Consider the following 53,394-nt stretch of genomic DNA (forward strand, 5'->3'; position numbering starts at 1 on the left):
GCGCAGGACTCTTAGCATAGACGAGCTTAAGATTGCCTATGCGATGTTCCTGACTCTTCCCGGTGTTCCGTTTATCTACTACGGCGATGAAATTGGTATGAGATATTTTGAGCTTCCAACCAAGGAGGGCGGCTATACCAGGACCGGTACCAGAACTCCCATGCAGTGGAGCGAAGGCAAGAACAAGGGCTTCTCTACTGCCCCTTCCGACAAGCTCTATCTCCCGGTTGACCCATCAGATGATGCTCCGACAGTAGAGTCTCAGGAAAAAGACCCTTCATCGCTCTTAAACACAGTAAAGGCTCTTACAAAGCTCCGCCACGAGTATAAAGACCTTCAGGCGGATTCAGAGTTTGAGATCATTTATGCGGAAGCGGATGAGTTCCCGTTCGTGTATAAGAGAGGTGATCTGATAGTTGCTATAAATCCTTCAGATAAAAAGACCTCAGCCACTCTTCCCAAGAATACAACAAAGGTATTCGAGATCGGAGAAACTGAGATTAAGGATGCTTCGCTGCATATGCAGCCACAGAGTTTTGTTGTGCTGAAGTAGAAAATAAAGCCAAGTGAGTCAGTGGGGACGTTTCAGTTTGACTCATTTTGTCGTGACAAAATGAGTCAAACTGAAACGTCCCCACTGACTCACTTGGCTTATTTTTATTCTACAGTTACACTCTTTGCCAGATTCCTTGGCTTATCAACATCAAGTCCCTTAGCAACGCTGGTGTAGTAACCAAGCAGCTGCAAAGGAATGATTGCCAAACTTCCCACAAAGTGTTCATCAACCTTAGGAATATAAACAGTAAAGTCTACCTGATCCTCAATATTGTATCTTCCGTAGGTTGTAAGTCCCATAAGGTATGCGCCACGGCTCTTGCACTCAGCCATGTTGGAGATTGTCTTCTCAAGAAGTGATGGCTGTGTGAGAACACCGATAACAAGAGTTCCGTCCTCGATAAGAGAGATGGTTCCGTGTTTAAGCTCTCCTGCTGCATATGCCTCTGAATGGATATAGCTGATCTCTTTCATCTTAAGGCTTCCCTCAAGTGATATAGCATAGTCTATACCTCTTCCGATAAAGAAGATATCATGAGCATTTGCGTACTTAGCAGAGAACCACTGGATACGCTCTTTCTCGTCAAGGATCTTCTCGATCTTGGCAGGGATGCTCTGGATCTCTTTTATGTAATATGCAAGCTTATCATCGCCATCCAAAGTCTCTCTTACTTCAGCGAGCTTTAATGTAAGGAGATATCCGCAGATAAGCTGACAGCTGTATGCCTTGGTTGTAGCAACTGAGATCTCAGGGCCTGCAAGGGTGTACATAACATGATCTGCTTCTCTTGCGATGGATGATCCGACTACGTTTACAATTGCAAGAGTCTTAATTCCGCTCTCCTTGGCAAGACGAAGGGCTGCCAGTGAATCAGCTGTCTCTCCTGACTGTGAGATAACAACTGCCAGAGCGTTCTTATCAAGAGGCATCTTACGATATCTGAACTCTGATGCAAGCTCAACTCTTACAGGAATTCCTGCAAGCTCCTCGATGATATACTGCATCTCCATTCCAACATGCCATGCGGATCCGCAGGCAATGACATAGATCTGAGAAATCTCTTTTGCCTCTTCATCGGTAATTCCAACCTCGGAGAGATCGATCTTGCCGTCTGTTACGTACTTACCGATGGTATCAGCAACTGCCTTGGGCTGCTCGTGGATCTCCTTCATCATGAAGTGCTCAAATCCACCTTTTTCAGCAGCTTCTGCAGAGAAGGTTACTGTTGTAACGTCCTTCTCAACCTCATCACCGTCAAGGTTAAAGAATGTAACCTCACCGGCTCTGATACGTGCCATCTCCATGTTGTCGATGTAATAAACATCTCTTGTATACTTAAGGATGGCCGGTACGTCGGAAGCGATAAAGGACTCATCGTCCTTAACACCGATGATCATAGGTGACTGCTGTCTTGCGACATAGATCTCACCCGGATAATCCTTGAACATAACTTCAAGGGCGTAGGAACCACGTACTCTTACCAAAGTCTTAGCGATAGCATCGATGGGGCCTACCTTGTATTTCTTGTAGTAGTAATCCACAAGCTTGATCAGAACCTCTGTGTCAGTATCTGAATAGAACTTGTAATTATGTCTGATGAGCTTTTCCTTGAGTTCCTGGAAATTCTCGATAATACCGTTGTGAACACCTACAACCTCAGATTCTACTTCTCCGGAACCTGAACCTGTGCAGTTTCCGCTCACATGGGGATGTGCATTGATAAGGCTTGGTGCACCGTGGGTAGCCCATCTGGTATGACCGATACCACACTCACCTGAAAGTGCATATCCTCCGTTAGTTTTATTGGAGAGATTCTCCAGTTTACCTACAGCCTTTACGACTACTGCCTGATCTGCACCGTTTCTTACTGCGATACCGGCAGAATCATATCCTCTGTACTCAAGTTTTGAAAGTCCATCAAGCAGAATTGGTCCTGCCTGCTTATGGCCTATATATCCTACTATTCCACACATATAAATTTACTCCAAATGACCTTTCTTCTGGATCACATCAATTACCTGATCCACATATTTTTCGCAGATTTCATCGCTCTCTGCCTCAACCATTACACGAATAACAGGCTCTGTACCTGACTCTCTTACAAGGATACGTCCTGTATCGCCGAGGGCCTTAGCAACTTCATCAACTGCATTCTGTACATCAGGGTCGTTCTGTGCATCAGGCTTACTCTTTACTCTTACATTCTTAAGAACCTGAGGATAGAAAACAACAGGAGCTGCAAGAGCGCTAAGAGGCTTCTCTTTTGCAAGCATAACCTCCATGAGCTTAAGAGATGTTAAAATTCCGTCTCCGGTGGTTGCATACTTGGTGAAGATGATGTGTCCTGACTGCTCTCCACCTACGCGGTGACCATATGTAACCATGTTCTCGTAAACATACTTGTCACCAACCTTGGTCTTCTCGTACTCGATACCAACCTTATCAAGAGCCTTGTAAAGGCCAAAGTTACTCATTACTGTTGTAACAACCTTGTTGTTTGCAAGAGCGCCTCTCTCCTTGAGGTAAAGGCCGTAGATGTAGATGATGTGATCACCTGTGATAACATTACCCTTCTCATCTACTGCAAGGCATCTGTCAGCATCGCCGTCAAAAGCAAATCCGACATCAAGGCCCTTCTCAACAACAAACTTCTGCAGATGCTCGATATGAGTTGATCCGCAATCTGTATTGATATTAAGACCGTCAGGCTCATTGTTTATAACAAAAGTCTTAGCTCCGAGTGCATCAAATACAGCCTTAGCAACCTGCCATGAAGCACCGTTAGCACAGTCAAGTCCGACCTTCTTATCCTTGAAGCTGAACTTGGAATTGGAAATAAGGTATCCTACATAGCGGTTTCTACCTGCAACGTAGTCAACTGTTCTTCCGATATCTGCTCTTTCTGCAACAGGAATCTCAATCTTGCCGTCGATATAATCCTCAACGCGAAGGATTGTCTCCTCGTCCATCTTCTCACCATTGCCGTTAAAGAGCTTGATACCATTGTCATAGAATGGATTGTGAGAAGCACTGATCATGATACCACAGTCAAAATCATCAACTCTTGTGATGTAAGCAACTGAAGGTGTTGTGGTAACGTGCATGATATAAGCATCTGCTCCGCTGGCCATAAGACCTGTACAAAGAGCGTACTCAAACATGTAGCTGCTTCTTCTTGTGTCTTTTCCGATAACAACCTTAGCCTTCTTGCCATGGTTAGCACCATAGTACCAGCCAAGATATCTACCGATCTGTACTGCATGCTCAAAGGTCAGGTTCTTGTTAGCCTCTCCCCTGAAGCCGTCTGTTCCGAAATATTTACCCATTATCTGTCCTCCTTGTGGATGATCTCTCCACTGTTCTTATAAATAGAATTCTCAGGAACAACTCCCCTTACGCAGGAAGTCGGATAAACGTTGGAATTACGGCCGATCACGGTACCGGGGTTGCAGACTGAATTGCAGCCGACCTCAACGTGGTCACCCAGCATAGCACCGAATTTCTTCATGCCTGTCTCGATATTCTCAGTTCCGTTGTGAACTACAACGAGCTTCTTGTCACTCTTTACATTGGAAGTGATGGAGCCTGCGCCCATGTGTGAATAGTATCCGAGGATACTGTCACCTACATAGTTGTAGTGAGGAGTCTGAACGTGATCAAAGAGGATAACGTTCTTTAGCTCAACGCTGTTTCCTACTACGCAGTCAGCACCTACAAGGGCTGATCCTCTGATAAATGCACCGTGTCTGACCTCGGTGTTAGGTCCGATAATACATGGACTTCCAAGGTATGCGCTCTCAAATACTGTAGCGCTCTTGTGCACCCAGACATTCTCCTTAACCTCTGTATACTCATCTCCGAGCTTTGGTCCAAGTTCAAGGATGAAATCCTTGATGCCCTTCAAAGCCTCCCAAGGATAAGTGAACTGACGCAGATAGTCTGCGGCAAGTGTATGATCGAGATCATACAGATCTGTAATAGTGTACATAATTACAGCCTCTCTTTCTTCTCTATATCGAGGAAATACTTGTAAGTATCTACAGTAAGTTCCCCACAAGCCGGCTCATCGCAGGCTATGATAGCACCGTTATGCATCTGAAGTGCACTGCAGGTCCACTTTGAGCTGACAGCACCCTCTACGGTTGCTGCAAGTGCTCTTGCTTTGTTATGACCGTTTATAAGAATAAGAACTTCCTTGGAATCTGTTACTGTTCCAACACCAACAGAGAGAGCCTGTGCAGGTACTGCCTCAGGGTTGTTTCCAAAGAATCTTGAGTTAACAATTCTTGTATCAGATGTAAGATCTCTTACTCCTGTACGTGATGCAAGACTTGTATATGGCTCGTTAAAAGCAATATGACCATCTACACCGATACCACCCATGAACAGATCGATACCGCCGTAGGATGCGATCTTCTTCTCGTACTCTTCACACTCTTTTACCGGATCATCAGTCATGCCGTTAAGAATGTTGATATTCTCAGGCTTCATGTCCACGAGATGATTGAAGAGATTGTCATGCATGAAATACCAGTAGGACTGGTCGTGCTCACGAGGAAGCCCTAAGTACTCATCCATATTAAATGTAACTACGTTGGCAAAAGAGATCTCTCCTGCCTTATTCATTCTTACCAGTTCCTTGTAAACCCCGATTGGGCTGGATCCTGTAGGAAGTCCAAGTACAAACGGACGATCCTTCTCCGGTCCATTGTTGTGTTCCCCCACACGCATCTTGATATAATTTGCTGCCCAAACGCACATCTTTTCGTAATTATCCTGAATTACTACTCTCATAAGTTTCGTTCCTTTCTTAGGTTTTATGTGCATATAGAGTAATTATATGTTTTCGCATTCTGTTAGTCAAATTACAGAAATTTGACATATTTTTAAGGCAGATGTAAAATTTCTACCGATGAAGAACAAACGTATTAATATAAAGAACTTAATATTGCTTTCTGCATTTGCAGCATCTTTTTCAGTACTTGGATGTCTTGCTGCTTTTTCCGACAGAGCACAGATAGACGCAGTTCCTGCTGATATATCAAGCAGTGAACTTACCGCTGCTGTTGCAAGCTCAATCGACGACGCAGCAGAGCAGGTGATCGCATCCGGTACAGATTTATCTACCGAGACTTTTAATGTTACTACTGAAGAGACAAGTGCTACTCTTGAGAGAACAGTTTTTACCGTAACCGAGTATGAAGCTCCGGTCACAATGTACACCAGTGACACTGTTAACGTGCGCAGCGGTGCAGGAACCGACTACGACAAGGTTGGCAAGCTCAGATGGGGTTCTGAGACCCAGGTAACTGGAGAAACCGACAACGGCTGGTACGAAGTTGCCTTTGGCGACACCACCGCATTTATTATTGGCGATTACATGGTCACAGAGCTTCCGAGCACACCACTGGTATTCGTCGGTGATTCAAGAACCGTTCAGATGCAGAAAGCCGTTGGCTCCACAGACAAGGCTTTCATCGCCAAGATCGGTGAAGGTTACAGCTGGTTCAAGAACACAGCACTCTCAGAGATTCCTAGTTATGCAGGAACAGGCACCACAATGATCATTAACTTCGGTGTCAACGACCTGGCAAATGCAAGCAAGTATATACAGCTCGTCAACAGCAACATCGACGCCTGGACAGAAGCAGGTATCACAGTCTACTACGCAGCCGTAACTCCGGTTGGTAACTGCAGCAGCGTTTCAAATGCTCAGATAGAGAACTTCAACGCAAGACTTCAGTCAGAGCTTGACCCTAGAGTTCAGTGGCTTGACGGCTACACATACCTCACCCAGACAGGTTTCTCAACCGCTGATGGCCTGCATTACAACAATGATACATACAGAAGTTTGTACTCCTACTACATGTCAGTAATAACTCAGGCTTAATTTTATTTTGCAATTGACATCGACTTCACATCCCGTTATAATAGTCTTTGCGATTGCCGAAAAGGCAAGCAAGCTGTTGTAGCACAGTCGGTAGTGCGTCGCATTGGTAGTGCGGAGGTCACGAGTTCGATTCTCGTCAGCAGCTTTTTTAAATTAAAAGCTCTCAGTTCCATTCGGAACCGAGAGCTTTTCTTTTTGCCTTCATGAGTCATTGGGGACGTTTCAGTTTGTCTCATTTTGAGTCAAACTGAAACGTCCCCGGTGACTCATGACATAAGCTGTGAAAAGAGATATTGATAGATCTCTGTGTTCTTCTCCTGCCAGTTATCGATCATATGCTGGGCAATTTCTTCCGTGGGAACCGGAACTCTTATATCAATAAGATTCTGTCCGTTTTCCTTGGCAAGGAGCTGCACTGTGTATTCATTCTCCCCTACTTTCCTGTAATCGCCAAGGATTGAGGAATCGTTTCTGAGCTTCATGCTGTTTTCCTTAAGGTAATCATCAATCTGCTCTTTGATGGCAGGATTTATCCTGTTTCCAAAAAACTCCAGGGTCTGGGACCCTTCATCTGTTATCTCGAGATAGGTCCTGTTGGCCATGGTCTTTTCAGTTATGAGGTTTGAAGAAGCCAGTTCACTGAATACTTCCTGCAAAGTAAGGAAGGTCGTATACTCTTTTTCCAGAATAAAATCGTAAATCTGGGACTTGCTAAGGGTGACATCGCACCTCTTTAGCATGTACAGAACTATCATCTTGTATAACGTCAAATACTGCGAACTCAATTTAAAACTCCAATCAATCTACTACATGTGCCTTTACTGCTGCGCTGACAACATCAGCTACTCTTGGATCAAAAGCTGCAGGAAGGATGTTCTCATCGCTAAGTTCATCATCAGGAACAAGTCCTGCGATGGCTGTTGCTGCTGCAAGCTTCATCTCCTCTGTGATCTGCCTAGCTCTTGCTTCCAGCGCTCCCTTAAAGATTCCCGGGAATACAAGAACGTTATTTACCTGGTTAGGGAAGTCGCTTCGTCCTGTACCGATTACGCGAACTCCTGCCTCTTTTGCAAGGTCAGGCATGATCTCGGGAACAGGGTTTGCCATAGCGAACATGATGGCATCCTTGTTCATCTGCTGAGCCATCTCTTTGGTTACAATGCCCGGTGCTGAAACGCCAACAAAGATGTCAGCTCCTACAAGAGCATCAGACAGAGATCCCTTGATCTGATCCGGATTTGTCACATCCATCATCTTCTTCTGCATCCAGTTGAGGTCCTCTGACCCCTTGTGAAGGATTCCGGACTTATCACACATGGTTACATTCTTAAAGCCATATCTGAGAAGGAGCTTAGTTATAGCAATACCTGCGCTTCCTGCGCCGTTTACGATAACCTTGCAGTCTTCCTTTTTCTTGCCGACAACCTTAAGGCCGTTTATGATTCCTGCAAGCACAATGATGGCTGTACCGTGCTGGTCATCGTGAAATACAGGGATATCCAGCATCTCTTTTAACCTCTCCTCGATTTCAAAGCATCTGGGAGCTGAAATATCCTCCAGATTGATTCCACCAAAGCCGGGAGCAAGGTATTTAACTGCCTTTATGATCTCCTCTGTATCCTGAGTGTCCAGGCAGATGGGAACAGCATTAACGCCGCCAAACTCCTTAAAAAGAACCGCTTTGCCTTCCATAACGGGCATTGCAGCGTATGGTCCAATATTACCAAGGCCAAGGACAGCGCTTCCGTCGGAAACAACAGCGATAGTGTTGGCCTTGATCGTATATTTGTAAGCCAGCTCTTTATCCTCAGCAATCAGCTTACATGGCTCAGCAACTCCCGGAGTATAGGCCAGGGCCAGATCCTCCTTGGAATTAACCTTGGACTTGGAGGTTGTCTCCAGTTTTCCCTGCCACTCTTCGTGGAGTTTAAGTGCTTTTTCTGCGTTTGTCATAATAATGCTCCCCTTTCAAAATCATAACTAGAAGGTCGTGCCTACTATATCATAGGCAAAAGAGACGACCTCGTTTCGTTTATCTGTATCAATATATTTAAAGACATTCCAAATCTGCTTCTTGCCTCCGCCTGTAGTCTGAAGACCAAGGGCAAGGCCAAGGGCCGCGATCTCATCGCCGGCATCGGTCTGTCTTGAGAGCATAAGTGCGTCGATGTAACCGTTCTTTTCCATCTTGGTGTAGGCGTAAGCAAAGGCTGCTGCCTGAAGTGCCTGTCCTGAAGTAGATGAATAGCCGATCTCGCTCAGGATGATGCTCCTTACATTGCCTGATGAATCAAGCATCTCCGGCCTCTTCATATAATTGGTAAGAACTTCTATGTTGTCCATGGTTATACATGGTGTGGTGTCTGAATGGTTAACATACTTGGATGAGTTCCAGAAAGCCGTGTTTCCGTTGGGGAAAGAGTACGGATGGGCAGCAAGGCCCCAGTCAATGTTTCCGTAATCAGACAATGACGCAGCGAATATATCAAGAACGTCTTTTGCATCGTAGTCTCCGGTCTTCTCGGTATTGTAGGTCCAACGCTGGTCGATGGGGATGTAGACCTTAGCAGCGCTGTTCTGACTCTTGATGGCGTTGTAGAACACCCTGAAAGCTCTGGTAAAAGCAGCTGTGTAGGTGCCAACGTCAGTATAACTCATGTAATTGTACTCTTTTCTGGCATTGACCTCATTGGCAATGATCCACATGCTGACATTGCCGTGACCTGAGCCTGAGTACCTGTTAGCAAGGAAGCTTCCGATGGCAGCCAGAGCCTTAACTCCACTCTCATTGGTTGCATTGAACATGTAGTAAGGCGCTGAGGATCCGCTCCTCGCGCTGGGATGAGTGATCTCAGGAAACGCTGAAGTGCTGGCATTATTGAGGATAATGGCTGCAACATCAATACCCATGCCATTGAGTCGCTTAAAGAGATTGTCGTAGTCGTTAATGATCTGTGCATTGAAGTGATAAGTCACTCCGCCATATGAATAAGGAATTCCACCCGAAGTAACCAGGATATTCCTAAGCGGAATATTGTAGGCTGCATATTCGCATCCAAGGTCCGCCAGCTCTCCGATCCTCAGAGGGTCGGGAAGAAGTCCCTTGATGGACTTGTGCTGCATTCCGCCGTAGCTGTAGCCTGCACAGGCACCGGGATTGGTGATGTACTTGGCGTGGCTGATGGAGACGAAGCTGTCGTTCATCTTGACCGCAACCTGGAATTTGGAAAAGAGCCTTGAATTAGCCGCACCCTTGTTGAGGTCCACACTAAAGGAAGTGTCATCGCTCTTGTAAACCTTGGCAATAGGCTCACTTCCCTCTACAATTCCGTCTTCATAAGTTGCTTCTTCAAACAAGTAGTAATACTTATCGTCACTCTTAGGGATTCCCTCAGAAGTTACTGATATCTCAACTTTTCCGGAGCTTACAATGTTGCAGCTCTCAATCTTGGCAAACTCCGCAGTGTTTTCCGCAGTCATCTCAACTGTGGCAGGTCTTTGCAAAAGAGCTTCCGACACCGTATGTCCGCCTCTGACAATGGCATCGATTGTTGACTCATTAATAAACTCGTCGTTCTTCTCTTCCTCCATTACCAGGGAAGCCTCGAAAATCTCTTCCTGCTCAGCCTGCTCCTGTTCCGGGGTCTTGCTATCACCGATAAAGAGCCATCCCATCATGGCTCCAACCAGTACAACAGCAAATACTGCAAGCACCCCTGAGAGGATAACGATTATTCTATTTCTTCGGGCCTTCTTGCCCGTTCTTCTTTTGCGCTTCTTGTTTTCCATTAATGCAAAAAATTCCTTGAGTTTTTTGTATTATTTGTTGCTATCTTCGCCTTTATCCCTGTTCTTAAGTCTCTTCATGTGGTCTCTGATCTTCAGCTCATACCCGTTACCTGTAGGGCTATAGAACTCTTTTCCATTAAGCTCATAGGGCTTGTACTGCTGCTCCACATAGTGGTCGGGATAGTCGTGGGCATACTTATATCCGATGCCGTGGCCGAGCTTACCAGCAGACTTATAATGAGCATCCTGAAGATGCGGAGGAATAGGAAGGTTTCCTGTTTCCCTGACGGTCTGCATAGCTTCATCTATCGAAAGATATGCTGCATTGCTCTTGGGAGCAGTAGCAACATAAGTAACTGCCTGTGCAAGAGGGATCCGGCCTTCCGGCATTCCTACTCTCTCAACTGCAAGAGAAGCAGCAACTGCCACCTGAAGTGCCTGTGGGTCTGCATTTCCCACATCCTCTGAGGCGCATATCATAATACGCCTTGCTATAAACTTGGGGTCCTCGCCGGCATTGAGCATACGTGCAAGATAATACACCGCTGCATCCGGGTCCGATCCTCTCATACTCTTTATGAATGCGGAGATGGTGTCATAGTGGTTATCTCCGTCCTTGTCATATCTGGCAACCTTTTTCTGGATGCACTCTGAAGCCACTTCCCTGGTGATATGGATAAGACCGTCCTCACTTCTCTGAGTTGTGAGGATGCCCAGTTCTATGGCATTTAAGGCATGCCTTGCATCGCCGTCAGCTATATCTGCAAGAAACTCTGCAGCATCGGGCTCAAGCACAGCCTTATAAGAGCCCATTCCACGCTCTGTATCTGTGACTGCCCTGTTAAGTAGCACCTTGATATCATCGCTGGTAAGAGGCTTAAGCTCAAATATGATTGACCTTGATATAAGAGCCCCGTTGACCTCAAAGTACGGATTCTCCGTGGTTGCGCCGATGAGCACAACGGTTCCGTCCTCAACAAAAGGAAGCAGGTAATCCTGCTGAGACTTATTGAATCTATGGATCTCGTCTATGAAAAGAATCGTCTTCTTCCCATACATTCCCTGGTTATCCTTGGCTTTGTTAATGACATCTTCCATGTCCTTCTTGCCTGCAACCGTGGCGTTTATCTGAGTAAACTCCGCCTTGGTTGAGTTTGCGATAACCTTGGCCAGTGTGGTCTTGCCCGTTCCGGGAGGTCCGTAGAATATTATTGAACTGAGTTTGTCTGCTGAAATTGCACGATAAAGAAGCTTGTCCTTAGCAATGATGTGCTGCTGCCCAACCACCTCATCAAGGGTCCTTGGGCGCATCCTTGCGGCAAGCGGAGATTCTTTTTCCATATTGTTTTCGCGCATATACTGAAACAAGTCCATAACACTACAATTCTACTATTTTTGCTCCGATTTTGCCATACCCATTAAATGACTTTGGCACTATTGTGTTATGGAGATGTTGTCGGGTGACATAGTTATGGTAATATTGCCCTCGCGATTGAGATAAGTGGTTACACCTGCAACCTCAAGGATCTGCATAACTTCCGCATCCTCAGGCTCAATTGTACCGGAGGTAATGATTGCATACTCCGGGGATACCTTTTCAACAAGAGCTGCCATGTTCTTCTCGTATCTGCCGTGGTGCGGAACCTTTAAGATCTCTGCCTGAATATCTTCCATAGCAAGAAGCTCGTTTATACGGTCTTTTTCCGCATCTCCCGCAAAGAGCATGTTGTTATCGCCGCAGCTTACCATTACTACAAGAGAAGAATTGTTGCTTGGATCCTTCTCATAAGCCGTGCTCTGAGGAGGATAGATATCATAAGAGACTCCGTCCATATCAAAAGAGATCTCGTCTGTAACCAAAGTTTCGGTAAGCCCCTTAGAACTGAGGGCAGCGAGATAATTATCGATCTGATCAGAGTCTTTTGACTTATAAGTAGTGTAGATAGTGCCTATATCAAAGGCATTTATCACATGATCTGCTCCGCCTACATGATCCTTGTCGAAGTGGGTGATTATGAGATTATCAACCTTGGAGATACCTTGCTCTTTCATGAAGGAGACAAGTTCCTCTCCATTCTCATCAAGCCCGGCATCTATGACAGTTACGTGATTCTCTCCAACGATGACAAAGGCATCATAAGCTTCGTCAGTCTCTGCCGAAAAACCGGTTATGGTGACAGAAGGTCCGGTTGATATAGACGCAGTCTGATCCGTCTGAGTCTCTACGTTTTCTGTATTTCTGCCGCATCCAGCCAACAGCATAAGAGCCATAAACAGGCCTATCATCTTTCTAATCCGCATGATAATTCTCCTTTGACATCAATTGTTATGCGCATTATTATTGTATAGGCATTACCTAAAAAGAACTTTAAGCATTTATGAAAGGACAATAAATCAATGAAAGCAGCTAAGGCTTTTGGAATAACACTTTTTGTAGTTCTCCTGATCGGAGTGATCTTCCTCGTGGGCAGGAATTCAATCATGAAGGACGTAAAGGCCACTCAGGAACAGGCCACTACCACCAAGACCAGCACAGCCAATCCCATAACCAAGGCAATCGTCAGCGAGGCACTTGATACCTACGCCGAGAACGCAACGGGCAAGACAAAAGAGATCTACGAATCAATGTCAGAAGAGGACAAAGATACCGTTGCAGAGATCATCGCAAACAACGTAAGCATCGACTCCGTATCCGAGGTTCAGTCCTATGTAAACAGCGGAGATGCAAACGGGCTTATGGAATACGCCAAGGACAATCTCTCCGAAGAAGAGGTAAAAGAGCTTACGGAGATCATGTCAAAGTACGTAATGCCCTAATCTTCTTTTACAATGTTTCTCACCCAGATACCACTCTTTACAAGGCAGAATCCAATAATGCACTTAATGATCTCCAGGCTGTTTACGATGATGAATATGTAAATTGCCGGGAGATTTGTATATCTGCTGAGAATAAAGGAAGCCGGTACTGAAACAATCCATGCAAAGCAGCTGTCAAAGATAAAGGTGATCAGCGTCTTACCACCTGACCTCAGCGTGAAGTAAGAAACGTTTGCATAGGAATGTATCGGCATACAGCATGCCAAAACCAGAATAAATCTGGTTGCCAGCGCTTTTGTCTCGGGCGTGGTGTTATACACCTGAGGAATAAAAGGCGCAGCAAGCGCTAGGAGCGAACCCATAACAATAGTACTCATAAAACTAAGAGCCGCCATTCTCCAAGCACTTCTTCTGGCTGAAACCAGCCTGTCAGCACCAAGCTCCTGTCCAACTATGATTCCCGTAGAGTTTCCGATTGATAAAAAGACCTCGTTGAATATCTGAGATATTGTACTGCTGATGGTCATGGCGGATACAACCGCAAGGCCTCTTACCGAATAAGCCTGAAGGAGTCTGGCCTGAGCAAAAGACCACAAGAACTCATTCAAAAACAATGGCAAAGTCCTGGACAGGATGGGCCATATAAGACTTATCGGAATCTTAAAGCCGTTGTAGAGCCCCTTAAAGAAGGTATAAGACGTACCCCTTCTGTGGGCGCCTATCACAACAATGGCAAATTCTACAAATCTTGAAATTACTGTTGCTACAGCAGCACCTCTTACTTCCAGTCTTGGAAATCCCAGATAACCAAATATCAAAACGATATTGCACAGGAAGTTAACCACCATAGCTACCATACTGGCTACCATTGGCAGCGTTGTCTTTCCCGACTCTCTCATGGCGCTGGCATAAACCTGCGTAAGAGAAAAAGGCACAAGGCCTATCAGCATTATGTGGAGATACGAAAGTGCGTATCCAAGAGTCTCAGCTCTGGCTGCATCCGTAGTGTCTTTTGCTATATAATCAAGGATCAAAGCCGGTCCGTTAAAGTACAGGATTGCGATGGCAACGGTAAATATCGTGATGGCAGTAAGGAGCTTGAACCTGATGGCATAGCGAACGCCGTCCATATCTCCTTTGCCAAAAAACTGCGTGCTAAAGATACCTGCGCCGGCAAGCGATCCCCAGATGCACAGGTAAAAGACAAAAAGGAGCTGATTGACTACAGCTACAGACGGAATCTGCAGTGGTCCAAGGCGCCCTACCATTACGTTATCAAGTAGTCCCACGATGTTACTTAAGGTGTTCTGAACAATCATGGGAACTACGACCATTGCTACTCTTCTGTAGAATGCAGCGTCGCCAAAAAAACACTCCTTCAATGTGAATTTATATCTAATTGCTTCTTCTCTGTTTCCGGTTTCAAATGTTGTCATGATTTCTTCTCAAACTTATAGTTGACCAGGAATATTCCCAGCGATACGAGTAACAGCGAGAGTATACTTCCTGCCGAAAACGCTTCATTTCCCTCTCCCAGGAAAAGAGCTGACAGAAGAACTCCCATTATTGGATTGATAAAGCCAAGCACCGATACGCGGCTGACCGGGTTGTACTTAAGAAGTATACCCCAGAGCGTGTATGCACCGGCCGAGATAAATCCCATGTATATCAGATTAAGATAACATCCTGCGCTGTAGAACACAAGACTTCCGCCCATGATAAGTCCCACAAAGAACAGTACAAGGCCACCTATAAAGAACTGATAACCGCTGAGGATAACAGGATTTTCATGCTTGGAAAAGATCTTGATACAGCACCCGGAGATTGCATAAAACAAGGCTGCGCACAGCATAGCACCTTCTCCGGCAAAGGTTATTCCGCCCTCTGTCAGGGATGATATTCCTCCAAAGAACAGGATTATCCCTGCAAATCCCACAGCGCAGCCTATCAGTTTCTTGGCTGCAGGGGCTTCTAAGCGAAGTATGAACATGGCAATGAGAGGTGCCAGGAAATTGCCCGAGGCGTTTATGATGGATCCTCTGACTCCCGATGTGTTGGCCAGGGACATGAAGAAAAAATAGTACTGGCCGATGGTCTGGAACATGGAGAGAATTATTATATACTTCCAGGATGTCTTTTTCGGAATAAGAGCTTCCCTGCTTATGAGGGACCCGAAGATTATGACCATGACACCTGCCAGCACAAATCTTGCTCCCGAGAGCATGAGGCGCGAGGGCGTGTCAGATGCGTCTATCCTGAAGAGTTCGTATGCAATTTTAATAGCCGGTGAAGCACTTCCCCACAGAACACAGCAAAAAACTGCAGAGAGTACCACCACCGGCATATATGTCCATAAACTTGTTCTATTTGATGATTTCAACTTAAGCTCCACCTATCCTTATTTCTTACGAGTGTATAGGAGGGCTGCGATGATCGAAACGCAGGGAACAGCACAAATGATTCCCACGCTTCCGGCAATTGCTCTGATGATCTCAATTGCCACAAAATCCGTATTAAGAAGCTGCCTTAGGCCAACTCCGTAGGAATAGATAAGTACGCACATGTTCAGCGCGCTTCCCACGTATGCCAAAACCAGCGTGTTTGCCATGGTTCCCATGGCATCCCGGCCGATATTCATGCCGGATCTGAATAGCTCTTTTGCATCCCTCTCAGGATTAATATTATGAACCTCCTCGAGAGCTGACGCAATAGACATCGCGATATCCATTACTGCGCCCATGGCCGCGATCAGTATTCCACTGGTGAAAAGACCTCTAAGCTTAATGGCAGTTGTGCTCTTAAGAAGGAGCAGTGCTTCTGCCTCGTCCATCTGGAATGTAGAGATTCCGCCAATGTTTGCTGCCACCTGCGCAAGCAGTGCTGCGATAAGAACTCCCGAAAAGCACCCCAGAGCCGCTGCTATGGTCTTCCTGCTGATTCCTCCGATAAGGTAGAAACATACCACGCTGGTGAAAAAGATGATCGCACAGGTGAGCGGTATTGGTTCTACACCTTTAAGAGTAAGAGGAAGCAGAATACCAAAGATGCAAAGGACTGTGTAAACAAGACCTGCAAATGCCTTTATTCCTTGAAGTCCGCCAATTATAGCAAGGCTCAGGAAAAAGATGACTACAAGGGCAATTACCAAAGGTACCCTGTTGTAGTTATAAATGCTGCAATTGTAAATGCCTTCTCCGGTTGTGTCTATACGAACGCACACGGTATCTCCGGCCTTTACATCAACATTATAAAGAGCACTGAAATAGTTGGTAACAAAGCAGATATCGCCTTTGTACCTACCGGTGAGTATCTCTACCTTTAGCTCAGTGCTCCCTCTAAGGACATCTTCGTTGTCCCGGTCGATCACTGAGTTGTCCTCAGTAACCGCCAGGACCTTGGCATTTTCATACTCAACTCCGGTATCCCTTGTTGTGGTATATTCCGGCTTGTCCTTGTTAGCAAGGACAAGCGCGAAAATAAGTATCAATGAAAAAGCTATGATCACGAAGATATTTTTAATTGTTCTTTTTTTATCCAAATTATTTAATAACATGTAACAGTAATAACAACCTTCTGAGTCCGATTGCAGCAAGTCCAAGTCCTGAAGCAACAACTACTGTTGCTGCTGCAGCCTTGGCTGCCTTTTTAGCCTTTGATTCAGGCTTATCTGTTGTAGGTGTTGCCTCCTCAACAATTGTAGCAGTTTTGTCGTCACCTGTCTCTACTATAGCCTGCTGGCTATCAGTGCTCTGCTCAGGTGTCTCTACTGCTGCCTGCTGATCATTATCTCCGGTAACACTTCCGACTACTTCGCCTTCAGATGTGCCTGTTGTAGTCTCTGTAGTATTGTTCTTGTTACTTCTTCCGAAGATTCTGCCAACAAAGTTGTTGACTCTTTCTGCAACAGTGTTAACTACGGATTCAACAGCCTGCTTAATAGCTCCAAGAACTCTCTGAACAGGTGTCTGGTTAGATGAACCTGAGCTGCTGCCTGATCCTGATCCGCTTCCTGAACCCGACTCGCTGCCTGATCCTGACTCGCTGCCTGATCCTGACTCAGTTTCAGGAGCTGCTTTTACAAGCTCAATGTCATCGCAGTTGCGAACTCTGAATACAGGTACGGATACATCTGAGTCTCCTTCAGGATGCATGTAGAGAACACCTGCTGCTGAAACTTCAGCGCCAACCTTAACGAAGTCGTTAAGTGCTGCCTTACCCTCATCTCCTGTTGTACCTGACTTGATATAACCATCGATGAAGATTGCTGCCTCTACTCCTGTATCATCTGCAAGCCAGAACTCTTCGATGTTGCCGTCTGCTCCGACTGCTACTCTTGTAACCTTACCGGTTGTCTTAAGGAGTGATCCACCAAGAGCTGCATAATCCATAGCTGCCTTGGTATCAACTACCTTAGGCTCCCATACGTAAGGCTCGTCATCAAGGATCTTGGAAGAGATAACCTTGAGCTCCATATCTCCCTGGTATTGTGCAACAAAACCTGTGATACGTACCTTGGTACCAATCTCAAGACCTGCTGTAGCATAAGGGAAGATATCAATACCTGCTGTCTCATCCTGGATGTAGATAGTATCAAAGAAGGTAGTATCAGGATTTGATGTTCCGCTGGTTACATAACCTTCAACTGCGAATACTTCGTTCATCTGACCTGCACGAGCCTGTGCAATTGTTGATGTAGGAAGCTCTACAGTAACACCATCAAGGATGTTGTTGATGATTGTGTAGTTCGTGTAAGGAAGAGAATCTGCATTATCAATCTCTGCCTTTACTTCAAAATCAGAAACAAATACTCCACCGGCTACATAAATATCTCCGCCTGCCTTGGTGTGCTGGGTTGCGAGGAAAGTTACGTTGCCTTCGTTGTCGTTCTTGATACCCTTTACGCCGTTACCAGCATCTCCCGGATTAGAGTTACCTGAAGCATCTTTACAGTCAACGGAGAAGGTTGTATCAAATCCCTTTACAAGCCATTTAGCTGCATCAACAAAATCTGTCTCTGTAGCATTTGAAATATCTACTGAGCAGCCTGAGTACTGGCTGTACTTCTGGCCATCACGAAGACCTGCGAACAATCCTGCTGCCTCGTCTACGTTGTAAGTAGTAGGATACAATCTGTATACCTGTCCACCGTTGTTTGTATTATCACAAACCTCATCTGAGCCCATGCGGATTGTTGCTCCGATAGCTTCGAGAAGCTTGTTCTGTTCTGTAACAGTCTGGCCGTCTGTTGTGTCTGAATAATCTGCAAGACCACATACGATAACCGATCCGCCACCTGCTACGTAATCCTTGACCATTGCAAGGAAGTCATCTTCGTAATGTGAAACTGTGTAGTCTCCTGCACCGGCTGTACCTGTCTTCTTGGCAGGTGCTGCAAGAACAAGCAGTGAGCATGCTTTAAGCATCTCAGGTGTGATCTTGCTTGTTACTACCTGAGCTCTGATATTCTTCTGAGCACAGATCTTGATGAAGGATGACATGTTTCCGCCATAGTAGCCGGTCACGTAGTCATTATAATGTGTGCCGTCGATGAGAACATCTGTAACCATCTCAGGTACTACATAGCTTAAAGTAAGCTTATCTGTATATTTCTTAGGAACACCGTTAAGTGTTGCATTTACTGTAACCTCATAGGTTACCTGTCCCGGAGTATCATATACAAAATCTGTCTTGTATGTTGCTGTACCATTAGGAGCAACGGCTGTGATGCCTGCTTCCTCACCGGTAACATTTACAACGTCTGTCTTCTTAGCATCAACATCACTGAGCTGAATCTCAATGCTGTCGATCACAAGATCTTTTTCTTCGTTGTTGTAAAGCTCTACGTTAACATCAAGAGATTCTCCTGCTACTGCAAGAACCTTACTTGTGTATGTACGGTTAATACCACAAGCCTCAACATTACCAACCCATACAGGAGCTGTTACAGCGATATCACCGTCATTCTCTGTAATCTTCAGATAGTAGTATGAGTAATCAGAAGGAACATTAAATTCAACTGTTGCTTCACTTTCTGCTACTTTCTGCTGAGCGATGGACTGACCACCGTTTACGATAACTTCAACCTTACCGATAGAAGAATCTGTAGGATCAACGATATCTGCCTTAAGGTTAAGTTCATCTCCTACAGCATCCTTTTCAAGGATTGTTCCCATGATATTACCATCAAGTGTGTAATAGATGGAAAGATCGTTATCCTCTGTAGCATAGATACGATAATTTCTCATCGCATCATAGATAGCTGTCTCATCATTTGTATCAGCGAGCATTACAGTACGTGCTGTATTTGCATCTCCCCACTTACCCTTGTGGTTATCCTGGTTGTTTGTAGGAGCTACATGCCATCCCTTATCAAGAGCACGTGTGTAGTACTCGTATGATGGGAAGTACCCGGAAGATCCGATTGTTCCTTCACCGTTACCAACCTCGATCATTGTGATAAGAGCATCGTTCTCTTCTGTGTAGTAAGAGAAATCCTGGAAATCACCAAAGGTTGTTCCCGGGTGGTTGAACTGGCTGATAGAATCAGGAACAGTTCTAAGAGCTGCATAGTAATTCTCAAGTGCTGTTGAGTATGTAGAGTACGCTGTCTGTGTACGGCTCTGGAATCCGGGAGTGTTGTAGGTGTTCATATGTCCAAGACCGTTACTCCAGGTCATCTCATAACCATAAGCACATGTAAACTCATCGGTTGAGTACTGCTTAACAAGGTTGTGAGCGTATGTCCACTCATCATTTTCAGAAGTATCTACGTTCTCTGTAATCTTAGATTTATCTTCATGATCAATTGAGTTACTGTGGTCAGTGATAACAATGTAATCAAGGTTATCTACGTTTGATGCATGCTTAAGTGCATCATCAAGTGTTCCGGCACCGTCTGAAATATTGGTATGTGCATGGATCTGACCAAAGTAGATGTTGTACTTAGCATTTTGTCTCTTAGTAAACTTAAGATTTGTTACCGGGCTTTCCTTATAGCCTTCCAGTACAGCCTTTACCTGCATCTCGCAAGGAAGATTCTCAAGCTTGATGGATCCTGAGTACTCGATCCAGTCATCGTGCTGCTCTTCCTCAACTACCTCTGTAGTAGTTTCTGTTGTTGCCTCTGTTGCTCCTGTTGTAGCCTCTGTTGTTTCTGTAGTTGTCTTATCTGTTCCTGCTGCGTCATCAGTCTTATCTGATTCCTCAGCCTTTTCAGCCTCTGCAACCTCTTCAGCAGTCTTGAATCTGTAAAGAATATGCGCGCCTTCTGTTGCAGTCTTGAATGAAACGAACTGGCCTTCAATTACTGCGCCGCCGTTTGGAGAAGCCTTAACTGTTGCAACCTGTGCCTGAGTATACTGATAATTTACTGTAATACTCTTTGTTAGGCCTTCCTTTGTTGCATAAGCTCTGATTGTTGCAGGAAGCTCACTAAGTACTACCTTATTCTCGTCGTCATACTTAGCAAACTCTTCGCCGTTTACTGAGTAGTAAATCTCTGCTCCCTCAGTATCTGATGAAAGAGTAATCTCCTGTCCTACAGGAACCTCTCCTGATGCAGGATCTGCCTTAACATAAGCTGTTACGGAAGAATCCACTACAGGGTTACCTGTTACCTTAACGCTGTCAACACGGATAACGCCGCCACTTGCAGGAGCTTTGTCACCCTTGGCGCTAAGTCCGCCTGTAGGTACAAGTCTGATCTGAAGATTCTCAGCGTTTGCTGCTGCGTTAGGAATCTCAAAAGTAAATGTTACGTAGTAAGTCGGTGCAAGCGATGTCTTAGCAATTCCGTCTGTGATATCACCTGATCCGCTTACTTCGAAAGGCTCAGTAATAGTCTTTCCGTTCTCGTCCTTTTCACCGGTTGACTTATATGCTGTGTACTTATATGAGTAAGTACCCTTCTTTAAGTTACTGAAATTCTCTCCGTCAGTCGAGTACTGAAGCTGGAATGCTCCGGCTCCGGTATTGGAAGCCCTCATTCTGAACGCCATGCTCATGTTGCCGAAACCAGCTGAAGGGAATGAAAACTCCATGTAGTCAGACTCAGTTGCTACTCCGGTTGATCCCATGTAGTAGTTAGTTGAACCGGTCGTAGTACTCTTAGCTGATGTCCATGGCTTGGAAATGCTTCCGTTTACTACTGCTGTGAACTTAGCGTTAGTATCAAGCATATCGTTGGTAGCATAAAGGTCACCATTGATATACTTATCTGAATTATCAGTTTCATCATAATGAGCATTACCTGCCCACTGAGCTACTGTAAGAGATGTATCCTTGTCGTACTCAAAGCTTACGACCTTCTCGCCCTCTTTAAGAGCATAGAAGCTGAACTCAAAAGCTTTATCCTCTTTAAATCCATACAGTGAAAATCCGCTATAATACTCAAGAGCTTCAATATATGAACCACTCTTGGCAAACGCGTTCTTTAAGTAATACTTTCCGGCTTCGCTGGCAGCCTCTTCGATCCAAAGGCTGTTATCTGTCTTTTCATCTGCAAGTATAAGATTTGCATATGTCTTCTTTTTGCCGTCTACTTCCTTCTCTTCAACTGTACCTGTAAGATACTTACCATCAGCAGTTGTGAAGTAATAGTATCCGTTATCATCAAGTGCAACAGTTAAAACAGCTGCATTTAAGCCTTTTGTCTCAAGTGTTCCATCTTCTGCAGGTTCAGCTGCCACCTCTTTTAACTTGCCATTTGTGGTAGCTTCTGAAGTCATGAGTTTCTTGCCTGCAGGATAGTAAACTACTACCTGATCACCATCGTACAGTTCTCTTGTAAGAAGCTTAGCTACTGTATTTTCGGGTTCTTCTGTCTGAGCCTCTTCAAGTTCAGGATATGTATATGCTGTTAATAAGTACGCATCCTTTTTCCCACCTGCAGTATAGCCATATACTGTAAACAAGCTGTTATAGAACTCAATATACTGCGTTTTTCCGTTATAAACAGCATTTACATTCTTTATCATGAATGAACCATCATCTTCAGGCTCAAAGGTCCAAAGACTATATTCATTCTTCTCAGTCTCAAATGTAAGGCTGCTTCCTGTAGCCCCGGATGTAAGATACTTGGCAGTAACATTGTCTCCTTCTTTTGTTTCATTAACAACGTAATACTGACCTTCTTCATCACCCTTAACAAGCTTAAGTGTAGCAATTGCTGCACTCTCGTCAGTGTATGTAAGGCGTCCTTCTTCATTAAGTTTAACGTCCTCACCCTCTATTTTCTGTCCATTAGCTGTTGTTGAAAGAACTTTTTCATTATTGAAGGTAAGAACAAATTCTTCTCCGTCATAGAGCTTTGTAAGGTCAGTAAACTTTACTCCGCCCTTCTCCTCTACTACAGGCTCACCATCTGTGAATGCATAAGCTGTAAATGTGTAAATGTTCTTATTACTCTCGTTAAAGCCAAATGTTGAGAAGCCGTTATAGAATTCTACAAACTGAGCACTGTTATTATAAGCAGCCTTGACATTCTTGATATAGAGTGCTCCTTCTCCCTGATCCTCAATTGTCCAAAGGCTGTAATCATCTTTAGCATCAGCAAATGAAAGTCCTTTTCCTGTCGCCGGACATGTGAGATATTTTGCATTAGAAACAATGTAGAACTGATTCTCCACATCAGATTTCTCAAGCTTTAATGTAGCGTAATTATCTGCATAGACAAGCTTCTCTTCCGCATTAAATGTCGCATCAACGGCTGCAAGAATTTTACCTGATGCTGTGGAAGAAAGAACTTTTTCATTATTGTATACAAGAGAGAACTCTGCTCCGCCAAAAAGCTTGTTAACATCAGTAACTTTAACTCCAAGCTTCTCTTCTTCTGCAGGAACCTCAGTCTCTTCAAGTTCAGGCATAGTATATGCGCTGAATGTGTATGGAGCCTTATCAGCGCCATCCTTCAAGCTATAAACAGTGAAAAGATCTTTGTAGTACTCGACATACTCAGGAGATGTTTTTCCATCCTTAACGAATTCGCCATTTACGCTCTTTATCTGGAATGTGCCATCTTCAGATACTTCAAAGAACCAGAGACTAAAATCGTTTGGCTGGTCTTCGAATGTGAAAGAATTACCTTCCTTTAAAGTTGTGAGGTACCTGGTTTTTGTTGTATCACCATCTGCAATATCTGTTGTGATGTAGTACTGATCACCCTCATCAGCCTTAACTGCCTTGAGCGCTGCAGGAGCAGCATCTTTGTTTGTGTATACAAGCTGCCCATCATTATTAAACTTAACTTCTACTCCTTCAAGCTTGGTGTTGCCATTCTTGTCAGCAGCAGAAGCTGTTGATGAAAGCGCCTTGATGCTATCAGTTGTATCGCCAAAAACAAGAGCAAACTCTTTTTCATAATCAGTAATGTTTTCAATCTTTGTTCCGGCCTTTATTTCTTCAGAAACTGATGATCCGATAACATAAAAAACTACTGACTGTAATGCTGATCCGCTCCCCTTTGCATATGCCTTGAATACTGAGTGATCATTTTTCTTGAGTCCCAGGCAATAAGGTTTATTCGCATTGGTCTTTGATGTGCTGTTTGCGATTACATTGCCATCAAGCACCCACTTTGCAGTGTCTACGCTCTTTTCTGTCCACAAAAGATCATTAGCACCTGCTTTTGCAGCCAGATATTCACCACCGTTTTCAAACCAAATGTCACTTGTGTCTTCTGTCTTGCTAACGGTAAGTACTAAATCATTTTCACCAATGGTAACTTCATCCTTATCATTTGGTGCAATCTGGATGGCTTTGAATGATCTATCCATTGTATAGCCATCAATGGCAATGATAACCTGGTCACCATCCTTGAGCTCGGTGGAAAGAGTTGCTGTTTTACCGGTAAAAGAAGGAGCTTTCATAAGACTCACTGTAGCCTTGCTATCATCATCTGCCTGAGCAGCCTTGAACTCAAACTTAGCCTTCTCTCCATCATAGGACACTCCGTCCTCAGACTTGTAGCTTGCACGAGCAATGATCACAGTGTCCTTTGAAGTATCAAGCTTGATCTTGTCCGTGTATTCCTTAAAGCCATTAGAACCATCTTCGTTAAATGTGTAAAGGATGGTTGCCCCCTCTACACCACAAGACAAAGTTACATAGCCGTCCTCTTCAGACGCAGTAACTGTGAGGTCAACACTCTCCTGCACGGTTGTTTCCACAACAGTCTCAGTGTTTGCCTCCTCCTTAATTTCCTCTGTCTTCTCGGAAGTATTGCTCTTCTCAGTTACATCCCCGGTAACTGTCTCTTCCTTTGAAGCGCCGACTGTAGCTGCATTTGCATCGCTTATAACTTCTGCGTTGCTATCGACAACTGTCACAGTCTCTTCAATAGCTGTGGGCTCACTGGCCTCTGCAACTAAAAAAGCATTTCCGAATGTAGAGAACACAATCAGAAATGCTGTTGCAAAGGACAAGAATCCCTTGGTCGCGCGTTTCATAACATATCTCTCCCTTCAACAAAATTTCATTTTTATCTGGTCCCCACCAAATAAAGTTGCGAGTAGAGCAATCGTACCAATATAGCACGTGTTATGTCAACCAAAAACCGTTAACAAAAAACCTCTGTTAACCCCAGTGTTTATGCAGGTTTCACGAGAACTCGTTTATCAAACCCACTAACCACGCGACAAAATTTTTTTATAAATTTTTTACATTTTTTTCATAATTTACTGCAATACTTTTTCAAGAAAATTCCCTACATGCTCCCTGTAGGCATCAGGCCCTGCGATTATTGACTCCGCATGTCCTGCCCCGGGAATCATATAGATTTCTGCATATCCAGCAGTTGCCTTCTTCATGTCTTCAGAGTTCTTAGGAAGAATGAAATCATCCTCAGCACCGTGGATAAAGAGAATAGGCAATGTGTTTTCCGGAAGAGAATCGATAGGTCTCATGTCTTTTAATGACAAATGAAATCTCATTCTGGCGCCAAAATCTGCAATTTCGAAGAGCCACGCAGGCAGTTTCCTGTTTACGTACGCACCTCTGATCACATTCTCAATATCAGAGAATCCACAGTCAGCAACAACAAAATTTATTTCAGGCTTATATTTAAGCGCTGTTATGGAAGTCGCAGCTCCCAAAGACTCACCATGAATACCTAGAACAGCTATATCCGCAAAGCGCTCTCTGGTATCCTCTATCACTCTGCACAGATCTTTTGCCTCATAAATACCGTATGTAGTGCAGGTAGGAGTATTCTTCCCATGTCCGCGAAGATCGTAGAGCACGCAGTTAAAGCCATAATCCAGGTACATCTTAACGTACTTAAGATCCCCGTTCCTGTTGTCCGTATAGCCATGGGAAATGATCATGTATTTGTCAGTAGGCTCAGGATTCTTTAAGTAAAGTGCATGAAGAACGTAGCCCTCATGCCCCTCAATAGTATATTCTGTCTTCTCCAGAGGATCGTAAAATGAGGTGTCATAGTGCTCCTTCTGCCAGTCAAAAGCTTCCTCAAGGGTCTGCCTCTGCCCTGTCATCACGTAGCCTGCCATCCACCAGCACAAGCCAAGAAACAGTATGATCAAGACTATAACAATACATACCAATATCATCAGTTTCGTAACCCCCTACCCCTCATTTATTATGTCAAAAGACCTTTTGTCTTGGCCGTAAGCATGTTCAAAACCCGCTTTTTATCAAGGCTCCACAGTGGCTCTACCAGAAGTTTCCTCGGTCCGTCACCGGTCATCCTGTGCACCACAGTCTCTTTCGGCAAAAGAGCTATTGCCTGTGCCACAACATCAGTATACTCCTCCATGGACATAATGTGAAACTCTCCATCTCCTCTTTGTATGCTATCCATGTATTCCCCATACATGTCAGCCCCTTTAAGGATCTGAAGATTCTGTATCTTGATGCCATCAAGCACAGGTTCAAGGCTCGCCAGGAAGCGAATCGTATCCAGCATATCTTCTTTGCTCTCACCGGGAAGCCCGAATATCACGTGCACGATAACCGTTATCCCGGCCTCTTTAAGGCGCCTGTATGCATCCTCAAAAACAGACAGCTCATATCCCCTGCGGATCCTTGTTGCCGTTTTCTCATGGATGGTCTGAAGCCCCAGCTCTATCCATACAGGTTTTATTGCCGAAAGCTCTTTTAACATATCCATAACTTCCGGCCCCAGACAATCCGGCCTTGTTCCGAGGGAAAGCGCCACTATATCATCGCGGCTTATGGCCCTTTTGTAGAGCTCTTTTAACCGGTTCACATCACCGTAGGTGTTGGTGTAAGACTGGAAGTATGCGATAAAGTGCCGGGCATCAGTCTTACTGCGTATCAGCTCCTTGGCCCTTTCAATCTGCGCATCGATATCAAAAAACTCCGGTGATGAGCTATGGTCCTGATCTCTGATGAAATCGGGACCCTGTGCAAATTCACCGGAGCCACCCTCCGAGCAGAAACTGCAGCCCCCATATCCAACACGGCCGTCCCTGTTTGGGCAGCTGCAGCCTGAGGATAATGAGAGTCTGTAGATCTTCTCACCATATGTATTTTTCAGATAAGTTGATAGTTTAACCGGCATTGTTGTTTACGTTGTTGTTTGCGTAATTGCTGTTAGCCTGCTGAAATCTAAGGGCATTGAAATAATTGCTGTTCTCTGCTGTATATCCGAAGCGTACCTGTGGATTGTAGTACTGGATAGCATTAAAGATCGTCATCTCAGCCTGTTTCTTCTTGGGTGTGAAAAGACTCATCTCAGCAATGCCAAGCTTTCTGAAATCGCTGGTATATACCTGGATATTTGAATAGATCGGAATGAAATTGTATCTCTGTGTAAACTTGTAAGTCCAGAAAATATTTGCATAAGGAATAACAGCGCAACGGCTTCCAAGGCTTACAATAAATCTTGGTGTAAGATATGTATGCGCCTGCTTAACATAAACGGCCTGAGGGCTGTCAAGCTCAGCTGCGATAAGCTGCTGATCCATCTCTGACATACGTCCGAATGCGCTGCTGAATCTTGAAAGCTCGATGATACCTGCAATCAAGGTGATAAGTCCGAACACTATAAGCATCAGTGTTGCAAAGAGAAGGAGTCCCTCAGCATGTGTGATATCGTGAACGGAAAGCGCCACATCCTGGAAGTACCAGTCGAAATCTTCTCTGTTTATGATCTCTTCAGGATCATCTTCGTCTTCGTTATATACCTCGATTGCCAGATCGATAACTTCCTCATCAAGCTTGGAAATGGTACCTATGCACTCATAGCTGCCGTTTTCTTTGACCTGCTGTGCTATCTCGTTATACTCGCTCTCGCTGCACTCGATGATATAAAGATCATAACCATCAGCTACATAGTAGAACTGGCGCGCCTCTCCGTAGCTTCCGATGCCATAGGGCTCCTCTGTTATATCTATATAAACATAGATATCTTCATCGAGCAGCTCATCGTTGTATGCCTGGGCAAATGCGACCTTATCAAATCTCCTGTCTACCCTGATGTTCTCCCTCAAAAAGAAGCATGCAACTGCTGCAAGCAGCATTACTACTCCTACGATAAGGCATGCGACTTTCCCCCTGCGTGCCTTTCTTACCTTTGGATGATTCTTAAAATTCATTTTCTAACTCCCACTTCCTAACAAAACAATTTTAATTTCAAACGTCATAAATCTACCATATAACGTCTTGGATTACAATGTCGAAATGGGGAGTTTCCCAAATCACGTCAAGTATTTCTCGTATTTCGAGATGTCTTTTGCAGTTAAAAGAGCTTTCACAAGAACGCCATCTTCCTGATATTCGGAGGACTTTACAACGCCGCGGCTGTTAAGCTCTCCAAGAATAGCACCTTCCTTATATGGAAGAAGCATCTCTACTTCTGTCTCGCCCTCAGCAAACTTTTTGTCGATAACCTCGATCAGCGCATCAAGACTTTCCTTGTCCTTGGCCGAGATATAGACTCTGTCAGCACCTGTTCGCGGAAACTCAATCGGAAGACTTCCGCTTTCTATCTGCTCATCCTGAAGGATGTCTGATTTGTTAAAGACATAGATAACCGGGATTTCTCCTGCTCCTATCTCCTGAAGAGTCTGCTGGGTGACCTCCATGTGATGCCTGTACTCAGGGTCAGAGAAATCAATGACTTCCAAAAGCAGGTCTGCAAACTTAGCCTCCTCAATGGTTGAGCGAAATGCCTTAACCAGGTCATGGGGAAGCTCACTTATAAAGCCTACGGTATCCGTTAAAAGAAATGGTCTGTGGTCCTTCGGCTCAATCTTTCTTACGGATGTATCCAGGGTTGCAAAGAGCATGTCTTTTTCAAAAACCTGTTTGTCTTCTGTTCCGGAAACGCCGTAGAGATCAATGAGTCCGTTCAGTATTGTTGATTTGCCCGCATTGGTATAACCCACAAGTGCTACTTCCGGAAGACCAGAGCGCATTCTTCTGCCCCTTTGGGTGTCGCGCTCTTTTTTGATTCCTTCAAGATCGCGCCTCAGCTCTGCCATGCGGTGCTCAATGCGTCTTCTGTCCAGCTCTAGCTGTTTCTCACCTGAACCCTTGTTGGATAATCTTCCGCTTCCGCCTCCCTGACGTGAAAGAGATGTCCTCATGTGAGCAAGTCTCGGAAGCATGTACTGGAGCTGTGCAAACTCAACCTGAAGACAGGCTTCACGGGTCCTGGCTCTTCTGGCAAAGATCTGAAGGATAAGACCTGTTCTGTCGATGACCTCAGTGTCCAGCGCCTTTTCAAGGTTTCTTGCCTGCATCGGAGAAAGAACTCCTCCGACAACCACCAGGTCAATGTCGAACATATCAAGAGAAGCGGCAATTTCTTCTACTTTACCGCTTCCTATGTAGGTGCTTCGATCAGGAGATGGCAGGGACTGAGTAACCGTCAGGGCTGTCTCAATGTCGATTGCTTTCACAAGCTCTTTTAACTCATCCATGGACCTGTCAAAGTCGGATGAACTTATTCCTGTATTAAGTCCCACCAGAACTGCTCTGGTGGGACGTGTCTGTGTAATGTTTTCTATCATGTGTTTACTCGTTTCGTCAGATCATTGCGTAATCAGGAGCAAGGCCCTTCTCATCTACCTTGCAGGTAAACAGGCACCCGTCATAATCTCCGGAGAGCTCGTTTCCGCTGGTTGTGATAAAGAGTTCGTCTAAGTTATCTCCAAAGAAACAGCAGGAAGATACGTGCTCTGCAGGAACTTCTACAAGTGCAAGAAGTTCGCCGGTCTTTGAGCTTCTCTTTTCTATGCGCCTTCCGCCCCAGACTGCTATCCAGAGGTTATCCTCGCTGTCGATGCACATTCCATCGGGCACTCCGTCATCAATATGGATCAGCTCCGTGCGATTTGCAATATTTCCTGTCTCGAAGTCATAGTCGTAGACGAAGACTGCATGGTACTCGGAATCAGCAAAGTAAAATTTGGTCCTGTCGGCGCTCCATGCCATTCCGTTGGCAATGATGGTATCAGGCTGCATCAGGGCAACTCTTCCGTGTTCATTTCTGTATAGATCGCCTGAGGGTTCTATCCCCTCGCCCTCTGCCATTGAGCCAAACCAGAGTCTACCTGCCGGGTCAGCCTTGGCGTCGTTGGAGCGATGGTAAGTTTCATAGATGTCTTTTAAACTGCGGTTCAGAGAAATCTCTTTTCCGTCATAAACATAGAGTCCATCGGCAGCTGCAACCAGATAAGAACCGGCCTTCTCAGAAGGAACTGCTGCTCCGATCTTCTGGCCAAAGTCTGCCTGCTTCATCAGGCCTCCGGCTTCTATAATGTAGAGCTTGCCTGCGATAATGTCTACAAAGGAGCGGCACTTTGTTCTTGGATCATAGAACGGTGACTCGCCCAAAAGATATTTTCCAAGTCCGAAAGGTTCTGCTTTGTATGTCTTCATAGGTTGGCCCTCCTGTAGCTTTAGTTTACTCGGCGATTGCCTGCAAGGACTTCACGATAGTCCTCAAGGTTCTTTCTAAGGAGAGTAGGTATCTCAAGTTCGTACGGGCACTTTGAAAGGCATGCTCCGCAGCCTATGCACTCCTCAATCTTATTCATCTCTGCCTGCCAGTGGTCAGAAAGCCAGCTCTCACTGGGTGCACGGCGAAGCATCAGAGACATACGGTTACACTGATTTATCTGAATGCCCACGGTACATGGCATGCAGTAGCCACAGCCTCTGCAGAAGTCTCCCATAAGGTCTTTTCTCTCGGATTCGATGAAGGCCTTCAGCTCATCATCAAGCTCAGGGGTGTTGTCCATATATGAGAGCCATTCATCAAGCTCTTTTTCCTTCTGGATACCCCAGATGGGAACTGCTCCGTCAAACTGGCTGATGTAGGCCATTGCTGCCTTTGAGTTGGTTATAAGTCCGCCTGCAAGACCCTTCATGCAGATAAAGCCAACGTTGTTCTCGTTGCACATCTTAATGAGGTCAGCCTCCTGGTCGGTTGCAAGGTAGCTGAAAGGATATTGAACGGTCTCATAAAGTCCTGATTCTATCAGCTCTTTTGCAATGCCGATCTTGTGGGCTGTTCCGCCGATGTGACGGATCTTACCCTGCTCCTTGGCTCTTAGCATGCACTCGTACATGCCTGTGCCATCGCCGGGCTTCCAGCACTGTCCCATAAGGTGGAACTGGTAGATATCGATGTAATCGGTCTTTAAGTTATTTAATGAAATGTCCAGCTGTTGCCAGAATTCTTCAGGTGTCTTGGCTGCTGTCTTGGTGGCGATCACGATCTCGTCTCTCTTTACATATCCGTCGCCAAATGCTGCGCCAACCTTCTCCTCGCTGTCGGTGTAGGCTCTTGCTGTGTCAAAGAATCTCATTCCGCCATTATAGGCCTTTCTGAGGATCCTGACTGCATCTTCCAGAGGGATTCTCTGGATCGGAAGTGCGCCAAAGCCATTCTGTGGTACTGTTATGCCTGTGCGTCCCAGTGTTATGTTCTTCATAAGAAATCTCCTTCCGGATATCAAACTATATTTAAAGTGTCCGGTGTGACTTTGCATTTAAGATTTAAGACCTGAACTCCTGCACTTATCGCCTCATAAAAGGCTTTGGCAAATTCAGGGTCTGTTTCGATGTTGGGCTCAACATGGTCAATCCCCTCGCCTTGGATCACGAAGGCGATGATTGCTTTGTATCCCGCTTCCCGGGCTTGTGCGAGTTCGCGCAGGTGCCTTGCTCCGCGCTCTGTGGGAGCATCAGGGAAAAGACCTATCCCATTCCTAAAGAGAGTACAGCCCTTAACTTCCATGAGATATTTTTCCGGGCCTTTCTCCATGTAAAAGTCTATTCGGGAATCGCCGTATTTGTACTCCGGTTTTACCAGGTCATATTCGCCAAGGCGCTCAAGATACTCTTTTACCACCTTGTTGGGTGCCTGGGAGTCAATGTTTATGATCTTGCCATCATGTTCAACTGCCACCAGGTCATAAGGCGTCTTGCGCTCGGGATTCTGAGCTTTCTCAAGATATACTGTGCTGCCCGGAAGCAGAAGTTCTCTGCATCTGCCGGTGTTCTTGACGTGGACGGTAAGCTTCTTGCCATCAAGCTCTACTTGAGCGATGAAACGATTTGGGCGGGATATGAAATTGGCCTGTACTACTTCGGTGTAGGTCATGTGGGGCTCCTTGGGGTTCAACCGCCGAGGAACTGGCTAAGGTCAAACTCTTTCCCTGTGTGATTGTAATATATCTCCTCATAACTGCAGCCCTGATCCTGAGGATCAAAGTCTACATCACGGACGTGTGACTTCATCGGGTCGTCATCGGAGATCATGGCATAGGCCAGGTTGTGGACTTCCCACTCGTATACCATATCATCTGCCGTACGGTAGCTCACCATGTCTTTTCCATGGATCTGGTGCAGGTCAATGAGGGCCTGACATATGATATACATGTCAGCCTCGATGTTAATATCGTAGGAGTTCTTGATCTTCCAATGATCCGTGGTATGGATTGCTGTGTACTCTTTGTTGTCGTAAGTAAACGTGTAATTCTTGCCCTGATCGTCCTGTGATGTTAGGGCAATGTCTTCAGCGGATGTCAGAAGGCCAGTCTGTATGGATGATATCGCCGATGAGATATCCTCTTGAGTGACATTATAATTGCCGGCTTCATCCATGGCTTTCTTGGCAGCTTCCTTGGCTCTTTCTTTTGCTTGCTGTGCAAGGTCCTCGGCTAAATCCTTGGTGTTTTCTGCTACCTGTTTTGCTGCTTCTTTGGCAGCCTCTTTGGTAGCTTCTTCTATCTTGTCTTTTGATTCGTCGATGACTTGACTTGCAAGACTCTGAGCTGCTTCTGTAGCTTGCTGTGTCAGGTTGTCTATCATCTGAGATGCCTCATCTGAGCTTGCTTCTATTGCCTGATCTGCGATATCGCTAAGGCTCTCAGGGATCATGCTGCAGCCTGTGAGTGCAAGGGCGACAAGCACTGATGCCATGGCAGGCCTTATGGCCGGTATTCCAGTCGATGTTGCGATTCTTCTTTGTTGATTTTTTTTCATTTGGAACTTATTCATCATTACTTTTTAAAGATTATCCTTAATTTTCTGTATGAGCTCCTCGTACTCAGCATCTGTGAGGAACTTCTGCTGTGGGTTCATCTCGAATACTCCGCCCCACTCAAAGCCGTCCTTGTACTTCGGTACAAGGTGCATGTGAAGATGGCAGCCTGTATCGCCATATGCGCCGTAATTTACCTTGTCAGGATTGAAGGCTTTGTGGATAGCCTTGGCTGCTCTGTTAACATCTGCAAAGAACGCATTTCTCTCCTCATCTGAGATGTCAACGATCTCGCTTACGTGGTCTTTGTAAGCTACTATGCATCTTCCAAGGTGGCTCTGCTCCTTGAACAGAATGAGCTGGCTCACTTCAAGGTCACAGATCTTGATTCCGAACTTTGCGAGAGGCTCTCCTCCTACGCAGTATCCGCAGTTGTTGTCTATAGTCATTTTAATTTCCTCCGTGATATGTTGTGTTTTGCTATTCTATTTTACTCTGTTATAGCTGCTGTAAAAAGGGTTTTATATGAAATTGGGCGTTATGTAATTCATTTTGGTATTCGTCTATGTACTGTCTTGATAAATCCTACTGTCTGACATGAAAAATTGTATTAGGACAGTAGTCATAATTGTCATGTTCAGCACATCACTACTGTCTAGAAGCCAAAACTCCCATGAGACAGTAGTTTGTTCTCATCTAATCATCTCTTTTCGCATCATGCCAACGAAATAACTGTGTTTTTTAACTGTCCTTTTGACAATTCTTCCATAGGACAGTAGCCCTGAGCAAAATGAGGTGTAATTGTCTACTGTCCCTTGAGCAAATCTGTCACAGGACAGTAGCCTTCTCTGTAGGCGATGTTATAATTTACTGTCCTTAAAGAATATTCCATTACAGACAGTATCATTCACACCCCCTATGTTTTTATTCATGTTCATGCTTTCTTCTAGAGAATCACGTAATTGTTATCTGAACCAAGGCTTAGTTCTAAATCAGCTTTCTTGGAGTGCTCCAGACATAAACTGACGTTTCGCATATCGCTGAAATCCACGAACTGCTCGGCTTTTTCACGGCTGTTACCACTCTTTTCCTTGCGGTCAACAAGGCGACTTCTTAGCATATCCGGATCTGCGGTGATCTTGACGGTATAGTCTGCAAGGCTGGATAATTCGGACCATCCGGGAGTATCCAGAAGCAAATAATTGCCTTCAAGAAGCAGTATATCTGCGTCAATACTGATAGCATCCTCTACCGGGTTATGAAGATGTCTGTCATAGGTTGGCCATGCTCCTTTTGTGCCTGCAAGTACCCCCTCTATGCTCTCTCTAAGCTTGTCCAGATCAAAGGTCTCCGGACACCCTTTTACATCAACCATCCTGACTTCTGCGCCATCTACCATCATATAGTGTTCTGTCAGATATTCCTGTCTGCGATGGAAGCCGTCCATTCCTATAGCCTGCACCTTGAATTCCGGAATAATGTCTTTTGCCAAATATTCCAGAAAGCTCACCAGGGTACTCTTCCCCGCACCGGGAGGCGCAGCGAGCATCACCAGCAGTGTTTTGTCCTTAGCCTTGCGCAGGCTAGACAACCTCTGCAGAAGCGGTTTGAAGATAGTGTCGATACTCTCTGCACTATAGCTTGCATGCACGTCTATTCCGTTGATGTTGATATCGTAATCCATGTATTGCTCTCTCCTACTATTAAAGAAAAGGGCCGACATATGCCAGCCCCTGATTTCTTACTTTTCTGTCTCTTATTCTGCGTCAGCCTTCACCACATCCGCATACTTAAAGCCAACAACAGACTGAAGGTCTGCCGGAGCAACCTCAACCTGGAAGCCGACTTTTCCTGCGCTGACGAATATGTGGTCATACTCTTTAGCCACTTCATGCAAAAATGTCGGGAACTGCTTCTTCATTCCAACGGGAGAACACCCGCCATGAACATATCCGGTAAGAGGTAAAAGATCTTTTTGCTTGATCATGGCAATCGCCTTCTCGCCTGCTGCCTGGGCAGCTTTCTTAAGATCCAGCTCTGCCTTAACCGGAACTACAAAAACATAATACGCTCCGCTCTTAGCCTGCGTTACCAAAGTCTTAAAGACCTTATCCGCATCCTCTCCAAGGATGGCTGCAATCTCCTCGCCGGACATGGTTGCATCCGGCTCGTAGGAGTGGCTCTTGTATTCGATTTTCTTCGAGTCAAGGACTCGCATTACGTTGGTTTTATCGTCTTTCTTCATTAGGTTCCCTTTTTAATTTGCCACAGCATCAGCGAATTGTTCTATTTCTTCTTTGGCTTATATACATTCTTAATCTACTAATATTCTTGAAATATATCGCAAAATTCAAAAGAAAAACAATGCTCAAGACATATCCCAATACCTTAAAGGCCATGATTGTCCACTCAAAATACGAATCAACCATGATAACCAGATTACTAACTAAGAGCATACATATAGCTACTTCCAAAATATCTACAATACACTGCTTTACAGTTTTACTAATTGACCACTCAACCAAATGCTTATTATTATACACTATCATCCATATTATTTGGTAACTCAGCGCGATTACCGTGCCTATAGCCACACCTATCAAGCCCATATATAAGACTACAGCGACAGAGATAATAATGTTTAATAATGCTGCCGTAATATAACATCTTTGCGTCTGTTTATAGTGTCCTGCAACCAAAATCATCATATTATAAGGCAATCTTAAACAGTGCAACGCATTTGCCAGTGTCAATAGCAAAGCAAAAGCAGGCTGATAATATACTGCATCTGTCACTCCGCGTGTATATAACATGATAAATGGCGACAATAATAATGCGGTAGAACAAAAGATGATAATTACAATTGTATGTATCCCCCACTCCAATACAGAAAAAGCATCAGTTATACTATCTTTGTTAGATCTGGCATAAATCTCACCAACCGCAGCCTGTACACCACCACAAGCATTCAATATGGCGTTTTTTATTGCACTGACGACTAAATAATGTACAGCATATATCGATACATTATTAAGCGTAGAGAACAATGTAAGCACTATGTTGTCAGTTCCATCCAAAATAATTGCTGCAACGTGTTGCGCAACTCCATACCATTTTTGCTTTATAGGTTCCGTATCATAATTGATGTTTCTGTCTATATCAAAATGCAAGTCTACATATTTTCTCACAATTAAAGCTCTGCTCAAAAAAATGACTGCAGTCACAATCTTAACAGCCTGAATTGAATGGCCATTTAAAATAAGAATCATACCAAACACAGTGGTAACAATTGAAACCGCAATCTGAGAAATATAGTAAACATATCCATTCTGACTTGCCACTAACAGCAATCTATCAGTAATTCCAATATAGAATTGAGTAAAATGATTAGCACCTATTGCAAGGATCAGAACACATAGAAATAACCAGCTATAATTACCTTCAATGATTTTAGGAAAAATGACAACTAATAGTGCAGTATAAGCAATGATTATTATCGCTATTTTCTGAAAATAGCGCTTTGCAGATGTTACAATTCGACTTATTTCAACCATATTGCCATCTGCAATAGGTTTATACAGAGACGATTGGACAACTGCTCCAACCCCCATATCTAGAAATGTTATAAACGCAAAAAACTGTGTGATGGAATTAACTGCTCCATTTACTCCTGAACCAAAATGCAACAATATAAAACGCGGCAAAATAAAACCACACACTATTGAAACTACTTGTTGTAATATTGAAAAACCTGTGTTATATAGCAGTTTTCTTTTCATATATTCACTCTATCCAAATACATTCAAATCCTTAGCATTCATCTGAATACCATTTTCATGTGAGTATACTTATATGCGAATAAAGATGTATAAAATTATACACAATAGCCGCGTATGAAAGCGTTATGATCGATATGTAAAAAAGCGTACCTATTCTATTTTTATTAGTTTTTATTATCACCACAATCATGAGGCTATATGTAAACCCTATCAAGTAAAACATTCTTGAAAAAAGGTCTTTTATTATAAATGATCCTAGCGTAACCATATGAAGGAGTCTTAGATATCTTACTATGCCTGCCAATTCAGCATCTAAATCCGTGTTCACTCCTGCAAGATATATCATATCAATCACGCCTATCATGAGTAAAACAACAGCAATCCTATAATCAATAACTGTATATGACAAATATTTTGTGATGCTTCTTCCGAAGGATGTCAATAACGGGATATTTGTCGACAAAAATAGCTTTGCCAAAAAGGGACAAATTAATGACCACACAAATATAATATAGAATTTACCTTCTATCTTTTTGGTCATTTCGTAAAATAGGAATAAAAAAACAGGTATGATAGCAGATTTATGTATAAGCAATGCTACGATAAAAAGTATCATCGCATCCACTTTCATCCAAAACTTGTCCTTATACATCAACATTTTTACCGTTCCCAATGCGACGATCGAAAACGAACAAGTATTTCTCAATCCTGAATATAAATCATTAAAATTAACAAGCGCAAACAAAACACTTAAATACAGAAAAAACTCTCTACTTTGAAGAGTATATTTGCTAGTAACAATCCTAACTAAATTCCAATTGGCAAACAGTGCAATACCGACCATTATTACCGGTAAAAAATGATTGTTTCTAATCTTTATCCCTACAAACCAGCATATATACTCCCAGATCATCTGACCATGTTGTTTTCCATATAAAAAAGGATCAAACTTCCAAAGGCTATACCGTCCTATGTTATATCTAAAATGTCTATATAAGTCCAATTCAACATTCGGGACAATAAAATAACCTAAAACAGCTGCACAAACTATGAAAAACAAATATCCCAGTAGCAAAGTTTTCCTTGTAACATATATCCCACAGAAAGCCTTAACTATCTTAGTAACAAAATATGCACTTATCGCAAAAACAACACCCTCAAGTATTATCATATTTATCGCTCTTATTAACTTTAAAGCTGTAAAATGTTATTCACGAAATCCATCCACTCAGCACAGATACTATCTTTTAGGTACCTTTTCATACTCACTCTAGCATTACCGGCGATTTTTTCCCTGGTATCTTCATCTGAAATTAGCAACTGTATTTTTTTGGCTAGTTGTGTTACATCATTAACTCCAACCAAGAATCCATTATAACCATCAGTGATAATCTCCCTGCAGCCGCCGTTTTCAGTATCAGTAGCTATGACAGGGAATCCCATTGCCATTGCTTCCATCAAAGCGTTCGGCATACCTTCAAACAGAGATGACAAAACAAATATCTTGTCATTCTTTATCCTCTCATGAACATCCTGGCAAAAATCCTCGAAATATATGTTATTTGCACTTTTTTTACTCCGGGCATACTCAACCAAACGTTTTTTTTCGCTGCCACTGCCATAAATGACCAGTTTAAAGCTTTTATTATTCGTCCAGACCATATCATAAGCGTCAATCAACATCGGATAGTTTTTTTGAGGATGTAGTCTTCCAATCGAAACAATAGTATCTTTTGTTGGTATTCTCTGTGGAAGATCATCTATAATAGGATTTGGAATAACCTTACCTCTTGATGATATTCTCTTTGGATAATAATCCATTGCTGACTGTGTCTGAAAAACAACCCCATCTGCCAAAGGAAAAAAGATGCTCCTGGCAATTCTTCCACGCCATGAAATCAAATCTCGTTTAGGATCATTTCGCTCAGAAATAACTACTTTAGTTCTGCCTATAAACAGCTTGGCCATGCAACAACAAATATTGCAGTAAAAACCGCCTCCTATCAAAACATCAAATTTATGTTTTACAGTATTACTAACTATAGTATATGCATCCCTGAAGATGTTGTTTCCACAGAGCTCCTCAATTCTAATAACATTTGGCTCTAAATGATACTCATTTTCACCACTTTTTCCGGACAAAATAAATGTTCTGCAATCATCCATAGACGAAAAGCCATTTGCAATGAGCGAGAACACCCTCTCAGAACCTCCACCTGTCAATTTTCTAGTTATAATACAAATCTTATTCACATTTATCCTCTAAAACCTTGCCATATTCTTCGTGTGCACATTGTGCTATTTGTTTCCATGAACAGAATTTTCTGATATAGTCTCTTGTTCTTTGAATATACCCATCCTTGTCTCTATTGTATTCATTTATGGCGGTCAATAATACTCTGGCGATATCCTTGTAATTCAAGTCGCAGCACCATCCCAATCCATTCTCAATAATGATTTTCGAAAAATTAGTTCCCTCGGTGACTATGCATGGACATCCATTAGCTAATGCTTCTAAAACAGTCATTGGCATTCCTTCATATCTCGAAGTGAGTATCATTATATTATTTTCCTGAAAAGCCTTTACCTTATCTTCTCCATAAACACTACCGCACATTTGCGTATTGATTTGGTTTCTCGTTTTTGTCCTCATTACTCTATTGCTTTTTTTATTTCCACTTCCATATATACTCACCTTCACCTCGACCATATTTCTGACGTAGTCAAGCGCTTTAATAAGTATATCCAACCCCTTATGATGTATATCCAATCTACCAATATAAAAAACAGATGTTTCTTGTTTCTTTGGATATATCAATTCTGTTACTTCACATCCATTTGGCACAATAATATGTCTGGGAAATTCAATAATCGATTTTTCCATTTCATCCGAATTCAAATAGATTACCGAAGACGCATTTCTAATCATTCTTGCAAACAAAGTTCTATTAGCCACAAACTTTTTTATCTTGGATTTATTTTGTGCTTCACGCACAAAAGCCCCATGAGGCTCAATACAATACGGAATTCTAAGCGAAGCGACAATCTTGCTTACCGACAGATACTTATAATAATAAACACCATGAAAGATAATGATATCCGGATTATTGCTTATCAAATACTTCTCTATTTCGTTATCATGGTTTAAATAACTAATATACCGGCTTTCTATTTCACTCTTAGTTGCACAGACAGAAAGAATAAAAGCATTATCACCAACAGCATTCTGCGCTTCTACCAAACTACAAATAGCTGTTGGCATGCCACCTTCCATTCGCATATGCGATGCAATTATATGTATTATCCTCAAATTATATTCTCCCTAATCTGCAAAGCCCACTCTCATCAATTTGTATCATTATTAATAGACTTTTTGTATACTGCTGGATTACCAGCATAGCATGCATAAGGTTCGGGAAGGCTTTTCGTTACAACAGACCCGGCAGCCACAATACAGTTGTGTGGCACAATCACTCCCGGAAGTATTGTCACATTTGCAGCTATCCAAGTATCATGCCCTATCTCAACATTTCTTTCATAATGATCAACTGTCTTACCCTGTCCTTTGCTTCCATATTTCAAGTTTCTGGTTAGAATAGTTGAACCATATGACAACACAACATTGTCTTCGATTTTAACTTTACCATGTCCTTGAATGTAAACATTTTCGTTAATTGCTATGTTTTTTCCAAATGTCACATTGTGCGATACTTCTATCCTGGGAATCCCATGCAGTTTTATGCCATGCCCCCATAAAAAAGGGTGAAGCGCTTTATAAAATCCACATTTTATTGCATTCATTATTCGAAAGATACTGTCTTGCATAACCTCTGACATCCTTTCAATTCAAGCATTATAGCTTGAGAAGTCTACCTAGTTTATCATCCCAATCATCAGGAATAAAACGTCCAAAGCCTGATTCTGGATAAAACGTCATTTCTCCAAAATATACGTTACCACCAACAACATACAGATCCACCCTTAAGAATTTTGTACCTTCCGCTAGCTTCTTGGATATTTCTAACATTTCATTTAAATTGTCCGGTTTTCTAATTACTACATCCTCAGCTGTATGATATTGATACTGAAATTCCAATAAATTCCACTCAGCATCATACATATTTCTCTTATGCTCTGTGAACCTATCTATATCCACTTGAATAAGCTTAGGTTCTCCATTAAAACAGAAAACCTTGTAGTCTTTTATAGCTTTGCCATCTTCTTGTAATAGCTTTTCAGCCAAAATCATCTTCTTTACATTTTTATATGGCCATTCTCGTCCATAAAGATAATAATCATACTTCATATGACGTAATACTTTTTCTCTTAAGTCTGCCTTATTTATTGTGCGTTTATCTCTGCAAATAAAAGTCCCCCCACTGTCGTGATTAGTTTTTATAACAAACGAATCTGGTAAATGCTCAAAATCTATATCATCAAAATTCTTCCACGTTCCCAATGTCGGTATTATATATTTTTCACCAATGATACCGGAAACATAGTCTTTAACCTTAACTTTATCAACACAAGTCACATATCGATTTTGTCTATCATGCAACTTTAGCCACTGTATCTTTTCATTGAACGTTGTTGGATTTGATAGATTTAATCGCTTTCTCATTTTGTAATAGTACTTTATTTTTAAATATGGTCCATCCGGAATAAAACGTAACAAACCTACTAAACGTCTAATATTCATGTCCGTATTCCTTCTCTAAAAAACGCCATAACCAAAGCTTTATAGATTCTATAAGGTATAATAAATACCACAATTTGTGAAAGAACCACATAGCATAAATCTATAACGTTGCATTCATTTCTTTTAAAAAGAATCATTTGAGCTTTAATATAATCTCTGCAATTCCCCCAGCACTTTTTTCTCCGAACACTATCCCTATCAGCTCTGAACAAAAGAATAATGTCTTGTATGTTATATCCGCGGCAATCATTATGGAGCATATGAGAAAAAAGAACATGATCCTGCTTTCTTCTCAGTTTTCCATATCCACCACATCTAATAACATCACTTTTTCTATACATGACAGCAGGATGATTAAATGCACTTCTTATCCGCATTCTTTTTACTATATCCCGGTGCAGCTCAGGTACTTTACGTATTGACACTATATTCTGCAGGTCATTTTCAAATTCACCTATATTGCCACTCACAATTGAAAGTCTTGGATTATTTTTAAAAAGCTTTAGTTCTTTAGCACATCTATCAGGAAGTGAAATATCATCGGAATCCATTCTTGCGATGAGTTCATTCTTGCAGTATTTAATGCCTTCATCCAAGGCAACTCCAAGGCCATGATTTTCCTTTAAGGTAACAACTGTAAACAAATCGGGAAACTCTCTAACATACTGATTAATCAGACTATCAATTTCACTGTTTATAAGTCCATCCTTAACCAATACAAACTGATCCGGTGGTATAGTCTGATCTAACATACTATCAATGCTTTGCTTAAGATACTCGGATTTATCCTTGGCATACACGGACATTAACACGCTATATTTTCCAAACTCGGTACTCGTTTCTTGCATTCAGTTATCTCCGCAGGTATAGAAAGCACATAATACTGGATAATATAATTATAATCTATATATTGTTCTTTGTCATAGAAAAAAGCGTAGATTTTGTGTTATCTACGCCTTTTGTTCCGTACTTTTTATTATCTTCAAAACATTATCCAACCTTCTGGCTTCTCTTGTTCATCAAGTGAACCATCTCTTTTTCAAAGCCTTCTGTGCTCTCGCCCCGGAACATAACTTTCAGGGTAAGGAGAATGATACGAATATCAAGACCAAGTGACTGGTTCTCAATGTAGAGAAGATCTAGTCTTAACTTATCAAACGCAGAAGTATTATACTTGCCAAAGATCTGTGCGTATCCGGTAAGTCCGGCCTTTACCTTCATCCTATACTTGAATTCCGGAAGTTCCTTTGTGTAGAGTTCAACGTGCTCTACTCGCTCAGGTCTTGGTCCTACGAATGTCATATCACCTGCCAGAATATTAAATACCTGCGGAAGCTCATCAAGTCTGTATTTGCGGATAATGTTGCCGACCTTTGTAATTCTAGGATCACTGTTAATGGTAGGCTGAATGCCCTTCTTCTCTGCATTTACAACCATGCTTCTGAACTTGATGATGTCAAAGACTTCTCCATCCTTAGTACATCTCTTTTGCCTGAAAAAGACAGGTCCGCCATCCTCAATCTTAATGGCAAGAGAGATAATAAGCATTGCTGGAGCAAAGAAAATCGCAAAGAAAATACCAAATACAATATCAAAAATTCTCTTGGAATTGAGTTTCTTTTTGTCCTCATAGACGTAATCATACTTCATGAGAGGAGTGTCAAGAAGATGCCTTGTTGAACAGCCTTGAAGAATTATATCCTCAATTCTTGGTGTGAAATAAAAGATCTTACGCTCGTCTATACACTGCTGCATGTAAACTCTTCTGTACTCTACAGATAATCCATACATGATTACAGCACAGCATTCGGAAAGTTTTTCTTCAAAAACAGCCTGAGTTATTGTCTCATATTCAACATACTTAAAATCAAATAAATGATTGTACTTCTTGAGAATTCTTTCCTTGAACCTGTCAGCCTCATCCTTTGAAACCCAACTTCCGATCAGCAAAAGAGTCTTTTGCGGCTGTACACATGACATGAACACACGCTTGGACATAGTTATAATAAGCGCCGTGCCAAGTGTCTGAAGTATTACAATTATAAGTCCGGGAATAAAGCTGGTGTATCTGTTTCTGATGAGGTTTCCCTCAACATACAAAATCAGATCTGCGATACTGAAGGAGATAGCCTGTGAGATGACCATCTCTGCAATAGAAGAAGACGCAATCCTGAAAGCATTATACAGATTGCATAATCCATTATAGATGAAGATATATATAATTATTGAAATGATACCGCCCAGCACATAGTAGGTCTGGAATGCATTGCGATTGTAGTATGCACACCATATGAATGCAAACAATCCTATGTTCCAGAGCATGACCAGGGCTTTGGCTGTATGTGTAACCCTTTTGCTCTTCAAGACTGACTCCTCATCATTTCGATAAAGACCGGTTTCACGCATTCAATATCAACTGCTTTTATTATAATCTATATGTTGTACTTTGTCACAGTTTATCGGCAGATTTTGTGCTATTTTATAAAATCTTTAGCTTTAACAAAGTACACCTCATATGATATATCGGTAAACAATTATCAAAACTGAAGAGGATTTCAGAAATATTATTTACTTATATTCTCGCGCACTCATACGCATCAAGCGGAAGTGCAAGGAGTTCAACTATCTTAAGTTCGTCGCAGGCATCATTTACTGCATTGTGAGTCTCGCGATACCCGCCATTGCCCGTTAACATGTGCATTATGGGCTCGACGCCGTAGTTAGTCTTAAGGCGCCCTGTTTTGCAGCAAGGGGCAGTATCAGGAATAAATTTGTTGTACTGGCGATACGCTGCAATCCTCATGATGTCGAACCATTCAAAGCCGCATAGCTCAGGAAGATGGCCAAGATCAAATTTGGCATTATATGCAAATATCCTGCTGATGCCACTATCCATAAGAAACTGTCCTATGTCTGCCATAGCCTCGTCTCTCGTGCAGGTGATGGCTTTTGCGTCTGTCTTGTACATAACTCCGGAAAACATTCCGCCCACGCGGCACTCCGGATCGAAGATGTAATATCTTTTACCAAGTAAGGCAAACGTCTCGGCATCTGCAAGCGCTACGCCCAGGGACATGACTTCGTCACGCCAGTTGGTCTCTGTGTCGATGACCGCTATCATGTCTTCTGACGAATCGGGAACGAAAGGTGCTGATACAGGTTTTGGCGCAGCAACTATCTTCATTTCAGCAGTTGGCTTTGGCGCCGGTGCTGGCTGAGCAGCCTTGGTCCTCGGACTAGCCGATGGTGTTTTTATCATATTAAGGAAATCGAGTGAAGAATTTACGTTCATGGTGGTATTATAGCACAAACATCTCCATAACATTTTCCCTAATATCTTTGATATTAAGAGGGCAATACTCTGTTTCAAACGTCATGAGCAAATTCTTGCCAAAATAGATTCCATTCTTTCTGTAATCATTAAGTTTAATCAAGTTTTTGGCTCTTTATTCATCATCTTCCAGAATTCCCAAATGCTCGTGATAAATCACTCTTCGCCTCTTTACATCAAGCAAAGTGAAATCAGGGTACTTGGCTCTTCCATCCTTTAAAACCAGCTTACACTCATATCTGTATGGAATTCCCAGGTCGTAATACATATCCGCCAACAATTCCTCTGATTTTGAGCGAACCATCTCACCTTTATTGGTTGGATATATCTTTTCCTCGGGTTTGTAGGTGCTGGCTATAAATGATTCGTTTTCCCATGATTCGGCGTAGGATTTTTCATCAAGTATATAAGGTGAAATATACTTTCTTTTGCTTTTATGCAATTCTTCCTCAGACTTTTCAGCTAGCTCTTTGCCCTGGAATTCAATCAAATTATCGATAAGCTCAATTTCTTTCCTGGCTCTTTGCAAAAAAACTCCATCGTATTCTTTTTGGATCAGAGCTGATACAAGAGGCTTGCTCTTCGCATTCATGTACTTTCCGCTAAAGCCGGTCTTGCTCGTAACATGGTAAAATTGCTGAAATCCATTACCGTTTTGGGATGCTCTGATCCTGCCTTCAGGCGCATGCTTTAAATCTGCTTCTGCACATTTGAGTGCCTTTAAGAGCTCTTGTTTTCTATTTTGCAAAGCTTGTATGTATTCGTGATTCAATTATTTTTGCTCCTTTGGTATTTGTGGTATATCTATTTCATATTTGTGGATTGGTAGGACTAAGAAGGGATTAGATTAAAATCAGTCCGCAGTAATCAGGTATAATACTTGATCGATTCATTGCTTTGTCGGCCCATATAACTAATGAGTTTGTATTAGTCCGATATGACACGCGAACTGTATCGGACTGTATTTCTGCTCGTCATGAAGCAGTCCGATTTCTTATTTGCAAAAGACATTTTCAGCTTGATTCTGTCGGCTTGATTTAAATGGAGTGAACTTCTAGTCCGACACACTCTCTAAAAAGTGAATCGTATCAGTGAAATATGTCGGCTCAAGATGCGCCTGTGCACAACGCCAGTCCGCAAAATAGAAGAAAAATCCCAAAAAAGTGTCCAATATCCAATCCGCAAACAAGAAAACATCCTTCAAAAAGAAATTCCAACAAACATGCAGGAACCAGAAGACACTCATCCCGGGACTCGGCACAGAACCGCGTCCCATAAGGCCATGGCGCCACATCCCCCGGCACATGACATGACACAAAAATAAGTCACGTCCAGGTCGCCAAAAGCCCACAAAAAAGGCAAGTAAAAGAACGCTGCAGAAATCGCAGCAAACGCACCCAAAGATGGTTCCTACATGTTTATTGTTTGAAGATATCACCCGGCAAAGAAACAGCGAATTCGACACGCTGCATGCCACGGATCCTGCCTGGAAACCCCAGATGCAAAATCCTGAAGTGATTGCTCCGAAAGGAGCAGAACTATGTTCTCCGTTTCACCTAGGCCACATTATCATCAAAAAAAAGACTTGTAAATAGGTTTGCTGCAATCTTAAGAAAATCTATCGCAAATCTTAAGAAAGTCATAAGAATTTGATGTTTTACCGCAACAAAAAAGACTGCGAAGCGTTACACTTCGCAGTCCTATTTTCGCCACTAAACCTCAATAGACTAAAGGCAAATCATAAATTACTTTCCAAACTTAAGGAATCCGATTGATCCAACAAGTGGAGCGTCCTTAGCCTTGCCCTGGAATACATATACGATAGAGATGATTCTGCATACAAGGATAATGATCTCCAAAACTGCACCAACGATCCATCCTACAATAGGAATGATAAAGAACAACAGAGCAAGAATTCCTGCAATGTCATACTGGATGTTAACCTTGGTGTGGAACTTGATGAACTCTGAATCCTTAACATAGATTCCTGCAAGGATACCAACAAGGCATGAGAAGAAGTAAGGAAGAGCTGCAAACAACTTGTTGTCTGCGATATCCTTAGCATCAAACTCTGCTGTGTGATCGCTTGGATCAAACTTCTGGTACTGCTGGAATCCAGGCTGTGGCTGGAATCCAGGCTGTGGCTGGAAGCCCTGCTGAGGCTGGAATCCGGGCTGTGGAGCAGGTGCAGGAACAGGAGCAGGTGCAGGAGCTGCCTGACCGGCTTCAGGAGCAGGTGTAGGAGCAGGCGCACTGTCTGTCAAAGCACTTCCACAATTATTGCAAAATACTGCATCATCAGGAACCTGAGTTCCGCAATTAGCACAAATCTTCATCTTTTTTCCCTCCATTTACTGAATTTTCATACTTCACTATTTTACATTGATGATTCAGTAAATTCAAGTTTATCAGCAGTATTTCTGAAGGGTCTTTCTTACAGCACCTGTGCCGGCGATGAGCTCCATAAAGTAATCAATAACTCTATCTGAGAGACCAATCTTCTCAAGATCAACTCCGAAAATGGTAGCATCCTTAAGCAGAGGCAGAACTGCTGCCTTTACCTTATTTCTGTCACTCTCACCAAGCGCAATATCCTTAACATAGCTCTGAGCCTTCTCAAGCATCGGATCAGGACTTGGCTCAAATGAAACGCCCTCATCATTAACGCCCATGAGGTAGCGCAGCCATCCGGCATGAACCAGTGGAATGAGCTTGAGGTTATTGACATCAAGTGTATCTGAAACAGCATAAGCCTTGATTGTCTCACCGAATCTGATAGGGAGCTTTTGTGAAGTATCACAGGCGATACGCTGTGGTGTATCAGGCATGAACACGTTAGGAATTCTCACATTAACAACTGTATCAATGAACTCCTTAGGGCTGATAACACCGGGATCTGTAACAACAGGAAGTCCCTCAACATAGCCGATCTCCTTGACCAGTTTAACGAGGTTCTCATCCTTCATCTCGTCTGAAATCTTGGTGAATCCAAGAACGCATCCGTAAATAGCAAGAGCTGTGTGAAGAGGATTAAGGCATGTGCAAACCTTCATTCTCTCAACCTTATCAACAGTCTCCTTCTCGGTAAAGATAACGCCCACCTTCTCAAGTGCAGGTCTTCCGTTAGGGAACTTATCCTCAATAACCAGATACTCACTCTCCTCTGCATTAACGAAAGGCGCAACCCAGGTCTTCATGGAAGTAACCACGGGCTCAAGCTCCTCAACGCCGTCCTTTTTAAGAATCTCGTTGACTGAGTCGTCGGGTCTTGGTGTGATCTTGTCGATCATTGACCAAGGGAAGCTTACCTTGTCCTCGTCGTCGATATATGCCTCAAATCCGGGATCTGCCTTGCCTGCAAGTACCCATTCCTTGGCAAAAGAGCTAACGGCTGCATATAACTTGTCTCCGTTATGTGAGCAGTTATCGGTGCTTACCATTGCAATCTTCTTCTCGCCTGCTTTGTATCTTGCATACAAAAGAGCTGCAACCTTACCGATATAGCTCTTTGGAGCCTCAGGTCCGTTCTCAAAATCTTCTTTAACAGCAGGAAGTGTCTCACCTGCAGCATTTACAAGGCTATAGCCCTTCTCTGTAATAGTAAATGTAGCCATCTGAAGAGAGTCAGCTGTAAAGATCTCCTTAAGTCTTCCAAACTCATCAGCTCTTGCAGAATCAAGAATGCAGGACTCAGCAATACTTGCTATAACAGACTTCTCAACATTGCCGTCAGCCTTGAGAGTAACCAGGATTGAGAGATTATCATGAGGTCTGTACATCTTCTCAATGATCTCATAATCAAATCCCTCTACTACAGTAAGGCCTTTTGTAGCATATCCTTCTTCAAGCATTCTCTGTGCAAGATTTGCCTGGAATGCTCTGAAGATATTACCTGCTCCAAAATGAACCCACTGTGGAGCTGCAACAGTCTCAGCTACCATCTTCTCTCTATCATATGTAGGTACAAAGTACCCTTTCTCTTTCCATTCACTATTCTTAATAGAATCCTTATTTAATACCATCTCTTCATTCCTCTCTATAACTCTCTAATTTACAAACACAAACATCATCTGTTCTCAAGTAAACTGTTCAATTCATCCACACACCCATATACCTATAGCTATCGATGAACAGCCCGGACCAATATAATTAACCATTCGGGCGATTTTGATGTTGTGGAGCTTAGACATATGCATCATAAGTGGCTCTCCACGCAATGATGCATGTCCATGGCTAAGCGGAGCGCTTAACATCACGAGCCCGGATGGTTAATTATATTGGTCCGGGCGTCCCCTTCTATAGCTTATCGTGTGTGCTGCTTCTCGATTGCTTCCCAAAGACCATTGATGTAGGTTGCACCAAGAGCTCTGTCGTAGAGGCCGTAACCCGGCATTGCTACTTCGCCCCAGATCATTCTTCCGTGGTCTGGACGGATAGGTCCGTCAAAGCCTGTCTCGTAGAGAGCCTTAACGATCTCGTACATATCGAAGGTTCCATCTGATGAGAGGTGAGCTGCCTCCTCAAAGTTTGTAGGTGAGATGAACTTGAGGTTTCTTACGTGTGCGAAGTGGATCCTGCCCTCAAGTGCTCTGATCATGTGAGGAAGGTCGTTCTCAAGGCTGGTTCCGTATGAGCCTGAGCAGAAGGTTACACCGTTGTGTACATCATCTACAGCCTTCATGAGCTTTAAGATGTTCTTCTCATTGTTGATGATCCTTGGAAGTCCGAATACTGACCATGCCGGATCGTCGGGATGGATAGCCATCTTGATATCATATTTGTTGCAGACAGGCATGATTGCCTTAAGGAAATAAACAATATTTTCAAAGAGCTTGTCCTCATCGATTCCGCTGTAAAGCTCAAAAAGCTCTTTTACATGAGCCATTCTCTCAGGCTCCCAGCCGGGCATTACAGTGCCGTTCATCTCACCTGAAATTGACTCAAACATCTTCTCAGGATTGATGGCATCTACTGCTTCCTGGGTGTAAGCAAGTACGGTTGAGCCGTCAGCTCTTTTCCTTGCAAGCTCTGTTCTGGTCCAGTCGAAGACAGGCATGAAGTTGTAGCAAACCATGTGGATGTCTTCCTTACCGAGGTTCTCAAGAGTCTTGATGTAATTGTCGATGTGCTCGTCTCTGTCCTTGGTTGCTGCCTTGATGGCATCTGAAACGTTGACTGACTCGATACCTGAGATCTTCATATCCTCTGCAGCAACGTCTGCCTTAAGGGCTTTTATCTCATCCTGTGTCCAGAGTTCTCCGGCCTGCTTGTTGTAGAGTGTTGTGATAACTCCCTTAACTCCGGGGATCTGTCTGATCTGCCAAAGCTTAACAGTGTCGAATTCCTTGCCGTACCAGCGAAGTGTCATTTCCATAATCTGTAATCTCCTTTTCTATAAAAAACAATGATACTTGGCGTTTGTTTCTATGGTCCTAGCATAAACTTCCTTGCAAAAACTTAGAATAGAATTACTTGTTGCCAACTTTGCAAAAGTTGTTGTACAATCATGGCATGAAAAACAAACTGCGATCATCCTTTAATTCAAGACAGTACATGGTATCCTCCGACTTCGAGGTCTTTTACTACTCCGACAGGGACTTTAAGACCTTGAGTCCCCATGCCCACAACTACTACGAGTGCTACCTTTTCATCGAGGGCGATATCACCATGGAGATCTTCTCGGGAAAAGACAAGGTGGAGCGCCACAAGATGTCCCAGGGCGACCTTATGATAGTCCCTCCCGGAATCATGCATCACGCCCTCATGAACGATCCTTCCCAGAATTACAGAAGGTTTGTTTTCTGGATCAGCAAACAGTGCTGTCAGAGCCTCATGGACGAGTCCGTGGACTACATGTATCTGATTCAGAAGGCTGAAGCCTTTCACAAATACATCTACCACCTTCCTCCGGCGGAGTTCCACCAGGTTGAATCCAAGTTTCTGCGTCTTCTTGAGGAGATATCCAGCGAGCGCTACGGCTCTGATGCTGCGCGACACCTGTGCCTGTGCGACCTGATCCTTACCATCAACAGAGTCATCTACGACGAGGATCACAAGGAAAGCGGATCGGAGGAACTGTCTCTTTTCCAGAACATTCTCTCCTACGTTGAGAGTAACCTTGAGGACACCCTGTCTCTCGATGACATCGCAGGCCAGTTCTATGTCAGCAAGTACTACATCTCCCATCTGTTCAAGGACACCTTAGGAGTATCGCTCCATCAGTACATAATAAAAAAGCGCCTTTCGGAATGCCGTAATGCAATCACCGGTGGCGAGAGCATCACAGCAGCCTACGAGCGCTTTGGCTTCAGAGATTATTCAAGTTTTTTCAAAGCCTTCCGTAAGGAGTACGGTATGTCCCCAAAGGAGTACCAAAACCTTTATTCGAATCGCCTTTTGAAATGATCCTTTTCCAGTTCGGGGAAAAGATATAGTAACCAATCATGCAGAGCATTCCAAAGGCGAAAGATACCGGGAAGCACAGCATGATGTAGGTTCCGTCAAAGAATCTGTTAATGATATACGCGCAGGGGATCCTGACTGCCCAGAGCATCATGAGGTTGATCAGCGTTGTGTACTTTACAAAGCCCACACCGTTTACGATGTTTGAAATGCAGTTAAACACCGCATAGCACCACTGGGACAAAAGCACCGCAACCACGTATCTCCCTGCATACATAAGCACAGTTTTATCCTGAGTAAAAAATCCAAGTATCGGCATTCTGAAGGAAATGAACATGAGACCCAGGGCCAGTGTTGCAATTCCGTTCAGGGCCGGTATTTTTATGTACCCTTCTCTTAATCTGTCATAGTTCTCAGCACCGAAGTTCTGCCCGGAGAAAGTGGACGCTGCTGAAGATACAGCAGTAATGGCGACGTTGGTGATACCCGTGATTCGCCCTGCCACTGAAGCTCCGGCCATGAACCGGTACCCTTGCGCATTCACCAGGGTCTGCATCGCCATATGCCCGAAGGAAAACAGCGAATTGTTGAGACCGATGGGAACACCTATTGTAAGTATCTGCTTCATTTCCTGCATATTCAAAGCCCTTGGGAGGAAACTAAATGAAAGCTCAGGAAATTTCTTTTTTATGTAAAAGACACTTACAATCCAGGAAACAAACATGGAAATTCCGGTAGCAAGCGCTGCTCCCTGAACATCCATCGAAAACATTGCAACGAACAACAGATCAAGAATTATATTGGTCACACAGGAAACCACCAAAAACCACAGAGAAGCCACGCTGTCTCCAAGGCCTCGCAGGATTCCCGCATTCATGTTGTATCCGATATTTCCAAGAGCGCCAAGGAACACGACTCTTGTGTACATAAGAGCCGCTGCTTCTACATCCTCTGGAACACCCATAAACCGTAGAATAGCCGGCGCCATAAGATAGCCCAGTATCGCGATCGGGATTCCGCTCATATAGACCAGTGAAGTTGAAGCCTCAGCGATGTCTTTTACCCGCTTATCATCTCCTGCGCCGATCCGCTGCGAAACAAGAATGGATGCGCCTGTGCCGATTCCAAGAAACACGCACAGTAAAACCTCCACCGGCTGAGAGCTCGTCCCCACAGCCGCCAGGGCTTTATCACCGCAATATCGCCCAACTATCAGCGTATCTACCGTTGTATACAGCTGCTGCAGAATGTTTCCAAGGACGATGGGAATCGCAAAAAGGATCACATTCTGAATTATGCTGCCTTTTGTCATATCAATCTTCTTCGTTTTCATGCCTCTATTGTGCTTCATAATCTAATAATTTTCTTATGGATTTATTCCCTGATGCAGTCAAAAATAATGAAATCATGTCATTTTGATGCTATGATTAATGTCACAGCAAATAAGTAAAACTATCATGGAGGACACTTTTATGGCACTTCCTCTGCCCCGTGGCAAACAGTTCACCATCATATACCGCATGCTCTCATCCGACTTTGAGATGACGTCCATGGAAGTGGCTTCTGACCACTATTCCTTGGGATTTATCATCCACGGCGACAGAAAGGTCATAACGCCTACCAAGACCTTCATGCTCCATGCGGGCTTTATCAACGGAATGCCGCCCTACGCCTATCATCGCACAATCCCAGGATCTTCCGATTATTACGAGAATTACCTCATCAAGTTTTCGCCTGATTATGTAAAAGAGCTTACGGAGAGCCTGGGTGCTCAGTTTCTGGATAACCTCTATGCGCAGTTCCCAAAGGAGTTTGACGACGAGGACAGGAAAGAGCTCTTTTCCCTTGCAAGGACGCTGCTTGATGCCTACGATCACCTGAATAAATGCGACAATCCCGAGGACGAGCGTGTCGCGCAGCTAAAGGTAAAGCACCTCTTCTATGCTCTTCTGCTTATGATAAACGACAAGGGACGCAGCGCCCGGGAAAAGACTGTGCTCCACAACAAGGCGCTGTCTGAGCCCATCATGGAAGCTGTTTATTTTGTGGAAAAGAACTATAAAAAGAGTTTAAAGATCGAGGATGTGGCTGCCATTTCCGGGTATTCCGTGACATACTTCTCAAAGCTCTTTTGCGCCCAGCTGGGAAAGCCATTCTCAGAGTATCTGTGTCTTACGAGGTTAAAGCATGTGCAGAATCTCCTTCTGTCGACAGACATGTCTGTGATGGACATCTCACTGGAGTGCGGATTTTCCTACCCTGGCAACATGACAGCCAGCTTTAAAAAGGAGTTTGGCATGACTCCTCTGCAATTTAGAAAGCAGAACAAAAACTATTGAACTACCACCACCGTCTATGACGGAAGTGGATTCCTGCTTCAGCCACCCGGGTTATTATCTCACACAGAAATATCCTGGTGAGTTTTCCCCACGGTGTCCACAGGCGTTTGGTTTCCGTAGTCCCTACGGTACCTTTATTTCGTTTATGCTACTGAAGGCAGCAAGGTTTTTCCTTTACTCAGGATATTGATCGCAGCATTTACGTCTCGGTCATGCATAGCCTTGCACTCAGGACATGTCCATTTGCGGATACTAAGGGCTTTGGTTTTCGGCTCCTTGTGTCCACATATATTACAGGTCTGTGTTGAGGCATAGAAC

At 43.5% G+C, this 53,394-nt stretch carries 44 protein-coding genes and 1 tRNA gene (1 of these 45 cut by a window edge); 6 read left to right on the top strand and 39 right to left on the bottom strand.

The window, feature by feature from the left end:
• Window positions 1-553 carry the 3' portion of an alpha-amylase family glycosyl hydrolase gene (locus G632_RS0113025; protein WP_022769753.1) on the top strand. Its footprint begins 983 nt before the window's first position, so only the last 553 of its 1,536 coding nucleotides appear in the window; its start codon lies beyond the left edge, outside the window; it ends in the stop codon at window positions 551-553.
• Window positions 554-657: 104 nt separating this feature from the next.
• Here the strand turns inward: G632_RS0113025 and glmS are convergent, their stop codons facing one another.
• From glmS to nagB, 4 genes are read right to left on the bottom strand one after another with little or no spacing between them, the layout of a single operon-like run.
• A complete protein-coding gene (gene glmS, locus G632_RS0113030) occupies window positions 658-2,529 on the bottom strand; it encodes a glutamine--fructose-6-phosphate transaminase (isomerizing) (protein WP_022769754.1) in 1,872 nt (623 codons plus the stop codon).
• Between the two features lie 6 nt (window positions 2,530-2,535).
• Complete coding sequence (glmM, locus tag G632_RS0113035; RefSeq protein WP_022769756.1) at window positions 2,536-3,882, bottom strand: phosphoglucosamine mutase; 1,347 nt, start codon at window positions 3,880-3,882, stop codon at window positions 2,536-2,538.
• Window positions 3,882-4,544, bottom strand: a complete 663-nt coding sequence (locus tag G632_RS0113040; protein ID WP_022764452.1) for an acyltransferase — start codon at window positions 4,542-4,544, stop codon at window positions 3,882-3,884. Before G632_RS0113040 ends, glmM begins: the two co-directional genes overlap by 1 nt.
• A gap of 2 nt (window positions 4,545-4,546) precedes the next feature.
• A complete protein-coding gene (gene nagB / locus G632_RS0113045) occupies window positions 4,547-5,350 on the bottom strand; it encodes a glucosamine-6-phosphate deaminase (RefSeq protein WP_022769757.1) in 804 nt (267 codons plus the stop codon).
• Window positions 5,351-5,468: 118 nt separating this feature from the next.
• Here nagB and G632_RS0113050 point away from each other — a divergent pair, with 118 nt between their 5' ends.
• Window positions 5,469-6,446 (top strand): SH3 domain-containing protein, encoded by a 978-nt coding sequence (locus G632_RS0113050; protein ID WP_022769759.1) that lies wholly within the window; start codon window positions 5,469-5,471, stop codon window positions 6,444-6,446.
• Between the two features lie 72 nt (window positions 6,447-6,518).
• Window positions 6,519-6,591: transfer RNA gene (locus G632_RS0113055), tRNA-Thr, on the top strand.
• 121 nt (window positions 6,592-6,712) lie between these two features.
• Here the strand turns inward: G632_RS0113055 and G632_RS0113060 are convergent.
• The 5 genes from G632_RS0113060 to G632_RS0113080 are packed head-to-tail and all read right to left on the bottom strand — an operon-like array spanning window position 6,713 to window position 12,536.
• Entirely contained in the window at window positions 6,713-7,231 is a 519-nt protein-coding gene (locus G632_RS0113060) for a DUF4364 family protein (RefSeq protein WP_026512577.1), read from the bottom strand.
• Between the two features lie 13 nt (window positions 7,232-7,244).
• Window positions 7,245-8,399, bottom strand: a complete 1,155-nt coding sequence (locus tag G632_RS0113065) for an NAD(P)-dependent malic enzyme (RefSeq protein ID WP_022769761.1) — start codon at window positions 8,397-8,399, stop codon at window positions 7,245-7,247.
• A 27-nt stretch (window positions 8,400-8,426) separates the two neighbouring features.
• Complete coding sequence (locus G632_RS0113070) at window positions 8,427-10,235, bottom strand: DUF5722 domain-containing protein (RefSeq protein WP_022769763.1); 1,809 nt, start codon at window positions 10,233-10,235, stop codon at window positions 8,427-8,429.
• Between the two features lie 30 nt (window positions 10,236-10,265).
• Window positions 10,266-11,609, bottom strand: coding sequence for a replication-associated recombination protein A (locus tag G632_RS0113075; RefSeq protein ID WP_022769764.1), 1,344 nt, complete (start codon window positions 11,607-11,609; stop codon window positions 10,266-10,268).
• 60 nt (window positions 11,610-11,669) lie between these two features.
• Complete coding sequence (locus G632_RS0113080) at window positions 11,670-12,536, bottom strand: ComEC/Rec2 family competence protein (protein WP_022769765.1); 867 nt, start codon at window positions 12,534-12,536, stop codon at window positions 11,670-11,672.
• Window positions 12,537-12,632: 96 nt separating this feature from the next.
• Between G632_RS0113080 and G632_RS0113085 the strand changes: the two genes are divergently transcribed.
• The gene (locus G632_RS0113085) at window positions 12,633-13,052 is read left to right on the top strand and encodes a hypothetical protein (protein ID WP_022769767.1); all 420 of its coding nucleotides are present in this window, start codon (window positions 12,633-12,635) and stop codon (window positions 13,050-13,052) included.
• Here G632_RS0113085 and G632_RS0113090 read toward each other — a convergent pair.
• The 28 genes from G632_RS0113090 to uxuA form a co-directional block, all read right to left on the bottom strand.
• Window positions 13,049-14,488: an MATE family efflux transporter gene (locus tag G632_RS0113090; protein ID WP_022769768.1), complete on the bottom strand. Its 1,440-nt coding sequence runs from the start codon at window positions 14,486-14,488 to the stop codon at window positions 13,049-13,051. The two genes, G632_RS0113085 and G632_RS0113090, sit on opposite strands and share 4 nt — an antisense overlap.
• A complete protein-coding gene (locus G632_RS0113095; RefSeq protein WP_022769769.1) occupies window positions 14,485-15,432 on the bottom strand; it encodes a DMT family transporter in 948 nt (315 codons plus the stop codon). Before G632_RS0113095 ends, G632_RS0113090 begins: the two co-directional genes overlap by 4 nt.
• A gap of 18 nt (window positions 15,433-15,450) precedes the next feature.
• A complete protein-coding gene (locus tag G632_RS20065) occupies window positions 15,451-16,539 on the bottom strand; it encodes a YibE/F family protein (protein WP_242826723.1) in 1,089 nt (362 codons plus the stop codon).
• Between the two features lie 52 nt (window positions 16,540-16,591).
• Complete coding sequence (locus G632_RS21370) at window positions 16,592-24,496, bottom strand: CehA/McbA family metallohydrolase (protein WP_022769772.1); 7,905 nt, start codon at window positions 24,494-24,496, stop codon at window positions 16,592-16,594.
• Window positions 24,497-24,724: 228 nt separating this feature from the next.
• Window positions 24,725-25,615 carry an alpha/beta hydrolase gene (locus G632_RS0113110; RefSeq protein WP_022769773.1) on the bottom strand — a complete coding sequence of 297 codons (891 nt, stop codon included), beginning with the start codon at window positions 25,613-25,615 and terminating at the stop codon, window positions 24,725-24,727.
• Window positions 25,616-25,644: 29 nt separating this feature from the next.
• Entirely contained in the window at window positions 25,645-26,589 is a 945-nt protein-coding gene (locus G632_RS0113115; RefSeq protein ID WP_022769775.1) for a TIGR01212 family radical SAM protein, read from the bottom strand.
• Complete coding sequence (locus G632_RS0113120; protein WP_022769776.1) at window positions 26,579-27,625, bottom strand: hypothetical protein; 1,047 nt, start codon at window positions 27,623-27,625, stop codon at window positions 26,579-26,581. Before G632_RS0113120 ends, G632_RS0113115 begins: the two co-directional genes overlap by 11 nt.
• 102 nt (window positions 27,626-27,727) lie before the next feature.
• Window positions 27,728-29,044 carry a GTPase HflX gene (gene hflX, locus G632_RS0113125; protein ID WP_022769777.1) on the bottom strand — a complete coding sequence of 439 codons (1,317 nt, stop codon included), beginning with the start codon at window positions 29,042-29,044 and terminating at the stop codon, window positions 27,728-27,730.
• Between the two features lie 16 nt (window positions 29,045-29,060).
• Window positions 29,061-29,915, bottom strand: coding sequence for an SMP-30/gluconolactonase/LRE family protein (locus G632_RS20075; protein WP_022769779.1), 855 nt, complete (start codon window positions 29,913-29,915; stop codon window positions 29,061-29,063).
• A gap of 20 nt (window positions 29,916-29,935) precedes the next feature.
• Entirely contained in the window at window positions 29,936-30,973 is a 1,038-nt protein-coding gene (locus G632_RS0113135; protein ID WP_022769780.1) for an aldo/keto reductase, read from the bottom strand.
• Window positions 30,974-30,993: 20 nt separating this feature from the next.
• A complete protein-coding gene (gene sfsA / locus G632_RS0113140) occupies window positions 30,994-31,644 on the bottom strand; it encodes a DNA/RNA nuclease SfsA (RefSeq protein ID WP_022769781.1) in 651 nt (216 codons plus the stop codon).
• 17 nt (window positions 31,645-31,661) lie between these two features.
• A complete protein-coding gene (locus G632_RS0113145) occupies window positions 31,662-32,528 on the bottom strand; it encodes a hypothetical protein (RefSeq protein ID WP_155828888.1) in 867 nt (288 codons plus the stop codon).
• Window positions 32,529-32,552: 24 nt separating this feature from the next.
• Window positions 32,553-32,975 carry an HIT family protein gene (locus tag G632_RS0113150; protein WP_022769784.1) on the bottom strand — a complete coding sequence of 141 codons (423 nt, stop codon included), beginning with the start codon at window positions 32,973-32,975 and terminating at the stop codon, window positions 32,553-32,555.
• A 497-nt stretch (window positions 32,976-33,472) separates the two neighbouring features.
• Window positions 33,473-34,210, bottom strand: a complete 738-nt coding sequence (locus G632_RS0113160) for a nucleoside/nucleotide kinase family protein (RefSeq protein ID WP_022769787.1) — start codon at window positions 34,208-34,210, stop codon at window positions 33,473-33,475.
• Window positions 34,211-34,282: 72 nt separating this feature from the next.
• The gene (gene ybaK / locus G632_RS0113165; protein ID WP_022769789.1) at window positions 34,283-34,771 is read right to left on the bottom strand and encodes a Cys-tRNA(Pro) deacylase; all 489 of its coding nucleotides are present in this window, start codon (window positions 34,769-34,771) and stop codon (window positions 34,283-34,285) included.
• A 28-nt stretch (window positions 34,772-34,799) separates the two neighbouring features.
• A complete protein-coding gene (locus tag G632_RS0113170) occupies window positions 34,800-36,305 on the bottom strand; it encodes a lipopolysaccharide biosynthesis protein (protein ID WP_022769790.1) in 1,506 nt (501 codons plus the stop codon).
• A 55-nt stretch (window positions 36,306-36,360) separates the two neighbouring features.
• The gene (locus G632_RS0113175) at window positions 36,361-37,476 is read right to left on the bottom strand and encodes an EpsG family protein (RefSeq protein ID WP_022769791.1); all 1,116 of its coding nucleotides are present in this window, start codon (window positions 37,474-37,476) and stop codon (window positions 36,361-36,363) included.
• Window positions 37,477-37,496: 20 nt separating this feature from the next.
• Window positions 37,497-38,558 carry a glycosyltransferase gene (locus G632_RS21375; protein WP_022769793.1) on the bottom strand — a complete coding sequence of 354 codons (1,062 nt, stop codon included), beginning with the start codon at window positions 38,556-38,558 and terminating at the stop codon, window positions 37,497-37,499.
• On the bottom strand, window positions 38,551-39,567 hold the full coding sequence (locus tag G632_RS0113185) for a glycosyltransferase (RefSeq protein ID WP_026512583.1): 1,017 nt from the start codon (window positions 39,565-39,567) through the stop codon (window positions 38,551-38,553). The genes G632_RS21375 and G632_RS0113185 overlap by 8 nt, the downstream gene beginning before the upstream one ends.
• Before the next feature lie 83 nt (window positions 39,568-39,650).
• Window positions 39,651-40,130: an acyltransferase gene (locus G632_RS21380; protein ID WP_022769796.1), complete on the bottom strand. Its 480-nt coding sequence runs from the start codon at window positions 40,128-40,130 to the stop codon at window positions 39,651-39,653.
• Between the two features lie 28 nt (window positions 40,131-40,158).
• Complete coding sequence (locus tag G632_RS20090) at window positions 40,159-41,004, bottom strand: ATP-grasp fold amidoligase family protein (protein ID WP_022769797.1); 846 nt, start codon at window positions 41,002-41,004, stop codon at window positions 40,159-40,161.
• Entirely contained in the window at window positions 41,001-41,852 is an 852-nt protein-coding gene (locus G632_RS0113200) for a glycosyltransferase (protein ID WP_022769799.1), read from the bottom strand. The genes G632_RS20090 and G632_RS0113200 overlap by 4 nt, the downstream gene beginning before the upstream one ends.
• Window positions 41,853-41,994: 142 nt before the next feature.
• Window positions 41,995-43,368 carry an exopolysaccharide biosynthesis polyprenyl glycosylphosphotransferase gene (locus G632_RS20095; protein WP_022769800.1) on the bottom strand — a complete coding sequence of 458 codons (1,374 nt, stop codon included), beginning with the start codon at window positions 43,366-43,368 and terminating at the stop codon, window positions 41,995-41,997.
• Window positions 43,369-43,576: 208 nt separating this feature from the next.
• Complete coding sequence (locus tag G632_RS0113210) at window positions 43,577-44,314, bottom strand: hypothetical protein (protein WP_242826724.1); 738 nt, start codon at window positions 44,312-44,314, stop codon at window positions 43,577-43,579.
• Window positions 44,315-44,450: 136 nt separating this feature from the next.
• On the bottom strand, window positions 44,451-45,107 hold the full coding sequence (locus G632_RS0113220) for a hypothetical protein (RefSeq protein ID WP_022769804.1): 657 nt from the start codon (window positions 45,105-45,107) through the stop codon (window positions 44,451-44,453).
• A 973-nt stretch (window positions 45,108-46,080) separates the two neighbouring features.
• Window positions 46,081-46,671: a zinc-ribbon domain-containing protein gene (locus G632_RS0113230; protein WP_022769805.1), complete on the bottom strand. Its 591-nt coding sequence runs from the start codon at window positions 46,669-46,671 to the stop codon at window positions 46,081-46,083.
• A 72-nt stretch (window positions 46,672-46,743) separates the two neighbouring features.
• Window positions 46,744-48,357 carry a mannitol dehydrogenase family protein gene (locus G632_RS0113235; protein ID WP_022769807.1) on the bottom strand — a complete coding sequence of 538 codons (1,614 nt, stop codon included), beginning with the start codon at window positions 48,355-48,357 and terminating at the stop codon, window positions 46,744-46,746.
• 281 nt (window positions 48,358-48,638) lie between these two features.
• Window positions 48,639-49,709: a mannonate dehydratase gene (uxuA, locus tag G632_RS0113240; RefSeq protein WP_022769808.1), complete on the bottom strand. Its 1,071-nt coding sequence runs from the start codon at window positions 49,707-49,709 to the stop codon at window positions 48,639-48,641.
• 137 nt (window positions 49,710-49,846) lie between these two features.
• Between uxuA and G632_RS0113245 the strand changes: the two genes are divergently transcribed.
• Complete coding sequence (locus tag G632_RS0113245) at window positions 49,847-50,740, top strand: AraC family transcriptional regulator (RefSeq protein ID WP_081647167.1); 894 nt, start codon at window positions 49,847-49,849, stop codon at window positions 50,738-50,740.
• On the opposite strand, the gene G632_RS20100 is transcribed toward G632_RS0113245, so the two are convergent.
• On the bottom strand, window positions 50,664-52,070 hold the full coding sequence (locus G632_RS20100; protein WP_022769811.1) for an MATE family efflux transporter: 1,407 nt from the start codon (window positions 52,068-52,070) through the stop codon (window positions 50,664-50,666). The two genes, G632_RS0113245 and G632_RS20100, sit on opposite strands and share 77 nt — an antisense overlap.
• A gap of 139 nt (window positions 52,071-52,209) precedes the next feature.
• On the opposite strand from G632_RS20100, the gene G632_RS21385 reads away from it, so the two are divergent.
• Window positions 52,210-53,076, top strand: coding sequence for an AraC family transcriptional regulator (locus G632_RS21385; protein ID WP_022769812.1), 867 nt, complete (start codon window positions 52,210-52,212; stop codon window positions 53,074-53,076).
• A 143-nt stretch (window positions 53,077-53,219) separates the two neighbouring features.
• On the opposite strand, the gene G632_RS22590 is transcribed toward G632_RS21385, so the two are convergent.
• Window positions 53,220-53,394: zinc ribbon domain-containing protein (locus G632_RS22590; protein ID WP_155828889.1), on the bottom strand; the 175-nt coding region annotated here is incomplete at its 5' end.

Source organism: Butyrivibrio sp. NC2007, assembly GCF_000421405.1.
Classification (GTDB): domain Bacteria; phylum Bacillota; class Clostridia; order Lachnospirales; family Lachnospiraceae; genus Butyrivibrio.

Bases quoted from the DNA above. Each gene is read 5' to 3' on its own strand.
- G632_RS21380 (WP_022769796.1), bottom strand. From the start codon at position 40,130: ATGCAAGACAGTATCTTTCGAATAATGAATGCAATAAAATGTGGATTT.
- G632_RS0113235 (WP_022769807.1), bottom strand. From the start codon at position 48,357: ATGGTATTAAATAAGGATTCTATTAAGAATAGTGAATGGAAAGAGAAA.
- G632_RS0113115 (WP_022769775.1), bottom strand. From the start codon at position 26,589: ATGCCGGTTAAACTATCAACTTATCTGAAAAATACATATGGTGAGAAG.
- G632_RS20090 (WP_022769797.1), bottom strand. From the start codon at position 41,004: ATGAATATTAGACGTTTAGTAGGTTTGTTACGTTTTATTCCGGATGGA.
- G632_RS21385 (WP_022769812.1), top strand. From the start codon at position 52,210: ATGGCACTTCCTCTGCCCCGTGGCAAACAGTTCACCATCATATACCGC.
- G632_RS20100 (WP_022769811.1), bottom strand. From the start codon at position 52,070: ATGAAAACGAAGAAGATTGATATGACAAAAGGCAGCATAATTCAGAAT.
- G632_RS0113065 (WP_022769761.1), bottom strand. From the start codon at position 8,399: ATGACAAACGCAGAAAAAGCACTTAAACTCCACGAAGAGTGGCAGGGA.
- sfsA (WP_022769781.1), bottom strand. From the start codon at position 31,644: ATGACCTACACCGAAGTAGTACAGGCCAATTTCATATCCCGCCCAAAT.
- glmS (WP_022769754.1), bottom strand. From the start codon at position 2,529: ATGTGTGGAATAGTAGGATATATAGGCCATAAGCAGGCAGGACCAATT.
- G632_RS0113185 (WP_026512583.1), bottom strand. From the start codon at position 39,567: ATGCCAACAGCTATTTGTAGTTTGGTAGAAGCGCAGAATGCTGTTGGT.
- hflX (WP_022769777.1), bottom strand. From the start codon at position 29,044: ATGATAGAAAACATTACACAGACACGTCCCACCAGAGCAGTTCTGGTG.
- G632_RS21370 (WP_022769772.1), bottom strand. From the start codon at position 24,496: ATGAAACGCGCGACCAAGGGATTCTTGTCCTTTGCAACAGCATTTCTG.
- G632_RS0113145 (WP_155828888.1), bottom strand. From the start codon at position 32,528: ATGAAAAAAAATCAACAAAGAAGAATCGCAACATCGACTGGAATACCG.
- G632_RS0113075 (WP_022769764.1), bottom strand. From the start codon at position 11,609: ATGGACTTGTTTCAGTATATGCGCGAAAACAATATGGAAAAAGAATCT.
- G632_RS0113135 (WP_022769780.1), bottom strand. From the start codon at position 30,973: ATGAAGAACATAACACTGGGACGCACAGGCATAACAGTACCACAGAAT.
- uxuA (WP_022769808.1), bottom strand. From the start codon at position 49,709: ATGGAAATGACACTTCGCTGGTACGGCAAGGAATTCGACACTGTTAAG.
- G632_RS0113230 (WP_022769805.1), bottom strand. From the start codon at position 46,671: ATGAAGATTTGTGCTAATTGCGGAACTCAGGTTCCTGATGATGCAGTA.
- G632_RS0113150 (WP_022769784.1), bottom strand. From the start codon at position 32,975: ATGACTATAGACAACAACTGCGGATACTGCGTAGGAGGAGAGCCTCTC.
- G632_RS0113090 (WP_022769768.1), bottom strand. From the start codon at position 14,488: ATGACAACATTTGAAACCGGAAACAGAGAAGAAGCAATTAGATATAAA.
- glmM (WP_022769756.1), bottom strand. From the start codon at position 3,882: ATGGGTAAATATTTCGGAACAGACGGCTTCAGGGGAGAGGCTAACAAG.
- G632_RS20075 (WP_022769779.1), bottom strand. From the start codon at position 29,915: ATGAAGACATACAAAGCAGAACCTTTCGGACTTGGAAAATATCTTTTG.
- G632_RS0113175 (WP_022769791.1), bottom strand. From the start codon at position 37,476: ATGATAATACTTGAGGGTGTTGTTTTTGCGATAAGTGCATATTTTGTT.
- G632_RS0113120 (WP_022769776.1), bottom strand. From the start codon at position 27,625: ATGAATTTTAAGAATCATCCAAAGGTAAGAAAGGCACGCAGGGGGAAA.
- G632_RS0113170 (WP_022769790.1), bottom strand. From the start codon at position 36,305: ATGAAAAGAAAACTGCTATATAACACAGGTTTTTCAATATTACAACAA.
- nagB (WP_022769757.1), bottom strand. From the start codon at position 5,350: ATGAGAGTAGTAATTCAGGATAATTACGAAAAGATGTGCGTTTGGGCA.
- G632_RS0113200 (WP_022769799.1), bottom strand. From the start codon at position 41,852: ATGCAAGAAACGAGTACCGAGTTTGGAAAATATAGCGTGTTAATGTCC.
- G632_RS0113050 (WP_022769759.1), top strand. From the start codon at position 5,469: ATGAAGAACAAACGTATTAATATAAAGAACTTAATATTGCTTTCTGCA.
- G632_RS0113070 (WP_022769763.1), bottom strand. From the start codon at position 10,235: ATGGAAAACAAGAAGCGCAAAAGAAGAACGGGCAAGAAGGCCCGAAGA.
- G632_RS0113040 (WP_022764452.1), bottom strand. From the start codon at position 4,544: ATGTACACTATTACAGATCTGTATGATCTCGATCATACACTTGCCGCA.
- G632_RS0113085 (WP_022769767.1), top strand. From the start codon at position 12,633: ATGAAAGCAGCTAAGGCTTTTGGAATAACACTTTTTGTAGTTCTCCTG.
- ybaK (WP_022769789.1), bottom strand. From the start codon at position 34,771: ATGAAGAAAGACGATAAAACCAACGTAATGCGAGTCCTTGACTCGAAG.
- G632_RS0113245 (WP_081647167.1), top strand. From the start codon at position 49,847: ATGAAAAACAAACTGCGATCATCCTTTAATTCAAGACAGTACATGGTA.
- G632_RS0113080 (WP_022769765.1), bottom strand. From the start codon at position 12,536: ATGCGGATTAGAAAGATGATAGGCCTGTTTATGGCTCTTATGCTGTTG.
- G632_RS0113160 (WP_022769787.1), bottom strand. From the start codon at position 34,210: ATGGATTACGATATCAACATCAACGGAATAGACGTGCATGCAAGCTAT.
- G632_RS0113110 (WP_022769773.1), bottom strand. From the start codon at position 25,615: ATGATATTGGTATGTATTGTTATAGTCTTGATCATACTGTTTCTTGGC.